The 49972-nt window shown below is 73.4% G+C and carries 52 protein-coding genes and 1 rRNA gene (1 of these 53 cut by a window edge); 13 read left to right on the top strand and 40 right to left on the bottom strand.

All coding sequences use genetic code 11. The features are described from left to right. The 13 genes from Q6349_RS09080 to Q6349_RS09020 all read right to left on the bottom strand — a co-directional run. Positions 1–78: ribosomal RNA gene (locus Q6349_RS09080) — 16S ribosomal RNA — on the bottom strand; the annotation flags it as partial. A gap of 464 nt (positions 79–542) precedes the next feature. After that, positions 543–1802 (bottom strand): tyrosine--tRNA ligase, encoded by a 1260-nt coding sequence (tyrS, locus tag Q6349_RS09075; RefSeq protein ID WP_171247688.1) that lies wholly within the window; start codon positions 1800–1802, stop codon positions 543–545. 120 nt (positions 1803–1922) lie between these two features. Next, positions 1923–2594 carry a DNA-3-methyladenine glycosylase gene (locus Q6349_RS09070; RefSeq protein WP_304603769.1) on the bottom strand — a complete coding sequence of 224 codons (672 nt, stop codon included), beginning with the start codon at positions 2592–2594 and terminating at the stop codon, positions 1923–1925. Continuing rightward, positions 2591–3211 carry a uridine kinase gene (locus tag Q6349_RS09065; protein WP_304603768.1) on the bottom strand — a complete coding sequence of 207 codons (621 nt, stop codon included), beginning with the start codon at positions 3209–3211 and terminating at the stop codon, positions 2591–2593. The genes Q6349_RS09070 and Q6349_RS09065 overlap by 4 nt, the downstream gene beginning before the upstream one ends. Next, positions 3212–4660, bottom strand: coding sequence for an argininosuccinate lyase (gene argH, locus Q6349_RS09060; protein WP_304603767.1), 1449 nt, complete (start codon positions 4658–4660; stop codon positions 3212–3214). Continuing rightward, positions 4657–5886 (bottom strand): argininosuccinate synthase, encoded by a 1230-nt coding sequence (locus Q6349_RS09055; RefSeq protein WP_304603766.1) that lies wholly within the window; start codon positions 5884–5886, stop codon positions 4657–4659. Before Q6349_RS09055 ends, argH begins: the two co-directional genes overlap by 4 nt. 46 nt (positions 5887–5932) lie before the next feature. After that, positions 5933–6466: an arginine repressor gene (locus Q6349_RS09050; protein WP_304603765.1), complete on the bottom strand. Its 534-nt coding sequence runs from the start codon at positions 6464–6466 to the stop codon at positions 5933–5935. Beyond that, the gene (gene argF / locus Q6349_RS09045; RefSeq protein ID WP_304603764.1) at positions 6463–7395 is read right to left on the bottom strand and encodes an ornithine carbamoyltransferase; all 933 of its coding nucleotides are present in this window, start codon (positions 7393–7395) and stop codon (positions 6463–6465) included. Before argF ends, Q6349_RS09050 begins: the two co-directional genes overlap by 4 nt. A gap of 1 nt (position 7396) precedes the next feature. Beyond that, positions 7397–8650 (bottom strand): acetylornithine transaminase, encoded by a 1254-nt coding sequence (locus tag Q6349_RS09040; protein WP_370375376.1) that lies wholly within the window; start codon positions 8648–8650, stop codon positions 7397–7399. Beyond that, complete coding sequence (argB, locus tag Q6349_RS09035; protein ID WP_304603763.1) at positions 8647–9588, bottom strand: acetylglutamate kinase; 942 nt, start codon at positions 9586–9588, stop codon at positions 8647–8649. Before argB ends, Q6349_RS09040 begins: the two co-directional genes overlap by 4 nt. Next, positions 9585–10775 (bottom strand): bifunctional glutamate N-acetyltransferase/amino-acid acetyltransferase ArgJ, encoded by a 1191-nt coding sequence (gene argJ, locus Q6349_RS09030; protein ID WP_304603762.1) that lies wholly within the window; start codon positions 10773–10775, stop codon positions 9585–9587. The genes argB and argJ overlap by 4 nt, the downstream gene beginning before the upstream one ends. Then, positions 10772–11848, bottom strand: a complete 1077-nt coding sequence (gene argC / locus Q6349_RS09025) for an N-acetyl-gamma-glutamyl-phosphate reductase (RefSeq protein WP_304603761.1) — start codon at positions 11846–11848, stop codon at positions 10772–10774. The genes argJ and argC overlap by 4 nt, the downstream gene beginning before the upstream one ends. A 37-nt stretch (positions 11849–11885) precedes the next feature. Then, positions 11886–12419 carry a GNAT family N-acetyltransferase gene (locus Q6349_RS09020; RefSeq protein ID WP_304603760.1) on the bottom strand — a complete coding sequence of 178 codons (534 nt, stop codon included), beginning with the start codon at positions 12417–12419 and terminating at the stop codon, positions 11886–11888. A gap of 44 nt (positions 12420–12463) precedes the next feature. Between Q6349_RS09020 and Q6349_RS09015 the strand changes: the two genes are divergently transcribed. From Q6349_RS09015 to Q6349_RS09005, 3 genes are read left to right on the top strand one after another with little or no spacing between them, the layout of a single operon-like run. Next, positions 12464–13447: a quinone oxidoreductase gene (locus tag Q6349_RS09015; protein WP_304603759.1), complete on the top strand. Its 984-nt coding sequence runs from the start codon at positions 12464–12466 to the stop codon at positions 13445–13447. A 13-nt stretch (positions 13448–13460) separates the two neighbouring features. After that, on the top strand, positions 13461–14258 hold the full coding sequence (locus tag Q6349_RS09010) for a methyltransferase domain-containing protein (RefSeq protein WP_304603758.1): 798 nt from the start codon (positions 13461–13463) through the stop codon (positions 14256–14258). A gap of 25 nt (positions 14259–14283) precedes the next feature. Next, entirely contained in the window at positions 14284–15075 is a 792-nt protein-coding gene (locus Q6349_RS09005; protein WP_304603757.1) for an LLM class F420-dependent oxidoreductase, read from the top strand. Between the two features lie 3 nt (positions 15076–15078). Here the strand turns inward: Q6349_RS09005 and Q6349_RS09000 are convergent, their stop codons facing one another. From Q6349_RS09000 to thpR, 4 genes are read right to left on the bottom strand one after another with little or no spacing between them, the layout of a single operon-like run. Then, positions 15079–15918, bottom strand: coding sequence for an SDR family oxidoreductase (locus tag Q6349_RS09000; RefSeq protein ID WP_304603756.1), 840 nt, complete (start codon positions 15916–15918; stop codon positions 15079–15081). Then, entirely contained in the window at positions 15911–18514 is a 2604-nt protein-coding gene (gene pheT / locus Q6349_RS08995; protein WP_304603755.1) for a phenylalanine--tRNA ligase subunit beta, read from the bottom strand. Before pheT ends, Q6349_RS09000 begins: the two co-directional genes overlap by 8 nt. Then, on the bottom strand, positions 18514–19587 hold the full coding sequence (gene pheS / locus Q6349_RS08990; protein ID WP_304603754.1) for a phenylalanine--tRNA ligase subunit alpha: 1074 nt from the start codon (positions 19585–19587) through the stop codon (positions 18514–18516). The genes pheT and pheS overlap by 1 nt, the downstream gene beginning before the upstream one ends. Before the next feature lie 40 nt (positions 19588–19627). Next, positions 19628–20263 carry an RNA 2',3'-cyclic phosphodiesterase gene (thpR, locus tag Q6349_RS08985; RefSeq protein WP_304603753.1) on the bottom strand — a complete coding sequence of 212 codons (636 nt, stop codon included), beginning with the start codon at positions 20261–20263 and terminating at the stop codon, positions 19628–19630. 134 nt (positions 20264–20397) lie between these two features. On the opposite strand from thpR, the gene Q6349_RS08980 reads away from it, so the two are divergent. Continuing rightward, entirely contained in the window at positions 20398–20757 is a 360-nt protein-coding gene (locus tag Q6349_RS08980) for a hypothetical protein (protein ID WP_304603752.1), read from the top strand. An 85-nt stretch (positions 20758–20842) separates the two neighbouring features. Here the strand turns inward: Q6349_RS08980 and Q6349_RS08975 are convergent, their stop codons facing one another. The 4 genes from Q6349_RS08975 to infC form a co-directional block, all read right to left on the bottom strand. Next, the gene (locus Q6349_RS08975) at positions 20843–21697 is read right to left on the bottom strand and encodes an RNA methyltransferase (RefSeq protein ID WP_304603751.1); all 855 of its coding nucleotides are present in this window, start codon (positions 21695–21697) and stop codon (positions 20843–20845) included. 44 nt (positions 21698–21741) lie between these two features. Continuing rightward, positions 21742–22125, bottom strand: coding sequence for a 50S ribosomal protein L20 (rplT, locus tag Q6349_RS08970; RefSeq protein ID WP_171247708.1), 384 nt, complete (start codon positions 22123–22125; stop codon positions 21742–21744). Between the two features lie 60 nt (positions 22126–22185). After that, a complete protein-coding gene (gene rpmI, locus Q6349_RS08965; RefSeq protein ID WP_171247709.1) occupies positions 22186–22380 on the bottom strand; it encodes a 50S ribosomal protein L35 in 195 nt (64 codons plus the stop codon). Between the two features lie 103 nt (positions 22381–22483). Continuing rightward, positions 22484–23167 (bottom strand): translation initiation factor IF-3, encoded by a 684-nt coding sequence (gene infC / locus Q6349_RS08960; RefSeq protein ID WP_369810846.1) that lies wholly within the window; start codon positions 23165–23167, stop codon positions 22484–22486. Positions 23168–23573: 406 nt separating this feature from the next. Here infC and Q6349_RS08955 point away from each other — a divergent pair, with 406 nt between their 5' ends. The 5 genes from Q6349_RS08955 to Q6349_RS08935 all read left to right on the top strand — a co-directional run bounded on the left by Q6349_RS08955 (position 23574) and on the right by Q6349_RS08935 (position 27243). Further along, positions 23574–24005, top strand: a complete 432-nt coding sequence (locus Q6349_RS08955) for a Fur family transcriptional regulator (protein ID WP_304603750.1) — start codon at positions 23574–23576, stop codon at positions 24003–24005. Between the two features lie 29 nt (positions 24006–24034). Next, entirely contained in the window at positions 24035–25480 is a 1446-nt protein-coding gene (locus tag Q6349_RS08950) for a catalase (RefSeq protein ID WP_304603749.1), read from the top strand. 89 nt (positions 25481–25569) lie between these two features. Continuing rightward, a complete protein-coding gene (locus Q6349_RS08945; protein ID WP_171247712.1) occupies positions 25570–25926 on the top strand; it encodes a DUF1844 domain-containing protein in 357 nt (118 codons plus the stop codon). A 1-nt stretch (position 25927) separates the two neighbouring features. Beyond that, positions 25928–26518, top strand: coding sequence for a hypothetical protein (locus tag Q6349_RS08940; protein ID WP_304603748.1), 591 nt, complete (start codon positions 25928–25930; stop codon positions 26516–26518). Then, entirely contained in the window at positions 26515–27243 is a 729-nt protein-coding gene (locus Q6349_RS08935; RefSeq protein ID WP_304603747.1) for a S1C family serine protease, read from the top strand. The genes Q6349_RS08940 and Q6349_RS08935 overlap by 4 nt, the downstream gene beginning before the upstream one ends. A 5-nt stretch (positions 27244–27248) precedes the next feature. On the opposite strand, the gene Q6349_RS08930 is transcribed toward Q6349_RS08935, so the two are convergent. From Q6349_RS08930 to Q6349_RS08900, 7 genes are read right to left on the bottom strand one after another with little or no spacing between them, the layout of a single operon-like run. Then, complete coding sequence (locus Q6349_RS08930) at positions 27249–27986, bottom strand: SseB family protein (protein ID WP_171247714.1); 738 nt, start codon at positions 27984–27986, stop codon at positions 27249–27251. After that, positions 27983–28714 (bottom strand): bifunctional 1-(5-phosphoribosyl)-5-((5-phosphoribosylamino)methylideneamino)imidazole-4-carboxamide isomerase/phosphoribosylanthranilate isomerase PriA, encoded by a 732-nt coding sequence (priA, locus tag Q6349_RS08925; protein WP_304603746.1) that lies wholly within the window; start codon positions 28712–28714, stop codon positions 27983–27985. Before priA ends, Q6349_RS08930 begins: the two co-directional genes overlap by 4 nt. Before the next feature lie 34 nt (positions 28715–28748). Further along, on the bottom strand, positions 28749–29495 hold the full coding sequence (hisH, locus tag Q6349_RS08920) for an imidazole glycerol phosphate synthase subunit HisH (RefSeq protein ID WP_304603745.1): 747 nt from the start codon (positions 29493–29495) through the stop codon (positions 28749–28751). Beyond that, entirely contained in the window at positions 29495–30040 is a 546-nt protein-coding gene (locus Q6349_RS08915; RefSeq protein WP_171247717.1) for a hypothetical protein, read from the bottom strand. The genes hisH and Q6349_RS08915 overlap by 1 nt, the downstream gene beginning before the upstream one ends. Next, positions 30041–30643, bottom strand: a complete 603-nt coding sequence (gene hisB / locus Q6349_RS08910; RefSeq protein ID WP_171247718.1) for an imidazoleglycerol-phosphate dehydratase HisB — start codon at positions 30641–30643, stop codon at positions 30041–30043. Then, entirely contained in the window at positions 30640–31773 is a 1134-nt protein-coding gene (locus Q6349_RS08905; RefSeq protein WP_304603744.1) for a histidinol-phosphate transaminase, read from the bottom strand. The genes hisB and Q6349_RS08905 overlap by 4 nt, the downstream gene beginning before the upstream one ends. 19 nt (positions 31774–31792) lie before the next feature. After that, the gene (locus Q6349_RS08900; RefSeq protein ID WP_171247720.1) at positions 31793–32239 is read right to left on the bottom strand and encodes a ubiquinol-cytochrome c reductase iron-sulfur subunit; all 447 of its coding nucleotides are present in this window, start codon (positions 32237–32239) and stop codon (positions 31793–31795) included. A gap of 59 nt (positions 32240–32298) precedes the next feature. Between Q6349_RS08900 and Q6349_RS08895 the strand changes: the two genes are divergently transcribed. Both Q6349_RS08895 and Q6349_RS08890 read left to right on the top strand, forming a co-directional pair. Further along, a complete protein-coding gene (locus tag Q6349_RS08895; protein ID WP_304603743.1) occupies positions 32299–32715 on the top strand; it encodes a hypothetical protein in 417 nt (138 codons plus the stop codon). A 266-nt stretch (positions 32716–32981) separates the two neighbouring features. After that, a complete protein-coding gene (locus Q6349_RS08890) occupies positions 32982–35216 on the top strand; it encodes a RecQ family ATP-dependent DNA helicase (RefSeq protein WP_304603816.1) in 2235 nt (744 codons plus the stop codon). 15 nt (positions 35217–35231) lie between these two features. Here the strand turns inward: Q6349_RS08890 and Q6349_RS08885 are convergent, their stop codons facing one another. After that, entirely contained in the window at positions 35232–38510 is a 3279-nt protein-coding gene (locus tag Q6349_RS08885) for an SNF2-related protein (protein ID WP_304603742.1), read from the bottom strand. A gap of 108 nt (positions 38511–38618) precedes the next feature. Beyond that, positions 38619–39941: a histidinol dehydrogenase gene (gene hisD / locus Q6349_RS08880; protein WP_304603741.1), complete on the bottom strand. Its 1323-nt coding sequence runs from the start codon at positions 39939–39941 to the stop codon at positions 38619–38621. Between the two features lie 58 nt (positions 39942–39999). Here hisD and Q6349_RS08875 point away from each other — a divergent pair, with 58 nt between their 5' ends. Then, entirely contained in the window at positions 40000–40227 is a 228-nt protein-coding gene (locus Q6349_RS08875) for an RNA-binding S4 domain-containing protein (protein WP_304603740.1), read from the top strand. A gap of 75 nt (positions 40228–40302) precedes the next feature. Here the strand turns inward: Q6349_RS08875 and Q6349_RS08870 are convergent, their stop codons facing one another. Then, a complete protein-coding gene (locus tag Q6349_RS08870) occupies positions 40303–40710 on the bottom strand; it encodes a pyridoxamine 5'-phosphate oxidase family protein (protein ID WP_304603739.1) in 408 nt (135 codons plus the stop codon). 82 nt (positions 40711–40792) lie between these two features. On the opposite strand from Q6349_RS08870, the gene Q6349_RS08865 reads away from it, so the two are divergent. Beyond that, positions 40793–41551 carry a DUF899 family protein gene (locus Q6349_RS08865; RefSeq protein WP_304603738.1) on the top strand — a complete coding sequence of 253 codons (759 nt, stop codon included), beginning with the start codon at positions 40793–40795 and terminating at the stop codon, positions 41549–41551. Between the two features lie 21 nt (positions 41552–41572). On the opposite strand, the gene Q6349_RS08860 is transcribed toward Q6349_RS08865, so the two are convergent. From Q6349_RS08860 to pgeF, 9 genes are all read right to left on the bottom strand, one after another. Further along, a complete protein-coding gene (locus tag Q6349_RS08860) occupies positions 41573–42055 on the bottom strand; it encodes an NUDIX domain-containing protein (RefSeq protein ID WP_304603737.1) in 483 nt (160 codons plus the stop codon). Then, entirely contained in the window at positions 42052–45615 is a 3564-nt protein-coding gene (gene dnaE, locus Q6349_RS08855) for a DNA polymerase III subunit alpha (protein ID WP_171247727.1), read from the bottom strand. The genes Q6349_RS08860 and dnaE overlap by 4 nt, the downstream gene beginning before the upstream one ends. A 64-nt stretch (positions 45616–45679) precedes the next feature. Next, positions 45680–46612: an RluA family pseudouridine synthase gene (locus Q6349_RS08850; RefSeq protein WP_304603736.1), complete on the bottom strand. Its 933-nt coding sequence runs from the start codon at positions 46610–46612 to the stop codon at positions 45680–45682. After that, entirely contained in the window at positions 46612–47232 is a 621-nt protein-coding gene (gene lspA / locus Q6349_RS08845; RefSeq protein WP_304603735.1) for a signal peptidase II, read from the bottom strand. Before lspA ends, Q6349_RS08850 begins: the two co-directional genes overlap by 1 nt. A gap of 16 nt (positions 47233–47248) precedes the next feature. Beyond that, on the bottom strand, positions 47249–47710 hold the full coding sequence (locus tag Q6349_RS08840) for a TraR/DksA C4-type zinc finger protein (RefSeq protein ID WP_304603734.1): 462 nt from the start codon (positions 47708–47710) through the stop codon (positions 47249–47251). Positions 47711–47839: 129 nt separating this feature from the next. After that, entirely contained in the window at positions 47840–48487 is a 648-nt protein-coding gene (locus tag Q6349_RS08835) for a DivIVA domain-containing protein (RefSeq protein WP_171247731.1), read from the bottom strand. 177 nt (positions 48488–48664) lie between these two features. Further along, entirely contained in the window at positions 48665–48961 is a 297-nt protein-coding gene (locus tag Q6349_RS08830) for a YggT family protein (RefSeq protein ID WP_171247732.1), read from the bottom strand. A gap of 67 nt (positions 48962–49028) precedes the next feature. Further along, on the bottom strand, positions 49029–49505 hold the full coding sequence (locus Q6349_RS08825; protein ID WP_171247733.1) for a cell division protein SepF: 477 nt from the start codon (positions 49503–49505) through the stop codon (positions 49029–49031). A gap of 80 nt (positions 49506–49585) precedes the next feature. Further along, positions 49586–49972, bottom strand: partial view of a peptidoglycan editing factor PgeF gene (gene pgeF / locus Q6349_RS08820; RefSeq protein ID WP_304603733.1) — the final stretch only. The gene runs 420 nt beyond the window's last position; the window shows 387 of its 807 coding nt (coding positions 421–807); the start codon falls outside the window, past its right edge — the gene reads right to left on this strand; its stop codon occupies positions 49586–49588.

Raw genomic sequence — 49972 nt, 5'->3', positions numbered from 1 at the left:
TGGGCTTCACCGTTCGACTTGCATGTGTTAAGCACGCCGCCAGCGTTCGTCCTGAGCCAGGATCAAACTCTCCGTGAAAGAGAGAAAACACCACACACCACCAGGGCGTGCGATGCCATATCGATACTGGCCAGACAAGCTAGCAAAAAACTAGTTGTCCGATCCAAAGGAACCAATGAAGGTTCAAAATTTGGCATTGACTATCAAGCACACTGTTGAGTTCTCAAACAACCGACACACACCATCCAGGACCGGAACCTTTCGTCCCGACCCCGTCCGGGGCAACCCTTCAACCTTACCCGAACCGATCCGCCCCGTCAAACTCGATCTCAGAGATCCGAGCGGTGGGACCGACCGTCTCGAGCTGATCGGGCACATAACTGTACCTGATCCAAGAGGTCTGTGGGAAGTCCGCTCAGCGAGACCGGCCACCGTTCCGGATCGTGCCGGTCTGGTGTCCGTCGCTCCCTGCCGGGCGAACGACCAGAACATTACACACCCTCTGACCCGCACGACAAATGCGCAGGTCAGAGGGTGTTTCGTCAGTCGACGACGGCGACGGCGAGGGTCTTCTTGCCGCGCCGCAGCACGGCATAGCGTCCGTGGAGCAGGCGCTCCGCCGCGAGGACGTCCTCGTCGTCCGAGACCTTGACGTTGTTGACGTAGGCACCGCCGTCGGCGATCGCCCGCCGGCCTGCCGCCTTCGACGGCACCAGGCCGCTGTCCACGAACGCGTCGAGGACGCTGGCGCCCGGCCGGACGACGGCGCGCGGCAGCTCGGCCGTCGCGGCGCCGAGCGTGCCGGCGTCCAGCTCGGTGAGCTCGCCCCGCCCGAACAGGGCCTGACTGGCGGCGATGACGGCGTCGGTCGCCTCCTGGCCGTGCACCAGCGTCGTCACGTCGTTCGCGAGGGTGCGCTGCGCGACCCGGGCGAAGGGGCGCTCGGCGACCTCCCGCTCGAGCTCCTCGATCTCCGCGCGGCTGCGGAAGGTGAAGATCTTCAGGAAGCGGACGACGTCGGCATCGGACTGGTTCAGCCAGAACTGGTAGAAGGCGTACGGGCTCATGAGCTCGGGGTCGAGCCAGACCGCGCCGCCCTCCGTCTTGCCGAACTTGGTCCCGTCGGCCTTGGTGATCAGCGGCGTGGTCATGGCGTGCACCGCGACACCCTCGGTACGCCGGATCAGCTCGACACCCGACAGCAGGTTGCCCCACTGGTCGTTGCCGCCGGTCTGCAGGGTGCAGTCGTAGCGCCGGTACAGCTCGCGGAAGTCGATCCCCTGGAGGATCTGGTAGCTGAACTCCGTGAACGACAGTCCTTCGTCGCTGCGCAGACGCCGCGCGACGGTGTCCTTGGCCAGCATCGTGCCGAGCCGGTAGTGCTTACCGACGTCCCGCAGGAAGTCGATCGCCGACAGCCCGGACGTCCAGTCGAGGTTGTTCACGACGCGGGCGGGGTTGTCCCCCGTCAGGTCGAGGAACCGGGACACCTGTGCGCGGATCTTCTCGGTCCACTCCGCGACGGTCTCCTTGGTGTTGAGGACCCGCTCCCCGGACTCGCGCGGATCCCCGATCATCCCGGTGGCGCCGCCCACGAGCGCGATGGCGCGGTGGCCCGCGAGCTGCAGGTGCCGCAGCAGGATCAGCTGGACCAGGTGGCCGTGGTGCAGGCTCGGCGCGGTGGGGTCGAACCCGCAGTAGTACGTGACCGGCCCCTTCGAGAGTGCCTCGCGCAGCGCGGCCTCGTCGGTGGACTGCGCCACCAGGCCTCGCCAGTGCAGCTCGTCGAGAACGTCGGTCACCGTGGTGCTCCTTCAGGTCAGCAGAGACGGCCCGGACGGGCCGACCCCCCTAGTGTGCCCGACGTCCACGGGCGTCTCCGAGGACGTGTCCCGGCGGAGGGTTGCCGGAGGGTCAGGGGGTCACCGCACCCGCCCGGCCACCGGGCGGTAGGCGGAGACGGTCGGCTCGTCGACCAGCCAGGACCGCCAGCCGAACCGCGCAGGATCGGCCCCCTCGCCGCTCACCCCGACGCGCGGACCGGTCGCGACGGTCCGCGGCAACGGGTCCACCGGCAGCTGGACGACGACCGTCCCCGACGGTTCGGTGACGTCGCGGGCGTCGTCCTGCAGGTCGAGCGCCATCGCGACCGCGAGCCGCGCCGGTCCACGGGCGATCTGACGGGCTGAGTCGCACCGGCCGGCGGCCTCGCGCCGTCCCTGCGCCAGCGGCTGTCCCTCGACGACCTCGCCGGCCCGGACGAGCACCGCGGCCGCCTCGCCGACGGGTCCGCACACGATGTTGACGCAGTGGTGCAGGCCGAGGTGCCGGTAGACGTACAACCGGCCCGGGCGTCCGAACATCGACCGGTTGCGCGCCGTCGGCCCCCGGAAGGCGTGCGACGCCGGGTCGTCGGCGCCGCCGTACGCCTCGACCTCGGTGATGCGCAGCGTCACGTCGCCGTCGGGGTGCCGGCGCACGAGATAGGCGCCGAGCAGGTCGCGAGCCACGTCGTGCACGCTGCGGGCGTACCAGGACGTCCCGTGGACCTGCCACGGCACCGCGGCGGCCTGCTCGTGCGTCGAGCTGCTCATGACGCCTCCTTCGCCCGGGCGGGGCCGCGCAGCCGCCCGACACCGTCGAGACGCACGTCGGCCCGCTCGCGCGTCTGCTCAGCAGCGTAGTGCGCGGCCTCGTCGCGCATCCACCGCACCCAGTGTCCCCGCTGCCCCTCGCCGTCGCGCTCGAGACCCCGGCGCAGGCGTTCGTCGTCGTCCGCCTCGACCCAGACGCGCAGCGCGGCCCACGGGTCGACACCGCGGGCGGCGGCCCCGCACCCCTCAATGACGAGGACCGGCGCCGGGGGCACCGTGTGGCTCTCGGCCCAGGTGCCCTCGATCCAGTCGTACCGGCGGTACTCCCCCGGCCGGCCCGCGGCGAGCGGGGCCAGCACGAGGTCGGCCAGTCGCCGGGCGCCCCCGTCGGGCCCGTCCTGCCATCCCTCGTAGAGGTCGTCCATGTGCACCACCTGGGCGTCGAGCTCGACGGCGAGCTGGACGGCGAGGGTCGACTTGCCGGACCCGGCCGGCCCGTCGACGCACACGAGCCGGGTGCGGCGCCACGCGGTCGGCGCACCCGGTCCGGGCACCCGGGGCGCCGCGGCGTGGACGCGGTGCACCAGCACGGCGAGCACGTCCGGGGTGACGGTCACTCAGCCCTCGGCCCAGAAGCGGAACTCGGTGGCTCGTTCCTTGGCCGCGTCGAGCTGCTCGGCCACCCGCGCCGGCGCGGTCCCGCCCACCGCGTCACGGGAACCGACGGAGCCCGCCACCGAGAGCACCTCGCGCACGGCGGGGGTCAGGTGCTCCGAGATGCCGGACAGGTCGTCGTCGGACAGGTCCCACAGCTCGATGTCGCGGTCCTCGCACACCCGCACGCAGGTCCCGGCGACCTCGTGCGCGACCCGGAAGGGCACGCCCTGGCGCACGAGCCACTCGGCGACGTCCGTCGCCAGCGAGAAGCCCTGCGGGGCGAGCTCGGCCATCCGGGCGGTGTCGAACGTCAGGGTCCGCACCATCCCGGCGAAGGCCGGCAGCAGCACCGTGAGCGTGCTCACCTGGTCGAAGACCGGCTCCTTGTCCTCCTGCAGGTCGCGGTTGTACGCCAGCGGCAGGCCCTTGAGCGTCGTGAGCAGGCCTGTGAGGTCGCCGACGAGCCGCCCCGACTTGCCGCGCGCCAGCTCGGCGATGTCCGGGTTCTTCTTCTGCGGCATGATGCTCGACCCCGTCGACCAGGCGTCGTCGAGCCGGACGAACCCGAACTCCTTGGTGTTCCACAGGATGATCTCCTCGGAGATCCGGGAGAGGTCGATACCGATCATCGCCGCGACGAACGCGAACTCGGCCACGACGTCCCGCGCCGCGGTCCCGTCGATGGAGTTCTCCACGGGGCCGTCGAACCCGAGCCCCTCGGCCACCGCCGCCGGGTCGAGACCCAGGGAGGAGCCCGCGAGCGCCCCGGAGCCGTACGGCGACCGGGCCGCCCGCACGTCCCAGTCGATGAGCCGGTCGACGTCGCGCAGCAGCGGCCAGGCGTGCGCGAGCAGCTGGTGCGCCAGCAGCACCGGCTGGGCGTGCTGCAGATGGGTCCGTCCCGGCATGACGGCCTCGCCGGCCGCCTCGGCCTGCGTGATGAGCTCGTCGACGACGGTCACGACCTGCTCGGCGATGACGCGGGCGTGGTCGCGCAGGTACATGCGCACCTGGGTGGCGACCTGGTCGTTGCGCGACCGTCCGGCGCGCAGCTTGCCGCCCAGCTCGTCGCCGGCCCGCTCGAGCAGGCCCCGTTCCATCGCGGTGTGCACGTCCTCGTCCTCGGGTGCCGCGACGAACGCGCCGGAGGCGACGTCCTCGGACAGCCGGTCGAGCGCCTCGTGCATGGCGGTCAGCTCGTCGTCGGTGAGCAGACGCGCCGCGTGCAGCACCTGGGCATGGGCGCGCGACCCCCGGATGTCGTACGGGGCCAGCGCCCAGTCGAAGTCGGTCGACTTGCTCAGCCGTGCCAGCTCGGGAGCGGGGCCGCCGGCGAACCGGCCGCCCCACAGGGCGACCGGCCCCTCGCTCGGGACGCCGTCGGGCAGGCTGTCGTCGTTCCTCGTCACAGCGTCCCCGTCCCGAGGTCCGGGCCGTTGCCGAACCGCTCGTCGCGGGCGGCGGCCTGCTTGGCGGCCAGCCCGTAGATCTCGATGAAGCCCTTGGCGTGCGACTGGTCGAAGGCGTCGCCCTCGTCGTAGGTGGCGAGGTTGAAGTCGTACAGCGACGCCTCCGAGCGGCGGCCCGTGACGGTGGCCCGGCCGCCGTGCAGCACCAGACGGATGTCGCCGGAGACGTACTTCTGGGTGTCTGCCACGAAGGTGTCCAGGCTCTTCTTCAGCGGGGAGAACCACATACCGTCGTAGACGAGCTCGCTCCAGCGCTGCTCCACACCCTTCTTGAAGCGGGCCTGCTCCCGCTCGAGGGTGACGTTCTCCAGCTCCTGGTGGGCCGCGATGAGAGCCATGGCGCCCGGCGCCTCGTAGACCTCGCGGGACTTGATGCCCACGAGGCGGTCCTCGACGATGTCGATGCGACCCACCCCCTGGGCGCCCGCCCGGCGGTTCATCTCCTCGATGGCCTGCAGCGGCGTGACGGCCACGCCGTCGAGCGCCACCGGCACACCGTGCTCGAACGTGACGACGACCTCGTCGGCCACCGGCGGGAACGTCGGGTCGTCGGTGTAGGAGTAGACGTCCTTGGTGGGCTCGTTCCAGATGTCCTCCAGGAACCCCGTCTCGACGGCGCGGCCCCAGACATTCTGGTCGATCGAGAACGGGTTGTTCTTCGTCGTCGCGATCGGCAGGTCGTGCTTCTCGGCGTAGTCGATCGCCTTCTCGCGGGTCAGGGCGAGGTCCCGGACGGGGGCGATCGAGGTCAGCTCCGGCGCCAGCGACGTGGTCGCCACCTCGAAGCGGACCTGGTCGTTGCCCTTGCCGGTGCAGCCGTGGGCGACGGTGGTCGCGCCGAACTGCCGGGCGGCGCGCACCAGGTGCTTGACGATGACCGGGCGGGAGATGGCCGAGACCAGCGGGTAGCGGTCGAGGTAGAGGCCGTTGGCCTGCAGGGCGGGCATGCAGTACTCGTTCGCGAACTCGTCGCGGGCGTCGGCGACGTAGGCCTCCACCGCGCCGCAGTCGAGCGCGCGCTTGCGGATGACCTCGAGGTCCTCGCCGCCCTGGCCCACGTCCACGGCGACGGCGACGACCTCGGCCCCGGTGGCCTCGGCGATCCAGCCGATGGCCACGGAGGTGTCCAGGCCGCCCGAGTAGGCGAGCACGACGCGATCAGTCATGAGGGTCTTCTTCCTTGCGTTGCGGTCGATGTCGAGTCTGGCAGGCTCAGGCGTCCTGGGGCGCCGTGAGCTCGAGGAACCGGCGGGCGAGCTCGTCGCCGCCGGCGGGGTCGCGGCCGATCACGAGGATCGTGTCGTCCCCGGCGATGCAGCCGAGGACGCCCGGGAGGACGGAGTGGTCGATGGCCGAGGCGAGGTAGTTGGCGGCGCCCGGCGGGGTGCGCAGCACCACCTGGTTGCCGGACGACTCGGCGGAGACCAGCAGGTCGGCGCAGAGCCGGGCCAGACGCGCCGCGAGGTAACCACCGTCGTGGCCGTCCACGCCGGCGGCCCGCACGCTGCGGTCGCCGCCCTCCCCCGGGACGGCGTAGACGAGGGCGCCGGACGCGCTGCGGACCTTCTCGGCCCGCAGCTCGATGAGGTCGCGCGAGAGCGTCCCCTGGGTGACCGACAGCCCCTCGCCGGCCAGCTCGCGAGCGAGCTCTGCCTGGGAGTGGATCGCGGTGCGCTGCAGGATCTCGGTGATGCGGGCGTGGCGGGCCGCCTTGGTGGTGGGCGCGTGGCCGGGCGAGGTGGTCATCGGTCCTCCAGCAGGAAGGTCAGCACGGCCTTCTGGACGTGGCGGCGGTTCTCGGCCTCGTCCCACACCTTCGACCGGGGTCCGTCGATCACGTCGGCGGCGACCTCCTTGCCACGGTACGCGGGCAGGCAGTGCAGGAAGATCGCGTCGGGGGCGGCCGAGTCCATCAGCTCCGGCGTCACCTGGTACGGCAGGAGGTCGGTGGCCCGCCGGGCCGCGGAGGCCTCGGAGCCCATGGAGACCCAGGTGTCGGTGACGACGACGTCGGCGCCGGCGACGGCGGACGTCGCGTCGGTCGTCACCGTGACGGACCCGCCCGTGGTGGCGGCGATCTCCTCGGCGCGGCGCACCACGTCGTCGTCCGGCAGGTACCCCTCGGGGCCGGCCACGCGGACGTGCAGCCCGGCCGTCGCCCCGCCCACCAGGTACGAGGCGCCCATGTTGTTCGCGGCGTCGCCGACGTAGGCGAGCCGCTGGCCCGCCAGTGCGTCCAGGCCGCCGCGGTGCTGGGCGACCGTGAGCAGGTCCGCCAGGATCTGGCACGGGTGGAACTGGTCGGTCAGCGCGTTGACGACCGGCACCTGTGCGACGGCCGCCATCTCCTCGATCCGCTCCTGGCCGAAGGTCCGCCACACGATCGCCGAGACCTGCCGTTCCAGTACGCGCGTGACGTCCGCGACGGACTCCCGCTCGCCGACCTGTGCGAGCCGTCCGTCGACGACCATCGGGAAGCCCCCGAGCTCGGCGACCCCCGCGGAGAACGACGTCTGCGTGCGCAGGGTGGGCTTGTCGAACAGCAGGGCGACGCTCTGCGGGCCGGCGAGCGGCGCGCGTGCGTACGGCGACTCGCGCAGGTCGAGCGCGAGCCGCAGCACCTCGCGCTGCTCGGCGGGCGACAGGTCGTCGTCGCGCAGGAAGTGGCGGGGCATCTCAGCCCTCCTTCGGGGGCTCGGGCACGGCGACCTCGGCGAAGAACCGTGCGGCGTCCAGGGCCTGGTCCGTGGTGAGGATCAGCGGCGGGGCGAGGCGGACGGCGTCCGGGGCGACCGGGTTGACGATGAACCCGGCCTCGAGCGCGGCCGTCGCCACCTGCGCGGCCACGGGTCGGGTGAGCTCGACGGCCAGCAGCAGCCCGCGTCCGCGCACGCCGGCGACGAGCGGGTTGCCGGCGGTCGTGATCGCACGGCGCAGGGTCTCGCCGACCTGCCGCACGTGCGCCAGCAGGCGGTCTCGCTCGACGACGCCGATCGTGGCCAGCGCCGCCGCGGCCGCGACGGGGTTGCCACCGAAGGTCGTGCCGTGCTGGCCGCGGCCGAGCAGCGTGGCGGCACGCTCGCCGTAGGCGATGACCGCGCCGATCGGGAACCCGCCGCCCAGACCCTTGGCGAGCGTGACGACGTCGGGCACGACGCCGGCGCCGATCTCCGGCTGCTGGTAGGCGAACCAGGACCCGGTGCGCCCCACGCCCGTCTGGACCTCGTCGAGCACGAGCAGCGCACCGGCGTCGTCGGTCAGCCGGCGGGCGAGGGCCAGGTACCCGGCGGGCAGCTCGCGCACCCCGGCCTCGCCCTGCACCGGTTCGACCACCAGCGCGGCGACCTCACCGCGTGCGGACACGGCGGCCGGCGAGAACGCCTCCTCCAGCGCGGTGGTGTCCCCGAACGGCACGTGCTCCACGCCGCCGGGCAGCGGCTCGAAGGGCTCGCGGTAGGCCGGCTTGTGGGTCAGGGCGAGCGCCCCCACGGTCCGGCCGTGGAAGCCGCCCTCCAGGGCGACGATCCGGGGGCGACCGGTGCGCCGGGCCATCTTGAACGCCCCCTCGTTGGCCTCGGTCCCGGAGTTGGCGAAGAAGACCCTGGACCCCGACGGCGCCTCGGCGAGCGCCAGCAACCGCTCGGCGAGCGTGATCTGCGGGGGGGTGCCGAAGAAGTTCGACACGTGGCCGAGGGTCCCCATCTGGGCACTGACGGCGGCCGTCAGCGTCGGGTGAGCGTGCCCGAGGGAATTGACGGCGATCCCGGCCAGCAGGTCGAGGTAGCGCTTGCCGTCGGCGTCCCACACGTAGGCGCCCTCGCCCCGCACGAGGATCCGCTGCGGCGGACCGAACGTGTCCATCACCGCACCGGAGTAGGCGTTCTGCCACTCCTGGGTGGTCAGGTCGCGGCGCGCGGACATCTCGCTCATCCCTCCTCCCCCGTCGGGTTCGGGACGACCATGGTGCCGTTGCCGCGTGCGGTGAAGACCTCGAGCAGCACGGAGTGGGGCTGGCGACCGTCGATGACCGAGGCGCGCGGCACACCTCCCTGCACCGCCCGCAGGCAGGCCTCCATCTTCGGGACCATGCCGGCGCTGAGCGTGGGCAGCAGGTCGTGCAGGTCGCCGGCGGTGATCTCCTCGACGAGCGAGCCGCGGTCCGGCCAGTCGGTGTACAGCCCCTCGACGTCGGTCAGCACGATGAGCTTCTTGGCCCCCAGCGCCACCGCGAGCGCCGAGGCCGCGGTGTCGGCGTTGACGTTGAGCACCTGGGTGGGGTCGTCGACGTCGGGGGCGACGGTGGACACCACCGGGATGCGTCCGGCGTCGAGCAGGTCCTGCACGGCGCCGGGGTTGACCCGGACGACGTCGCCGACGAGGCCGACGTCGACCGGGGACCCGTCCACGGTGGCGTGCCGCCGGACGGCGCCGAACAGCCCGGCGTCCTCCCCGGACAGCCCGACGGCCCGCGGGGCGTGCGCGTTGAGCAGGCCCACGAGCTCGCGCTGGACCTGGCCGGTCAGCACCATGCGCACGACATCCATGGCCTCCGGCGTGGTCACCCGCAGGCCGCCGCGGAACTCCGAGGAGATGCCGACCCGCTCGAGCATCGTGGAGATCTGCGGTCCGCCGCCGTGCACGACGACGGGATGCAGACCGACCTGGCGCAGGAACACCATGTCCTGGGCGAAGGCGGCCTTGAGCTCGCCGTCGACCATGGCGTTGCCGCCGTACTTGACCACGACGAGGGCGCCGGCGAACTCCTGCAGCCACGGCAGGGCCTCGATGAGCACCTCGGCCTTCTGGTCGGGGCGCAGGTCGGTCCGGGTGTCGAACGGGGCCGCGGGATCGGTGGTGGGGTCGCTCATGAGGAGTAGGCGCTGTTCTCGTGGACGTAGTCGTGGGTGAGGTCGTTGGTCCAGACGGTCGCGGTCGCGTCGCCGGCGTGCAGGTCGATCTCGACGTGCACCTCCCGGTCGGCGGCGAGGTCGACGAGCTCGCGCGGCTCGCCGACGCCCTGGGCCCGGCACACCTGGACGCCGTTGACCGTCACGTCGAGGGTCAGCGGGTCGTAGGGCGCGACGTCCTCGGGCACCGTGCCGACGGCGGCGACGATCCGTCCCCAGTTGGGGTCGTTGCCGAAGATCGCGGTCTTGACCAGGTTGGACCGGGTCACCGCCCGGGCGACCGCCACGGCGGCCTCCTCCGTGGTCGCGTTGAGCACGGACACGGCGATGTCGTGCCCGGCGCCCTCGGCGTCGCCGACGAGCTGGCGGGACAGGTCGGCGCAGACGGCGGTGACGGCCTCGGTCAGCGCCTGCGCGGTGACCTCGACACCCGAGGCGCCGGAGGCGAGCAGGATCACGGTGTCGTTGGTGGACTGGCACCCGTCGGAGTCGACGCGGTCGAACGTCGAGCGGGTGGCGGCGCGCAGGGCCGCGTCGGCGGTGGCGGGGTCCACGACGGCGTCGGTGGTGACCACCGAGAGCATGGTGGCGAGCGCGGGGGCGAGCATGCCGGCGCCCTTGGCCATGCCGCCCACGCTCCAGCCCTCGCGGACGGCCACGGCCGTCTTGGCGACGGTGTCGGTGGTCATGATGGCGTGCGCCGCGTCGGTGCCGCCGTCGGCGGCGAGCCCGGCGGCGGCGGCGTCGATCCCGCCCAGCAGCGCGGGCATGTCGAGCCGGACGCCGATCAGACCTGTCGAGCACACCAGCACGTCCCCCGCCCCGACCTCGTCCTCCGGCGTGGCGGCCGCAGCGGACAGCACGCCCGCGACGTGCTCGGCCGTGCGGTGGGTGTCGGCGAAGCCCTCGGGACCGGTGCAGGCGTTGGCGCCGCCGGAGTTCAGGACCACGGCACGCGCGGCCCCGTCGGAGACCGCCTGCCGGGTCCACAGCACGGGAGCGGCCTGCACGCGGTTGCCGGTGAGCACGGCCGCCGCCGTGCGCGACGGGCCGTCGTTGACGACGAGGGCGACGTCGCGCCCACCGGAGGCCTTCAGCCCGCCCGCGACCCCGGCCGCGCGGAAGCCCTGGGGGGTGGTGACGGTCACGGGGCGACTCCTTCGGTGACGAGGCCGGCGGTCTCGGGCAGGCCGAGGGCGACGTTCATCGCCTGGACGGCCTGCCCGGCGGTGCCCTTGACGAGGTTGTCGATCGCGGTGACCGTGACGACTCGGCCGGCCGCCTCGTCGAGCGCGACCTGGACCAGGGCCGTGTTGCTGCCGATCGTCGCGGCGGTGGACGGCCACTGGCCCGCCGGCAGCAGCTCGACGAACGGCTCGTGGCCGTACGCGGCCTCCCAGACGGCCCGCAGCTCGTCCGCGTCGGCGTGCCGGCCCGGGGCGAACCGGGCGGTGGCGGTGGCGAGGATGCCCCGGGACATCGGCACGAGCGTCGGGGTGAAGCTGATCGTCACCGCCTGCGCCCCGGCGGTGCGCAGGTTCTGCGTGATCTCGGGGATGTGCCGGTGGGTGCCGCCGACGGCGTACGGGGACGCGGCCCCGAGACCCTCGGCCGCGAGCAGGTGCGGCTTGAGCGCCTTGCCGGCCCCCGAGAAGCCGTTGGCGAGCACGGCCACGAGGTCGGTCGGGTCGAGCAGGCCCGCGGCGACGCCCGGCTGCAGACCGAGGGTCACGGCCGTGACGTTGCACCCCGGGACGGCGATGCGCCGGGCGCCGACGAGCCGGTCGCGCTGGGTGCCGCCGTCGGCGACGACGAGCTCGGGCAGGCCGTAGAGCCAGGTCCCGGCGTGCTCGGACCCGTAGTAGGCGCGCCAGTCGGCGGCCGAGGCGAGGCGGTGGTCGGCCCCCAGGTCGAGGACGAGCACGTCGTCGGGCAGCTGCGCGGCGATCTCGCCGGAGGCCCCGTGCGGCAGTCCGAGGACGACGACGTCGTGCCCGGCGAGCGCCTCGGCGGTCGTCGGTGCGAGGACGCGGTCGGCCAGCGACCGCAGGTGGGGCTGCAGCGCGCCGAGCCGGCTGCCGGCGTTGGCGTGGGCGGTGAGCGCGCCGATCTCGAGGGACGGGTGCTGCGCGGCGAGGCGCAGGAACTCGCCACCGGCGTACCCGGAGGCGCCGGCGACGGCGACGCGCAGCCGGTCCGGGGTCGAGGGGGTGCTGACCATGGCGCCACTATACATATCTATGCATGCGGCACGGAAACTATTCCAAAGAGTGGTCCAGCGGCCGGTACATCACGTGCAGGCCGACGTACCCGTGGGCCGGGCTGCGGAAGGCCCCGGGCACCGTGCCCACGATGTCCCACCCGAGCGACCGCCACAACCGCACGGCGGCCGTGTTGGACTCCACGACCGCGTTGAACTGGATGCCGCGGTACCCCTCGGCGCGGTGCCAGGCGACCACGTGCTCGGCCAGGGCACGCGCCACGCCCCGGCCGCGCGCCTCCGGCGCCACCATGAACGCGGCGGTGCCGACGTGGTCGCCGTGACCGGGCTTGTTCGGCCCCATGCGCGCGGTGCCGAGGACCACACCGTCCGACTCGGCGAGCACCGTCGCGGCCGGCGGCTCCGCCAGCCACAGGTCGCGCGCCTGCTCGCTCGTGAGGTCGGTGGGGTAGGTGTACGTCTCCCCCTCGCGCACGACCAGCTCGACGACCCGCCACAGGGCGGGCCAGTCGGCCGGCCGGGCCGCCCGGATCTTGGGGGTCGCCCCAGGGGACGCCGCACGGGTGCTCACGACGACATCGTCACACGACACCCGTGAGGCCGTAGTCTCGTCGCATGCGTGCAGTGGTGGCCCGCGCCGCGGGTGGTCCCGAGGTCCTGGAGTCCGTCGACCTGCCCGATCCCGAGCCCGGGCCCGGCCGGCTGCTGGTCCGCGTCGAGGCGGCCGGCATCAACTTCATCGACACCTACCGCCGGGCCGGCGTCTACCCGATGGAGTACCCGCACGTCGTGGGGGTCGAGGGCGCCGGGGTCGTCGTGGACGTGGGGGCGGAGGTCCGAGGGTTCGCCGCGGGCGACCGGGTCGCCTGGCACGACGCCGCCGGCTCGTACGCCGAGCTCGCGCTCGTGCCGGCCGCCGGCGCCGTGCGCGTGCCCGACGCGCTGGACCTCGAGACGGCCGCCGCGCTCCCCCTGCAGGGGATGACCGCCCACTACCTGGTCGCCTCCACCTTCGAGGTCGGCCCCGGCCACGACGTGCTGCTGCACGCCGGGGCGGGCGGCGTCGGGCTGCTCGCGACCCAGCTCGCCACGGCCCGCGGCGGACGGGTGGTCACCACCGTCTCGTCGCCCGAGAAGGCGGCGCTGTCGCGCGAGGCCGGGGCGGCGCACACGATCGACTACGCCGCGATGGACGACCTCACCGCCGAGCTGCCCGCCGCGGTGCGGCGACTCACCGACGGCGCGGGTGTGCACGTCGTGTACGACGGCGTGGGCCGCGCGACCTTCGACGCCTCGCTGGACTCGCTGCGCCCCCGCGGCACGCTCGTGCTGTTCGGCGGCGCGTCCGGCCAGGTGCCACCGTTCGACCCGCAGCGGCTCAACACCGGCGGCTCGCTGTATCTCACCCGCCCGACGCTCGCCCACTACACCGCCACCCGCTCCGAGATCGAGTGGCGCGCGGGCGAGGTCCTGGGACTCGCCGCCGACGGCGACCTCGACGTCCGCGTGGGCGCCGCCTACCCGCTCGCCGAGGCCGCGGCCGCGCACACCGCCCTCGAGGGTCGCGCCACGACCGGGAAGGTGCTGCTCCTGCCCTGACGAGAGGATCACCGTGCCCGACTGGTCGCCGTCCGACTACCTGCGCTTCACCGACGAGCGTTCCCGGCCCTTCGCCGAGCTCCTCGCCCGTGTGCCCGGCACGCCGCGCTCCGTCCTCGACCTCGGCTGCGGACCCGGCCACCTGGCCGCGATGCTGCGCCGACGATGGCCCGGCGCCGACGTCGTCGGCCTGGACGCGTCCCCCGCCATGATCGACGCCGCCCGCGCCGCCGACCCCGACGGACGCTACGTGCTGGGCGACCTGCGCGACCTCGCCGCAGGCCACCCGCCCACGGGCGTCCCGTCACGCCCGGACCTCGTGATCAGCAACGCGACGCTCCAGTGGGTGCCGGACCACCGGGACCTGCTGCCGGCGCTCGCGGGCCTCGCCCGCGAGGCGTTCGCCTTCTCCGTGCCCGGCAACCAGGACGCACCGAGCCACCGCCTGCTGCGCGAGGTGGCGGCACGTGGGCCCTACGCCGACGTGGTCGGTCCCGTGCCCCGACGGGCGGTCGGCGACCCGGCGGACTACCTCGAGATCCTGGCCGGACCGGGTCGCGCGGTCGACGCCTGGGAGACGACCTACACGCACGTCCTTCCCGGCGAGGACCCGGTGCTGCGCTGGATCTCCGCGACCGGGGCGCAGCCCGTGCTACAGGCCCTGGCGGCCCACGACGCCGACCACGGCACCACCCTGCGGGAGCAGTTCGACGCCGAGTACGGTGCCGCGCTGCGCCGGGCCTACCCGCGCCACCCGTACGGGACCCCGCTCGCCTTCCGCCGCGTCTTCGTCGGGGTCACCACCGGGTGACGGCGTCCGGGCGTAGCGTGGCTCCATGGACTCCCCCACCACGGAACGGCCGCTGCGCGTCGCCGTCCAGCTCCAGCCCCAGCACGCCGACTACGGCCAGATCCGCGACGCCGTCCTGCGCGCCGAGGACCTGGGCGTCGACGTCGTCTTCAACTGGGACCACTTCTACCCCCTCTCGGGGGACCCCGACGGCAAGCACTTCGAGTGCTGGACCATGCTCGGGGCCTGGGCCGAGCAGACCGAGCGCGTCGAGATCGGCGCTCTCGTCACCGGCAACGGGTACCGCAACCCGGACCTGCTGGCCGACATGGCCCGCACCGTCGACCACATCTCGGGCGGGCGCCTGATCCTCGGGATGGGGGCCGGCTGGTTCGAGAAGGACTACCGGGAGTTCGGCTACGAGTTCGGTACCGCCGGGTCGCGCATCGCCGGGCTGGCCGAGGCCATGCCCCGCATCCGCCGGCGGCTCGCCGCCGGCAACCCCGCGCCCACGCGCGAGATCCCGATCCTCATCGGCGGCGGCGGGGAGAGGAAGACCTTGCGGATCGTGGCCGAGCACGCCGACGTGTGGCACTCTTTCGGCGACGTCGACACGCTGCGCCGCAAGTCGGCGATCCTCGACGAGCACGGTGCCGCCGTCGGGCGCGACACCGGTCGTCTCGTCGAGCGGTCGGTCGGGGTCCACGGCTCGCCCGCCGCGACCGGGCCGGGTCTGCTCGACGCCGGTGCCACGCTCCTGACCCTGGGCGTCGGCGGACCCGACTACGACCTGTCGAGGGTCGCCGACTGGGTCGCCTGGCGCGACGCCCAGGGCTGAGGCTCAGCGGCCGGTGAGCGTGTGACCCAGCGCGTCCCCCTCGCCGGCCGGCAGCACCCGCAGCCGGCGCGGGACGGCGGCGGTCGCCTCGGCGGCCGCCGCCCGCAGCGACTCCGGGGTGTCGTCGGAGACCCGCACGAACCAGCCCGAGCACTCGTCGAGCTCACCCCGGGCGAAGGCGACCGCGACGTCGACGGTGCGCTCGACGGGCGTCCACTCCGTACGGCCCTCGTGGGTCCGCATCCCGGCGGTCATGTCCGTGGCCACGACGCCGGGTGCCAGCTCGAGGGTGCGCAGACCCTGGTCGTGGCCCATGGCGTGCAGCTGCTGGCCCAGGCGCATCAGCGCCGTCTTGGACAGGTTGTAGGCGCTGGAGTAGGTCATGTCGTGCGACCCGGCGCCGCTGTTGAGGTCGACGACCCGGCCGCCGCCACGCGCCAGCATGCCCGGCACGACGTGCCGCGCGAGCAGGAACGGACCGCGGACGTTCGTCTCCATCACCTGCCACCACTCCTCGACGTCCGCCTCCCACAGGGGGACCTCGGCGTCGATGCGGCCCGCGTTGTTGACGAGCAGGTCGACCGACCCGAGCTCGTCCTCCGCCTGCCGGACGGCACTCGCGACCGCCTCGGGGTCGGTGACGTCGCAGGGCAGCACGACGGCCGTACGACCCGTCGCACGCACCTGCTCGGCGACCTCGGCCAGCCGGTCGGCGTCCCGGGCGAGGAGCGCCACGTCCAGGCCGGCGTCGGCCAGCCCGAGCGCGACGGCGCGGCCGATGCCGCGCGTCGCGCCGGTGACCAACGCCGTCCGCGCCGCGGGGAGGTCCTGGGGCTCAGCCACGGAGCACCGCCCCCACCCGCTCGGCCGTGACCCGCACCACGCCGTCCCGGGCGGCCCGGACGTCCTCGGCGGTCAGCGTCCGGTCCGCGGCCCGGAGCCGGACCGAGTACGCCAGGGACTTCTTGCCGCGGCCGATCTGCTCGCCCGTGAAGAGGTCGAACAGCTCGACCCGCTCGAGCAGCTCACCCGCTCCCGCCACGACGGCGGCCTCCACGTCGGCGGCCGGCACCGTGGCGTCCACGACGAGGGCGAAGTCCTCCTTGGCCGCGGGGAAGGCCGAGACCGGCGCCGCGACCCGGGGCGACCCGTCGGCGGCGTCGACGAGCGCCGTCAGGTCCATCTCGAAGGCGACGGTGCGGCGCGGCAGGCCCAGCTCCTCGAGCACCTTGGGGTGCAGCTCGCCCGCGTGCCCCACGGTCCGGACCTCTCCGTCACCGCCGGCGACCTCGAACCGCGCGCAGCGACCGGGGTGCCAGGGCATGTGGTCGGGGTCGTTCGAGACGACGACCTCGGCACCGGCCAGGTCGGCGACCGTCCGGGCGGCGTCGACGGCGTCGGCCCAGTCGACCGGCCGTCCGGGCCCCCACCATCCGGCGGGGACGCGGTTCCCGGTCAGCACACCGGCGACGCGGCGCGGCTGGTCGGGTGTGGCGGCGGCGAGCGCCTCGAGCTGGTCGGGGGCGGGCCGCACGCCCACGGGCAGCTGCGGCGCCGCCGGGGCGTCGGCGACCGGTCGGGTCACCTGGCCCATCTCGAACACGGCGACGTCGTCGATCCCGCGCGAGACGTTGCGCCGCGCGGTGTCGAGCAGGCTGACCAGCAGCGTGGTCCGCATCAGCGGGCGGTCCTCGGCCAGCGGGTTCGCCAGGCGCAGCGCCGTCCGACGCGGGTCGTCGGCGGGCACCCCGAGGGCGTCGAGGTCCTGCTGCCCGACGAACGGGTAGGACAGCACCTCGACGAGCCCCGCGTCCGCGAGCGCCCGGGCGACGGAGCGGCGGATGCGCTGCTCCGGCGTCAGCCCCCGACCGCCCGGGGCGGCCGGCAGGACGGAGGCGATCTGGTCGTAGCCGGCGATGCGCACGACCTCCTCGACCAGCGCCGCCGGCTCGACCAGGTCGGGCCGCCACGTCGGCGGCGTGACCGTCAGGGTGTCCGCACCGGACACCGCGCACCCGATCTGCTCCAGGATCTGCACGACCTGCTCGCGGGTGTACGGCACGCCCGAGGTGCGGGACGGCAGGGAGACGTCCATGGCCAGGGGCGCCGGGGTCGTGGTGGTGTCCAGGTCGCTCACCGCCGGGTCGGCCGTGCCGCCGCCGAGCTCGACGAGCAGGTCGACGACGCGCTGCGCGGCGACGGCGGGCAGGCGCGGGTCGACGCCGCGCTCGAAACGCTTGGCGGCCTCGGAGGGCAGCTTGTGCCGACGGGCGGTACGGGCGACGGTGACCTGGTCGAAGTGCGCCGCCTCGACGAGCACGTCCGTGGTGGCCGCGGAGACCTCCGACGAGGCGCCCCCCATGACGCCGGCCAGGCCGAGCACCCGCGAGCCCGGGCCGTCGGGCGAGTCGGTGATGAGCAGGTCCTCGGTGTCCAGGGCGCGGTCGACGTCGTCGAGGGTGGTCAGCCGCTCCCCCGGTGCCGCACGGCGCACCACGATCGGTGCCGTGACCGCGTCGAGGTCGTAGGCGTGCAGCGGCTGACCCAGGTCGAGCATCACGTAGTTGGTGACGTCCACGGCCAGGGAGATGGACCGCATGCCGGAGCCCTCGAGCCGTCGCTTCATCCACGGCGGCGTCGGCGCGGTCGGGTCGATCCCCCGCACGATGCGCGTGACGAACCGGTCGCAGCCGACCTGCCCGTCGATCGGCGCGGTGTCGTCCACCGCGACGGCGAACCCGTCCGCGGTGGCGGCCGGCGGCGCGGTGGGCAGCGCCTCGGCCAGGCCGCGGTCGGTGAACGCGGCGCCGGTCGAGTGGGCGTACTCCCGGGCGACCCCGCGGTAGCTGAAGGCGTAGCCGCGGTCCGGGGTGACGTTGATCTCGAGCACCTCGTCACCCAGGCCGAGCAGCGCGACCGCGTCCTGCCCGGGGGTGAGGTCGGCGGCGTCGAACCCGGCCTCGGTCAGCACGAGGATGCCCCCGTGGTCGTCGCCCAGGCCGAGCTCCTTGGTCGAGCAGATCATGCCGTCGGAGACGTGCCCGTAGGTCTTGCGCGACGCGATCGCGAACCCGCCGGGCAGCACCGTGCCCGGCAGGGAGACGACGACGAGGTCGCCGACGCCGAAGTTGTGCGCGCCGCACACGATGCCCCGCGCACCACCGGCGGGCACGTCGGCGTCGTCGACGCCCGTGATCCGGGTCGCGTTGTGCTCCGGCCCGACGTCGACCAGGCACCAGTTGATCGTCTTGCCGTTCTTCTGCGGCTCGCCGGTCATCTCCAGCACCCGGCCGACGACGAGCGGCCCGGAGACCGCGGCGGGGTGGATCTCCTCCTCCTCGAGCCCGACCCGGACCAGGTCGGCGGCGAGCTGCTCCGTGGTGAGGTCCGCGGGCAGCTCGACGTGGTCGGCCAGCCAGTCTGCAACGATGCGGGGCATCAGATCTCCGTCCCGAACTGCGTGGAGAAGCGCACGTCGCCCTCCACGATGTCGTGCATGTCAGCGATGGAGTGGCGGAGCATGAGCGTGCGCTCGATGCCCATGCCGAACGCGAACCCGGAGTAGACCTCGGGGTCGACGCCGGCGGCCCGCAGCACGTTCGGGTGCACCATGCCGCAGCCGCCCCACTCGATCCAGCCGGCACCACCCTTCTTCTGCGGGAACCACAGGTCCATCTCGGCGCTGGGCTCGGTGAACGGGAAGAAGCTCGGACGCAGGCGCGTCTTCGCCTCCGGGCCGAACATCTCCCGGGCGAAGGCGTCCAGGGTGCCCACGAGGTTCGCCATCGTCAGTCCTTCGTCGACGGCGAGGCCCTCGACCTGGTGGAAGACCGGCGTGTGCGTCGCGTCCAGGGCGTCGGTGCGGAACACCTTGCCGGGGCAGGCGATGTACAGCGGCACACCGCGGGCCAGCAGGGACCGGGCCTGGACCGGGGAGGTGTGGGTGCGCAGCACGAGGTTCGCACCGTCGGTGCGGTCTCCCCCGTCGGTGCCCGCGACGTAGAAGGTGTCCTGCATCTGGCGGGCCGGGTGGTCCGGACCGAAGTTCAGCGCGTCGAAGTTGAACCACTCCGCCTCGACCTCGGGTCCGTCCGCGATCTCCCAGCCCATCCCGACGAAGAAGTCGGCCACGCGCTCCTGGATCAGCTCGATCGGGTGGCGGGCACCGGCCGGGGTCCGGTTCGTCGGCAGCGTGACGTCGACGGTCTCCTCGACGAGCACCCGCGCGTCGCGCTCGGCCTCGAGCTCGGCCTGCCGGGCCGTGAGCGCCTGGTTGATGCGTCCGCGCCGGGGACCGACGTTCTTGCCGGCCGCGGCCTTGTCCGGGCCGGGCAGCGCCCCGATGGCACGGTTGGCCAGGGCCAGCGGGCTCTTGTCACCCGTGTGACGGGTGCGGACGGTCTTCAGCTCGTCGAGCTGGGTCGCTGCGGCGACGTCGGCCAGCGCGGCGTCCACCGCGGCGTCCAGGGCGGCGACGTCCAGCGGGTCGGGCAGCGGTTCGGGCGCAGTCATGCGTGCCTTCCTGCGTGGTGTGAGAGCGGCACCGCACAGTCTATGGTCCCGCGAGCGGCAGCACCGCGACGTCGTCGTGGGCCGGACCGCCGGACCGGCCGGCGCCGAGCCGCGAGGCCACCACGTGCACCGTCCGGACCGGCCAGGAGGGTCCGCGGTAGACCGCCAGGGCGTGGGCCCACCGGGAGAAGGGCGTGACCGGCTCGGCCGACTCCGCACCACGCCGGCCGCGGCGCCCGCCGGACCGGTCGCCGCCCACCCGCGCGCCGGAGGACCGGGCCACCGTCAGGTGCGGTCTCCCGCCGGCGCGGTCCGCCCCGTGGATCCCGGCCTCGGCGGCCGCGGCGGAGACGTCGCGCGACAACGACCGCAGCCGGTCCACGTCACCGCCGACACCGACCCAGAGCGTGCGGCCGCCGAACGTCCCGCTGCCCACCAGCACGAGCTCGAAGGCCGCCGTCCCCTCCAGCACGGCGGCCAGCTCGGCGACGTAGTCCTCGACCGCCCCGTCGGGGACCCCTCCGTGGAAGGCGAGCGTCACGTGCCGCTGCTCCCGGGGCACCCACCGCGGGCCGCCGGCCGGCGCCGTGGGCGACCCGCCGCCGACCCCGCCGAGCGCCAGGTCGAGGTGCTCGAGCGCCTCGCGGGGCGGGTAGACGGCCGTGAAGAGTCGCACGCGCCGATCGTACGGCCGGGCGTCGGCGGGGGGGTCTGCGTGATCCGTCGAAAAAACTTCGATCCGTCTGCATCCGACCGAGGGGTCCCCGACGAACACACGGGTGTCATGGCCCCGAAGGAGAGGAAAGACCCATGAAGCGCATCGCGATCGCCGGCGTGTCCGCGGCCCTCGCCGCCCTGGCCACGGTGGGAGCCGCCGGCTCGGCCTCCGCCCACGCCCCGGTAGGTGCGGGTGAGGGCGGCAAGCCCACCGGCATCGAGTGCCAGCAGTTCGGTATCGGCGTGCTCCAGGACACCGGCGTCCTGAGCAGCGTGGCCGCGAACGGGCTCGAGTGGCCGATCGGGAGCGGCGACTACCTGCCCTTCAGCACGGTGCTGAAGATCCACCGCACCGACCCCGGTACCGCGAACGTGGTGCTGAAGGCCTACGCGGACGTGCTGCTGCCCGGCGCGGACGTCGACGGCGCCATCGACGCCGCCTGCCCGGCCTGATCTCGGGCCCATCGACCGGCCGAGGGCCCCGCGTGTTCGTCCCACGCGGGGCCTTCGGTCATGTCCGGACGGGTGCGCCAAGGTCTCAGCGCTGCGCGCGTCCGGAGGCGTAGAGGCAGACCGTGGCGGCCGTGGCGAGGTTCAGCGACTCGGCTCGGCCACGGATCGGGACACGGACGACGGCGTCGGCCAGCGCCCGGTCCTCGCTCGGCAGGCCCCAGGCCTCGTTGCCGAACACCCAGGCGGCGGAGGCGGCCAGGTCGGGCACACCCTCGGGGCTCGCGCCGGCGACGTCGAGCAGATCGTCCAGGTCGTGGTCGCCGGTGCCGTCGGCGGCCAGCACGGCGCACCCGGCGGCCCGGACGCCCTCGACCACGTCGGACAGCGGCACCCCCGTCACGACCGGGAGGTGGAAGAGCGAGCCCGCCGTCGAGCGGACGACCTTCGGGTTGTGGACGTCGACGCTCTCACCGGCCAGCACCACCAGGTCCGCCCCCGCCGCGTCGGCGGCACGGATCACGGCGCCGGCGTTGCCGGGGTCGCGGACGGAGGCCAGCACGGCCACGAGCAGCGGACGGTCCGGCGACCTGCGCCGCTCCAGGGCCTCGCCCAGCTCGGGCTCGTCGGTGCGCACGACGGCGAGGACGCCCTGCGCGTCGGGGCTCATGGCGTCCAGCACCTCGGGCGTACCCAGGTGCACGTACAGCCCGGCGTCCAGCGCCGTGTCCAGGATCTCGGGGTGCCGTCGCGCCGCGGAGGCCGTGAGGTAGACGTCGCGCACCCGGGCGGACGCGTGCCGCACGGCCTCGCGGACGCCCTGGGGTCCCTCCACGAGGAACTGTCCGTGCTTCGCACGTGCAGAACGCCCGGACAGCGCCCTGACCTGCTTGACGCGACCTGCTCGCGGGTTGGCGAGGGTCACGTCCGGGATGCGGGGCATCGGCAGGAGGGCTGTCCGGGCGTCCTGGAAGACCGAGCCGGAGCTCAGGCGGCCTTCGGCGCGTTGACGTCCTGGGGCAGGGCGTCCTTGGCGACCTTGACCAGCGCGTTGAACGCGGCGGTGTCGTTGACCGCGAGCTCGGCGAGCATGCGACGGTCGACCTCGACGCCCGCGGCCTTGAGGCCCTGGACGAAACGGTTGTAGGTCAGACCCTGCTGGCGGGCCGCAGCGTTGATGCGCTGGATCCACAGCTTGCGGAAGTCGCCCTTCTTGGCCTTCCGGTCACGGTACGAGTAGACGAAGGAGTGGGTGACCTGCTCCTTGGCCTTGCGGTACAGACGGGAACGCTGGCCGCGGTAACCGCTGGCGCGCTCGAGGGTCGTACGACGCTTCTTGTGGGCGTTGACCGCCCGCTTCACGCGTGCCACGTGATGCTCCTTGCAGTTCGGGTCGACAAGTGCTCCCGGCGGCGCGAGCCGCCGGAGAGATCACTTACCGAGCATCTTCTTGATTCGCTTGACGTCGGCCGGGGCGACGTCCTGGTCCACGGCGAGCCGACGCGTACGGCGGCTCGACTTGTGCTCGAGGTAGTGCCGGGCGTTCGTCTGCTCACGCATGAGCTTGCCCTTGCCGGTCGTCCGGAAGCGCTTCTTGGCACCGGAGTGCGTCTTGTTCTTCGGCATGACTGCCGTCTCTCCTCGTGTCGGTCACCCGCCCGGGGGCGGGGACGTGGTGCTGACCGTGGCCGGTGGGGGCCGACCCGGTGTCAGATGGTTCGTGCGGTGCTCAGCGCTCCCGAGGACCGGGCTTCGGCCCCGGCTTCGGCCCCGCCGCGGCGCTGGGCTCGGGCGCTGCCTGCTCCTCGACCGGCGCCTCCACCGGCTCCTCGGCCGGCTCCGGCTCGACCTGGTCGTCCGCGGCGCGGCGCGCCTCGGCCTTGACCTCGGACTTGGTCTTGCGCTGGGCGTTGACCTCGGCGGACCGCTTGCGCTGCTCGCTCTTGGCCTCGGACTTCTTCTTCACCGGCCCGAGGACCATGGTCATGTTGCGGCCGTCCTGCTTCGGCATGGACTCGACGAAGCCGAGGTCCGCCACGTCGTCCGCGAGCCGCTCGAGCAGACGCACACCGGCCTCGGGGCGGGACTGCTCACGACCACGGAACATGATCATGACCTTGACCTTGTCGCCGGCCGCGAGGAACCGCTCGACGTGGCCCTTCTTGGTGGCGTAGTCGTGCGGGTCGATCTTGAGACGGAACCGGATCTCCTTCAGGAGGGTGTTCGCCTGCTTGCGCCGCGCCTCACGCGCCTTCATGTCCGACTCGTACTTGTACTTGCCGTAGTCCATGAGCTTGGCGACGGGCGGACGGGCTGCCGGGGCGACCTCGACGAGGTCGAGGTCAGCGTCCTGGGCAAGCTTCAGGGCGACTCCCGTGGCGACCACGCCGACCTGTTCCCCGCCCGGGCCGATGAGCCGGACCTCGGGGACGCGGATCCGGTCGTTGATGCGAGGCTCGCTGATGGTGATGCTCCTAGTGCTCGATGTGACGACCGTCAGGAACGAGAAAGGCCCCCGTCCTGAGTCAGCAGGCGGAGGCCATCGATACCGTCGTCCTCCGGTGCCCCGCACCGACGGACGACCTGGTGGGACGACGCGAGTCGTCCGACCGGACCCGGCCCCTGTCGGCATCTGCCTGTCGGTGCGCGGGTGGGATGATCTCCACTTGCTGCACCCGGCCACTGGGCAGCCGGGTCGGTCGACCACACACTGTAGCACGGAGGCGCCGTAGGGCGGCCACGGGAACCCGTGTCGCCTCCGTCACCACGACACGACCCCAAGACTGGAACGATTCCAGGGAACGATCTAGGGTGACGGCATGACCAGGACACCGATCGACGACCCGGCGGAGCGCCAGCTGCTGCGCGACGCCGGTCTGCGCGTGACGGGAGTACGGCTCGCCGTCCTGCGTGCGCTCGGTGAGCACCAGCACTCGACGGCCGACACCGTGGTGCGGGCCGTGCGGGCCGAGCTGGGCACGGTCTCGGTCCAGGCGGTGTACGACTCGCTGCACGCCCTGGCCGACGCCGACCTGCTCCGCAGGATGGAACCCGCCGGCCACCCCGCCCGCTACGAGCGCCGGGTCGGCGACAACCACCACCACATCGTCTGCCGCGCGTGCGGAGCGGTCGCGGACGTCGACTGCACGGTGGGGCACGCGCCCTGCCTCCTGCCGAGCGACGACCACGGCTTCACGGTCGACCTCGCCGAGGTGACCTTCTGGGGGCTGTGCCCCCCGTGCCGCGGCTGACACAACCCCCTGAGAAAGGACGTCACTCCATGACGACCCCCACGACGACGCAGACCGGCAGCCCGGTCGCGAGCGACCAGTACTCCCTCACGGTCGGTGCCGACGGCCCGACCGTGCTGCACGACCGGTACCTGGTCGAGAAGCTCGCCTCGTTCAACCGCGAGCGCGTCCCCGAGCGCAACCCGCACGCCAAGGGCGGTGGCGCGTTCGGTGAGTTCGAGGTCACCGAGGACGTCTCGCGGTACACCGCGGCCGCCGTGTTCCAGCCCGGTGCCACGTCCGAGACCCTGCTGCGGTTCTCCTCCGTGGCGGGCGAGCAGGGTTCCCCCGACACCTGGCGCGACGTGCGCGGTTTCGCGCTGCGCTTCTACACCACCGAGGGCAACCTCGACGTCGTCGGCAACAACACCCCCGTGTTCTTCCTGCGCGACGCGATGAAGTTCCCGGACTTCATCCACTCCCAGAAGCGCCTCGGCGCCTCCGGCCTGCGCGACGCCGACATGCAGTGGGACTTCTGGACGCTGTCGCCCGAGTCCGCCCACCAGGTGACCTACCTCATGGGCGACCGCGGGCTGTCGCGGTCGTGGCGCCACCTCAACGGCTACGGCTCGCACACCTACCAGTGGATCAACGCCGAGGGCGAGCGGTTCTGGGTGCAGTACCACTTCATCTCGCACCAGGGCGTCGAGCACCTGAGCAACGAGGACGCCGAGCGCATCGCCGGCGAGGACGCGGACTACTACCGCCGCGACCTGTACGAGGCGATCGAGCGCGGCGAGCACCCCTCCTGGGACGTCAAGGTCCAGGTCATGCCGTACGAGGACGCCAAGACCTACCGGTTCAACCCGTTCGACATGACGAAGGTCTGGCCGCACGCCGACTACCCGCTGATCAAGGTCGGGACCTTCACCCTGAACCGCAACCCGCGCAACTTCTTCGCGGAGATCGAGCAGGCCGCGTTCTCGCCGGGCAACCAGGTGCCGGGGACGGACATCTCCCCCGACAAGATGCTCATGGCCCGCGTGTTCTCCTACAACGACGCGCACCGCCACCGCATCGGCGCCAACTTCAACCAGCTCCCGGTGAACCAGCCGCACGCCTCCGAGGTGCACACCTACATGCACCAGGGCCCGATGCAGTACCACTTCAACGGCCCGGAGCACCCGGTCTACACGCCGAACTCCTTCGGCGGCCCGGCCGCGGACCCGACGCGCACCGCCGAGGGCAGCTGGGAGACCGACGGCGAGCTGATGCGCTCCGCCTACACCCTGCACGCCGAGGACGACGACTTCGGGCAGGCCGGCACCCTCTACCGGGAGGTCTTCGACGACGCCGCCAAGGCGCGCTTCCTGGAGACCCTGACGGGCCAGGGCAAGGCGATCACGGTCGACGAGATCCGCGAGCGCTTCTTCCAGTACTGGACGAACGTGGACGCCGAGCTCGGCGCCAAGCTGCGCTCCGAGGTCGCCGCCTGACCGGTGTGACCTGACGTCCCGAGGCCGGACCCGCCGACGCGGGTCCGGCCTCGGTCGTGCGGGCGCCGGAAGGTGCCAAGATGTACCCCATGAACGCCAGCACCGACCCCCTCGACGCGACCGGGGCCACGCGCGACATCGCCGACGTGGCCGCCGTCGAGGTCATCACCACCTCAGCGGTCCACCTGATGAGCGCCGCCGCGGTCAAGTGCGGCCTCGCCGCCGAGGACGACGCCTCCGAGCACCTCGACCTCGACGAGGCCCGCAAGCTCATCACGGCGCTGGCCGCGCTCGTCACCGCCAGCGCGCCGGACATCGGCAACCAGCACGCACGGTCTCTGCGGGACGGGCTGCGGTCCCTGCAGCTGGCGTTCCGCGAGGCGTCCGTCGTCCCGGACGCCCCCGGCGAGGGTCCCGGGGAGTCCTACACAGGTTCCGTCGTCTGACATGACGTCGCCGACGCCGTCCTGGGAGGCCGCGGGGCCGGTGCACCGCACCGAACCCGCGCCCGGGCGCGGGACGCCCCGGAGAGGACGGGGCTGGCGGGTCGCCACGATCGTGCTCGCCGTGGCCCTCGTCGTGGCCGTCGCCACCGCCGGGTACCTGTGGCAGACCACGGACGCGTGGGAGGACCACGCGGCCGAGTGGGAGGGCGAGGCGCAGCGGTACGCGGAGGAGGTCGCGGCGCTGCAGGTGGAGCTGGACGGGGTCACCGCCGAGCTCGTCGCCGCACGCGAGCAGCTCGACACCGCCACGGAGCGGATCACCGCGCTCGCCGACGAGAAGGCCCAGCTCGGCGACGAGAACGTCGCCAGCCAGCAGTACCTGGACTACCAGCGCCGCGTCAGCGAGGCGGCGGGCGTCGTGGCCACCGCGCTCGGGCAGTGCACCCAGGCGCAGTTCCAGCTGATCGGGTACCTGGAGAACCGGGAGGCCTACGACCCGGCCGACCTCGAGCGGTTCGGCGAGGACGTCCAGGCGCTGTGCGACGAGGCCACCGAGGCCAACGACCAGCTGCAGCAGGAGCTCTCGCGGTGAGGGCACCGCTGCGCACGGGCGTCGTGGCGGCGGCGGTGGCGCTCGCGGCGTCCTGCGGCACGCTGCCCGACATGCCGCCGCCGGTCCCGGCCGACCTGGTCCCGACCGTGGCGGTCCCGTCGCTGGACCCCGAGGAGTCGGCCCGCCTCTCCCCCGACGGCTTCGACGCGGTCCAGCGGATGGCCGTGCGGATCCGCAACGTCGGCTGCCAGGGACTGTCGACCGGTTCCGGGTTCGCGCTGGACGCCACCACGCTGATCACCAACCGTCACGTCGTGGCGGACTCGGAGTCGCTGCAGGTCAACACCTACGACGGACGCGACATCGACGTGTCGGCGGCGAGCACGGCCGCCCTCGCCGACCTCGCGGTCGTGCGCACCGAGGACGAGCTGCCGTCCGCCCCCGAGCTGGCCGAGGCCGACCCGGAGCCCGGGGCGTCGGTCAGCGTGGTCGGGTACCCGTCCGGTGGCGCGCTGACCGTCACCGCGGGCGAGGTCATCGGCACCACGACCGACCCGCTCAACGAGAACCTCGGCGAGGTGCTCGTGACGGACGCTCCCGTGGAACCTGGCTCCTCCGGGTCCGCCGCCCTGGACGAGGCCGGGCGCGTCATCGGCGTGGTCTACGCCAAGACGACCGACGGACGCTCCCTGGTCGTCCCGCAGTCGACGCTGCGCGAGCTGCTGGAGGACACCAGCGCGTTCACGCCGCTGCCGGCCTGCTGACGGCCTCAGCGAGCGGCGGCGATGCGCAGCTCGAGGGAGTCCACGCGCTCGGCCACCACCGTGGCGGCGGCGAGCCGCGCGTTGACCTGGCCGAGCACCGCGTCGAGGCCCGCGCGGTCGAGCCCGGGGTTCAGCTCCAGGCGCACCGCCACCTCCGCCGACCGGCCGGGCAGCGCCGTCGCGCGCACGACGTGCTGCACGGGGGCGGCGGCGTCCGCGATGGCCCGGGCCACCTCGGCGTCGACCTCCAGACCGTCGTCCGTGGGGACCAGCGCCGGGCGCCACTCCACACCCTGGGCGAGCGCCCAGACGGCGGGCCGGGGCACCAGGGCGGTGACCGGTCCGGCAGGGTCCAGGACCAGCAGCGACCACTTCTCGTCCACGGCCGACAGGGCGGCGCGGGCCGCCTCGGCGGGCACCGGCCGCGCATCGGCCCGCCAGGCCTGCATGGCCGCCACGGAGGAGAAGATCGGCAGGGCGCGGCGACCGTCGGGCGACTCGAGGGCGACGACGCCCGCCGAGGCCTCCTTGTCGACCGCGAGCTCGGCGCCGTCGTGCTCGACGGTGCCCTGCGACTCGACCTCCGCGAGGACCGGGACGAGCACACGCGTCTCGGCGAGCCGGGCGACGACGTCGCGCAGCGGCGTCGTCCCGGCGCGCCACCCCTCGAGGCGACGCACCAGCTCGGCGTCCGCGGACCCGTCGTCGCCGGCGAACTGGCTCGTGGGCTGGATCGACCTCATGGCCGGCCCGCCACGTCGAGCGCCTCGGGCAGCGTGAACGCCCCCGCGTACAGCGCCTTGCCGACGACCGCACCCTCGACACCGTCACCGGTGAGGGTCCGCAGCGCGGCGAGGTCGTCCAGGGAGGAGATCCCGCCCGAGGCGACGACCTTGGCCGGGGTGCGCGCGGCGACCTCCCGCAGCAGGTCCACGTTGGGGCCGCGCAGCGTCCCGTCCTTGGTGACGTCGGTGACGACGTAGCGGGCGCAGCCGGCCGCGTCGAGCCGCTCGAGCACCTCCCACAGGTCACCGCCGTCACGGGTCCAGCCGCGGGCCGCCAGGGTCGTGCCCCGCACGTCCAGGCCGACGGCCACGGCGTCGCCGTGCTCGGCGATGACGCGGGCGGTCCAGGCCGGGTCCTCCAGCGCGGCGGTGCCGATGTTGACGCGCCGGGCGCCGGTGGCCAGGGCGCGTTCGAGGGAGGCGTCGTCGCGGATGCCGCCGGACAGCTCGACCTGCACGTCGACCTCCTGGACCACGCGGGCCAGCAGGTCGGCGTTCGAGCCGCGGCCGAAGGCGGCGTCGAGGTCGACCAGGTGGATCCACTCGGCACCGCCCTCCTGCCAGTCGAGGGCGGCGGACAGCGGGTCGCCGTACGAGGTCTCCGAGCCGGCCTCGCCCTGGACGAGACGGACGGCCTGGCCGTCCGCGACGTCGACGGCGGGCAGCAGCACCAGTCGTTCGGTCATGCGGGAGTTCTCCAGTCGTGGTGGGAGAGGACGGTCAGAGCGAGCGCACCCAGTTCTCGAGCAGGGTGGCGCCGGCGTCGCCGGACTTCTCGGGGTGGAACTGCGTGGCGGACAGCGGGCCGTCCTCGACGGCCGCGACGAACCGCGCCGGCGAGTCCGCCGGTCCGTGCGACGACCACGTGACGAGCGGCGGGGTGAAGCGCGGGTCGGCGTCGTCGTCGTGACCCTGGGTGAACGACTGCGCCGCGTAGGAGTGGACGAAGTAGAAGCGTTCGTCCTCGACGCCGCGGAACAGCGTCGAGCCGTTCGCGGCCTCCACGCGGGACCACCCCATGTGGGGCACGACCGGCGCGTCCAGACGCTCGACGACGCCACGCCACTCCCCCAGGCCCTCCGTGCGCACACCGTGCTCGACACCCGCGTCGAACATGACCTGCATGCCCACGCAGATGCCCAGCACGGGGCGCCCGCCGGCGAGGCGTCGGTCGACGACCTGGTCGCCGCGCACCTCGCGCAGGCCCGCCATGCACGCCGCGAAGGCGCCCACGCCCGGGACCACCAGCCCGTCGGCCTCCCCGGCCACGTGCCGGTCGGCGGTCAGCTCGACCTCCGCGCCGACACGCTCGAGGGCACGGACCGCGGAGCGCACGTTGCCGAACCCGTAGTCGAGGACCACGACGCCCGGACGGTGCGACGACCGGGCGGCGGGGGCGGGCCGTGCGTTGAGCTCGGCGGAGGCACCTCCCTCGGGCAGCAGCTCGGGGGTCTCGGAGGCGCCCATCACTTCTTCTTCCGGGCCTTGCGGGACACGGCCGAGAGCATCCGGACGGCCTTGAGCCGGCCGATCCCGTCCGAGGACACCACGCCGGGCAGCTCGTCGAGCGAGAGGTGGCCGGTGAGCAGGTCCTCCAGCGCCTCGGGCGCGCCGCCGAGAACCAGCCCGGGCGGCAGCTCGCCGTCGTCGGCGCCGTCGGTGTAGCGGCGGCAGGTGAGCTGCTCGCCGTCCCGCGTCACCAGCACGAGGGGCACCCCCTTGACGACCTGCGAGATGCGGGCCGCCGCGGCGCGCGGGGCCTCGCCGGAGCGGTCGCGCAGGACCGCCAGCGCGCCGACCGGCGTCGGCACGGCGTCGACCTCGATCTGGGCCAGCACACAGGCCGCCGCGAGCGCCTCGGCGTCGGCGACCTGGGTGATGAGCACCGCGATCTCGGGCTCGTCGGAACCGGTCAGAGCCGACAGGTCGTCCGGGATCTCCAGGCCCTCCGGCAGCTCGGGCTCGGACGACCCGGACGGGCCGGGCCGGTCGGATTCGGGGAAGTTGGGCACCTACAGCGCTCCCTTGGTCGACGGGATGCCCTCGACCCGTGGGTCGAGCGCGACGGCGGCCCGCAGCGCACGGGCCAGGGCCTTGAACTGGGCCTCGACGATGTGGTGCGGGTCCCGACCGGCCAGGACACGCACGTGGAGGCAGATGTCCGCGTGGTGGGCGATCGACTCGAGCACGTGCCGGGTCAGGGATCCCGTGAAGTGCCCGCCGATCAGGTGGTACTCCTGCCCGGCCGGCTCCCCGGAGTGCACGAGGTACGGACGGCCGGAGACGTCCACCACGGCCTGGGCGAGGGCCTCGTCGAGGGGGACGAGGGCGTCGCCGAAGCGCGCGATGCCCTTCTTGTCGCCGAGGGCCTGCTTGAGCGCCTCGCCGAGGACGATCGCGGTGTCCTCCACGGTGTGGTGCGCGTCGATGTCGGTGTCGCCGGTGGCGCGCACCGTCAGGTCGATCAGCGAGTGCTTGCCCAGCGCGGTGAGCATGTGGTCGTAGAACGGCACCGTCGTGGAGATGTCGGTGCGCCCGGCCCCGTCGAGGTCCAGCTCGACGACGACGGTCGACTCGCTCGTGGCGCGCTCGATGCGCGCGGTGCGGCCTGTCATCCCTGCTCCTGTTCGGCGATCACGTCGGTCAGCGCGTCCTGGAACGCCTGGGTCTCCTCCCGGGTGCCGACCGAGACCCGCAGCCAGCCGTCCGGCCCGGTCTCGCGGATCAGCACACCGCGGTCCAGCAGCCCCTGCCAGACCGCGTGCCGGTCGGCGAAGGTCCCGAAGAGCACGAAGTTGGCGTCGCTCTCGGCCACCTGCACCGGACGACCGGCGCTGTGCTGCCGACGCAACCATGCCACGAGCGCGTCCCGCTGCGCACGCAGGTCCGCCACCTGAGCCAGCAGGAGGTCGCGGTAGGACAGCGCGGCCCGGGCGGCGGCCTGGGTCACGGCCGACAGGTGGTACGGCAGACGGACCACCCGCAGGGCGTCGACGAGCGGTGCCGACGCGGCGAGGTAGCCGAGGCGCAGACCGGCCGCCGCGAAGGCCTTGGACATGGTGCGCGTCACCGCCAGGTGCGGGTAGGTGTCCACCAGCTCCAGCGCGGACGGCGTCCCGGCACGTCGGAACTCGGCGTAGGCCTCGTCGACGACGACCACGGCGGGGATCCGTGCCGCGGCCTCCAGGACCACCTCGAGGGTGGCGCGCGGCAGCGCGGTCCCGGTCGGGTTGTTGGGGCTCGCCAGCAGGATCACGGAGGGCTGCTCGGCCTCGATCGTGGCCACGGCCGTGGTCGCGTCGATCGTGAAGTCCTCGGCCCGGCGACCGGTCACCCACCGGGTGTGCGTGTCCCGCGCGTACTCCGGGTACATGGAGTAGGTCGGGGCGAAGGACAGCGCCGTGCGACCCGGGCCGCCGAACGCCTGCAGCAGGTGCAGCATGACCTCGTTCGACCCGTTGGCCGCCCACACCTGCTCGGGTGCGACCCGGACGCCGGACTCCACGGCGAGGTAGTCCGCCAGGTCCTGGCGCAGCGCCGGGAAGTCGCGGTCGGGGTAGCGGTTCAGCGAGCGCGCGGCGTCGGCGACGCCGGCGGCGATGCCGGCCACGACCTCCTCGGAGGGCGGGTACGGGTTCTCGTTGACGTTCAGCAGCACGGGGACGTCGAGCTGCGGGGCGCCGTACGGCACCTGGTCGGCGAGCTCGGGGCGCAGCGGCAGGGCCGGCGCGTCGGGGGTGGTCACCGCCCCAGTCTACGAACTGTCAGACGACCACGACGTCGCCCCCGGACACCTCGACCGCGATCTCGGCCAGCGGCTCGGGAGCCGGGCCGGACTGCACCGCGGCGTCGTCGAGGGCGAAGACGGACCGGTGGCAGGGGCACTCGAGCACACCGTCGCCCGGGGTGACGGTGCACCCCTGGTGCGTGCACACCGCGCTGAAGACGTGCACCTCGCCCTCCGCGGGCTGGGTCACCAGGACCGGCACTCCCCCGACCTCGGCGCTCACGGCGCCGCCCACCGGGACGTCGGCGAGCGCGACGACCGCCTCGCCCGCGCCGGACGAGGCGGCGTCGTCCGCGGACGCGCCGGGGTCGGTGCCCTCGCTGCAGGCCACGAGCACCCCGCCGGCGACCGCGACGCCGGCGGCGGCACCGGCACCGCGCAGGAGCTGGCGGCGCGAGCAGCAGGGCGGGGTGGACGGCGTCATGGCGACTCCTCGGGTGTCAGGGGTGACGGATCTCACGTTCCGGTGGCAGCATGACCATCATGGACGCACCCAGCGGGCCGGTGCCAGCGAAGCACGGCGTGTCCGGCACGCACGTCGCCTGGTTCTGGCGCTCGGCGGCCGCCGTCGGCGTGGCCGCCTCGGCGGTCGTGCACCTCCTGCTGTGGAACCAGGGGTACCAGGACCTGGACGTGGTCGGGCCGCTGTTCCTCCTCAACGCCGCCGGCGGGGCCGTGCTGGCGGTGCTGCTCGTCGTCTGGCGGCACTGGCTCCCGCTGGTCGGCGGCATCGTGTTCGGCGCGACCACCCTGCTGGCGTTCGTGGCCTCCGGCACGGTCGGGTTCTTCGACGTGTCCGGACCGCTGATGTTCGGCCGGGACGAGACCATCGCCGCGGTCGCCGAGGTCCTCGCCGTGGTCGCCTCCACGGTCGCGCTGCTGCGCGAGCAGCGCCGCTGAGGCTGTGGACCGGCACCCGTGCTGTCGCCGTCGCCCCCTACGATCGCAGGGTGACCTCCGCCGACGACCCGTACGCCGACCTCGAGCCCGTCTGGACGGACGCCGACGTGCCGCCGGACGACGACGCCCCGCCGCCGGACGACGAGAGCGGGCCGCCGGCGGACGCCCACCTGGCCCGTCCCGCGGCCGCTCCCGCACCCGGTGCGGCCCCTGGGTCGTCCGCGGGCGCTGACCGCGCCGAGGCGACGCGGCGGGCCAAGCTGGCGATGCTGCGCGGCCTGATGGACACCGCCGGCGGCGCCGACGGCTCGAGCACCCTGCGCGACGAGGCCGCCGCCGCGCTGCGGGCCCTGGTCGGCCGCGACGACGCCGTGCTGCGCGAGGACCAGTGGACCGCGATCGAGGCCCTCGTCGCGTTCCATCGCCGGGCGCTGGTGGTGCAGCGCACCGGCTGGGGCAAGTCCGCCGTGTACTTCGTCGCCACGCAGCTGCTGCGGGCACGCGGCGCCGGGCCGACGGTCATCGTCTCCCCGCTGCTGGCGCTCATGCGCGACCAGATCGCGGCGGCCGACCGGGCCGGCATCCACGCCGTGACGATCAACTCCTCGAACGTCACCGAGTGGGACGCGATCCACGCCCAGATCGCCGCCGGCGAGGTGGACGTGCTGCTGTGCTCGCCGGAGCGGCTGAACAACCCGGCCTTCCGCGACGAGGTGCTGCCGCGGCTCGCGGCGGACGCCGGCCTGGTCGTCGTGGACGAGGCCCACTGCATCTCCGACTGGGGCCACGACTTCCGTCCGGACTACCGGCGCATCCGCACGCTGCTCGCCGACCTGCCGCCGGGCATCCCGGTGCTCGCGACCACGGCCACCGCGAACGAACGGGTCACCCGGGACGTCGCCGAGCAGATGGCCGTCCACGGCGAGGGGGTCGCGAGCGCCGACGGCACGCTCGCCACCAGCGACGACGTCCTGGTGCTGCGCGGCGGGCTCGACCGCGAGTCACTGCACCTGGCGGTGCTCGAGCTCGGCGACCAGCCCACCCGCGTGGCCTGGCTCGTCGAGGCGCTGCAGGAGATCGACGGGTCCGGGATCGTGTACTGCCTGACCGTCTCGGCGGCGGAGGAGATCGCCGCCCAGCTCCGGTCCGCCGGACTCGCCGTCGCGGCCTACACAGGACGCACCGACCCGACCCAGCGCGCCCAGCTCGAGGAGGACCTCAAGACCAACGAGGTCAAGGCGCTCGTGGCGACCTCGGCGCTCGGCATGGGCTTCGACAAGCCCGACCTGGCCTTCGTCGTGCACGTGGGCGCACCGTCCTCGCCGATCGCGTACTACCAGCAGGTCGGCCGCGCCGGCCGCGGCGTCGACGACGCCGTGGTCGTGCTGCTGCCCGGCCACGAGGACAAGGCCATCTGGGACTGGTTCGGGTCGCAGGCCTTTCCGGCGGAGCACCAGGTCCGCGCCACCCTCGCCGCACTGTCCGACGCCGGGGCCCCGCTCTCGACGGCCGCGCTGGAGACGCACGTCGACCTCAAGCGGTCACGCCTGGAGACGATGCTCAAGGTCCTCGACGTCGACGGCGCCGTGCGCCGCGTGCAGGGCGGCTGGGTCGCGACCGGCGCCGAGTGGGTCTACGACGCGCAGCGCTACGCCCGCGTGGCGGAGACCCGCCACCGTGAGCAGCAGGCGATGCTCGACTTCATCGCGACCCCGGGCTGTCGCATGCGGTTCCTGCGGGAGCAGCTGGACGACCCGCAGCTGCCCGACGGGTGGAACTGCGGGCGCTGCGACCGCTGCGGGGGCGTGACGCTGCCGCCGCCCCCCGCGGACGACACCGTCGCCGAGGCGCGCTCGGAGATGGACCGACCCGGCGTCGGCGTCGAGCCGCGCAAGATGTGGCCCTCGGGGCTGTCCACCCTCGGGCTGGACCTCAAGGGCAAGATCGACCCCGGCGAGCGCGCCGAGCCCGGACGGGCCGTGGCACGGTTCGACGGTCTCGGCTGGTCCAACCCGGTCCGCGACCTGTTCGCCCCCACGACGCCCGACGGCGAGACCCCGGTCGCCCTGCGCGGCGCGGCGGCACGCGTGCTGGACGACTGGGACGCCCTGCACGGCGACGCCGCCCAGGAGGGCGGGGAGCGCCCGGTCGTCGTGGAGGGCGTCGTCGCCGTGCGCTCCGTCACACGGCCGCAGCTGACGTACCACCTGGCCCACGGCCTGGCCGCCTATCTGGGCGTGCCGCTGATCGGGGCCGTCGGCCCGGCGCCGGGCGCCGAGGAGCCCGGACGGCACGACGTCAACTCCGCGATGCGCCTCGCCGGCGTGGCCCGACGGCTGCGGCTGGAGCTCAACGAGGCGGCGTTGTCCGGCCTGCCCGGTCGCCGCGTGCTCCTGGTGGACGACTGGACCGACTCCGGGTGGACGCTCACCGTCGCGGCCCGGCTGCTGCGTCAGGCGGGCGCAGCGGCCGTGCACCCGTTCGTGCTCGGCGTGCGCTGAGGGTTCCCGGCCGGCCTACGCCCCCAGCAGGCCCCGGACGTCGTCGGCGTCCAGGACCCCGGCGAACCGCCCGGCGGCGTCGTCGACCACGGCGTCGAACAGCGCGGCCTTGCGCCGCGCGAGCGCCATGACCTTCTCCTCGATGGTGTCGGCCGCGACCAGTCGGGTGACCTGCACCGGCCGGGTCTGGCCGATCCGGTGGGTGCGGTCGATCGCCTGGGCCTCGGCGGCCGGGTTCCACCACGGGTCCAGCAGGTAGACGTGGTCGGCCTCGGTGAGGTTCAGCCCGAACCCGCCCGCCTTGAGGCTGATGAGGAACACCGGTGCCTCGCCGGCCTTGAACCCGGCGATCACCCCGGCACGGTCGCGGGTGCTGCCGTCGAGGGACACGGTCGCCAGCCCGGCCTGGGCGCACCGGGCGGCCACCCGGCGCAGGAAGGAGGGGAACTGGGAGAAGACGAGCGCCCGGTGACCCTCGGCGACGAGCTCGACGAGCTGGTCCACCACGAGGTCGAGCTTGGCCGACGTCACCCCGGCGTAGGCGTCGTCGACGAGGGCGGCGTCCAGCGCCAGCCGCCGCAGCGTGGTCAGCGACCGGAAGATCGCGGCGCGGTTGGCCTCGAAGTCGGTGAGCAGCCCGAGCAGGCGCTGCCGTTCCCGTTGCAGGTGGGTGTCGTAGATCTTGCGGTGGTCGGCGGTGAGCGGGACCCGCAGCACCTGCTCGGTCCGGGCGGGCAGCTCGGGGGCGACCTGCTCCTTGGTGCGGCGCAGCATGAGGGTGCGCAGCCGACGCTGCAGCCTCCCGAGCGCACGGTTCCCGGCGGCCACGACCTGCGGGTCGTCGTCGCGTGCTGCGGCCTCGACCGGTCGCACCACCTCGGCGCGGAACCGGTGCGACGACGGGTACAGCCCCGGGGCGACGATCGCGAGCATCGCCCACAGCTCGGTGAGGTTGTTCTCCAGCGGGGTGCCCGTGACGGCGAGCTTGAAGGGGGCGTCGAGCCGGCGGGCGGTCTGGTGGGCCCGCGTCCGGGGGTTCTTCGCGAACTGCGCCTCGTCCAGGACCAGCCCGGCCCACGGGCGTCCCTCGAAGGCGGCGACGTCCAGCCGGAAGACGGCGTAGGAGACCACGACGACGTCGGCCCCGTCGGTGAGGTCGGCCAGGGACCGGCCGAGCTTCTTCGTGGTCGACGGGACGGGCACGACGCGCAGGTCGGGGGTGAAGCGTGCGGCCTCGTCGACCCAGTTCCCGACGACGGAGGCGGGAGCCACCACGACGAACGGTCGACGCGGGCCGTCCTCGGCCCGTACCCGGACCCCGGCCACGAAGGCGAGGACCTCGAGCGTCTTGCCGAGGCCCATGTCGTCGGCGAGGATCCCGCCCAGCCCGTGGCCGTGCAGGAAGCTCAGCCACTCGTACGCGCGGTGCTGGTACGGCCGCAGCTCGGCGCACAGTCCGGGCGGCGCGGGCACCGGTGCCACGGTCCGGTCGCCGGCAGCGAGGAGACGCAGGTCCGCCACGGTCCGCCGCCACCGCGCGGACACGTCGACGGAGTCGGCGAGGTCCTCCAGCTCCCCCCACAGCTCGGCGTCGTACCGGCTGACCCGCAGCCGGCCGGGCACGTCCTCGAGGGCGGAGGCCTCGTCGACGAGGTTCCGCAGGCGACGCAACGAGGCGTGGTTCAGCCGCAACCAGGAGCCGTCCGTGAGCAGCAGACGCTTCTGCCCGCGGACCAGCGCCGTGAACAGGCGGGTGAAGGGAACCTCCCGGCCTGCCACCGTGACGGAGATCCCGAGGTCGAGCCAGTCCGCGTCGCCGGACGCGGCGCCGTCGACCACGACCCGGGGCGGGGCGTCCAGGTGCTGGTAGTCGGGGACGTCGGGCGCCTCGACGACGACACCGGCGCCGGCCAGGGCGGGCAGCACCTCACCGGCGAGGTCGAGGGCCTCCAGGCCGGTGTACGTCTGCTGCCGGGCGATCTCGAAGCGCTCGAACCCGGCCAGTCCGCGCACGGCCGCGACGGCAGCGGCCCGGATCTCGTCCTCGGCCTCGGGTCCACGGGAGGGGTCGTGCGCCGCACCGTCCAGCGGCACCTCGCGAGGCGCACCGGCCGGGCGCGGGTACCGCCACGACCAGCGCACGACGGCGCGCTGCGGGGAGTCGAAGTCGGCGCGGGCCACGAGCACCGGCCGTGCGGGTTCGGGCAGCTCGACGCTGCCGTCGGAGACGACGGTGACGGCACGACGCAGGGCGGGCAGGTGCTCGCCGACCAGCTCGTCGACGTCGGCGGCCGGCACGTCCAGCGACCCGCCACCGACGAGCTCGCGCGCACCGTCGGTCAGCCGGGCGCCGGTGGGCGCGAGGCGCAGCAGCGTGCGGCCGCCGCGGGTCTCGACCGTGAACAGCCCGCTGGTGCCGACGGCACCCTGACGCTCGGGTCCCACGACGTCCTCGCCGTCGACCGACACCACGGGGTCCAGCCGGACGCCGTCCGCGACGGACCGGGCGGTCAGCCGCAGGGAGGCCGTGCGCCCCAGCAGCACCTCGTCGCGGCTCCCCTGCCCCACCAGGGGGATCTGCAGCTCGGCGGCCTCGGCCAGCAGCGGCCAGAGCCCTCGTCCTGCCGTGGCCAGCGGTCGCCAGGCCTCGCGGCTGCGGGTGACGCCGTCGCTGAGCGCGGCCCCGAGGTCGGCGAACCAGCGCCGCACCGCGGGGGTAGGCGTGGCCCGGACGTCGGCGAAGGCGTACAGGCCCCGGGCCAGCGCCTCCCAGCCGGCCTCCGGTGCCGTCTTCCACCCGCCGTTGCGGGCCGGGGCGACCGGTCGCACGGACAGCTCGGGGGGTGCCTCGGCGAAGGCCCCGTCCAGCCGGAACCGCAGGCCGACCGGCAGGACGGCGCCGGCGCTCGCCGGGTCGGGTCCGGCCGACGTCACCGCGGCGAGCCGACCGCGCCATCCTCCCGGCGCGTCCTGTCCTCCGGGGCCGTCCGCGCCGTGCCGGCCCACGTGCAGCAGGGCTGCCGCCACGTGCTTGCAGTCCGTCGCGACCGGGCAGCTGCACGACGCCTCGTCGACCGCGTACCGGCCGTCGGCGTCGACGGTGAACCGGATGCGGCACCCGTACGGCCGCACCGCGCTGCCGGCGACCCGCGCTGCGAGGACCAGGGCGTCGTCGTCCCAGCTCCAGGAGACGACCATGCCGCCGCGCTCGTAGCCCTGGGCGCGGCGGAAGGTCGTGGCCCCCACCAGTCCGCCGATCTCGAGCGGGTCGACGCGGGGCGGGACGGTGGGCATGGCGTCCATGCTGTCACGCCCCACCGACGCCCGGCGCCGGGGTGTTGTCGACCGCTTGGCACACTATTTCGCGAGCCATGACACCGGTCGCGATGCGCGCCGGGCCGCTCAGAAGCGCCCGCGGACCGCCTCGCCGTGCGCCGGCAGGTCCTCGTCGTCGGCGACCGCGACGATCCGGTCGGCCACCTCCGCCAGGGCGTCCCGGTCGTACTCGATCACCTGCACCGACTTCAGGAACGCGTGCACGCCGAGCCCGCTGGCGAAGTGCGCCGTCCCGCCCGTGGGCAGCACGTGGTTCGACCCCGCCAGATAGTCGCCGAGGGAGACCGGCGAGTAGGGCCCGACGAAGATCGCCCCCGCCGACCGCACCCGCTCGGCCCACGCGGCGGCGTCGACCGTCTGGATCTCCAGGTGCTCGGCACCGTAGGCGTCCACCACCGCGAGCCCCTGCTCGAGGTCGTCGACGAGCACGACGGCCGACTGCGGACCGGACAGCGCGGTGGTCACTCGTTCGGTGTGCTTCGTGGCGTCCGCGAGGTCGGTCAGCTTCGCCTCGACGGCGCCCGCGAGCTCCGGCGACGGCGTCACCAGCACCGAGGCGGCCATCGGGTCGTGCTCGGCCTGGCTGATGAGGTCCAGGGCGACGTGACCGGCGTCGGCCGTGTCGTCCGCCAGGACGGCGATCTCCGTGGGGCCGGCCTCCGAGTCGATGCCGACGACGCCACGGACCAGGCGCTTCGCCGCCGCCACGTAGACGTTGCCCGGGCCGGTGACGACGTCCACCGGCTCGCACAGCACGTCCCCGTCGACCGGGTCGGTCCCCGCCGCGCCGTAGGCGAACATGGCCACCGCCTGAGCGCCGCCGACCGCGTAGACCTCGTCGACCCCGAGCAGCGCGCACGCCGCGAGGATCGTCGGGTGCGGCAGCCCGCCGGCGTCCCGCTGCGGCGGGGAGGCGACCGCGAGCCCCGGCACCCCCGCCTCCTGGGCCGCGACCACGTTCATGATCACCGAGGACGGGTAGACGGCCAGCCCGCCCGGCGCGTAGAGGCCCACGCGCTGCACCGGGATCCAGCGCTGACGCACCTCGGCCCCGTCGGCCAGCACGGTCGTGTGCTCCCGGGGGACCTGGGCGGCGTGCACCGCCCGCACCCGGCGGATCGACTCCTCGAGCCCGGCGCGGACACCCGGGTCGAGCTCGGCCAGCGCGGAGCGCATCGCCGCGGCCGGGACCCGCAGATGCTCGGGACGCACCCCGTCGAAACGCTCGGCCAGGTCGCGCAGCGCGGCAGCGCCACGGGACCGCACGTCGGCCAGGACGGGAGCGACGGCCTCGGTCGCCTGCTCCACGCCGACCTCGGGGCGCGGCAGCACCCCGATCAGGTCACGGCGGGACAGGGACCGGCCCCGAAGATCGATGCGTCGGATCACCCCACCAGTCTAGGTGCGGCGTGCCGCAGCACGTCCGGGCGTCCCGGACAATGGGCGCATGGACACCCCGATCGAGGTACCGATCCGCGACGACGTCATCCGCCTGGGCCAGTTCCTCAAGCTGGCCGGCCTGGCCGAGTCGGGCACCCACGCCCGCGACCTGGTGGCCGACGGCGACGTGAGCGTCGACGGCGAGGTCGAGACCCGACGTGGGCGTCAGCTCACGCGCGGCATGCGGGTCACCGTCGCGGGACCCGAGGGTGACGAGACCGTCGTCGTCTCCTGACCCTCGACCTCGACCTGAGGGTGACCCTCGACCTCGACCTGAACCTGAGGTCGACCGCCTCCGCGGCCCGTCGCCTCAGGACGCCATGTACGCCGAGGACATGGTCCGGTCGACGGTGAGCTCCAGCACGATCCGCCGCGGGTCGTAGGCGACCTGCCGGTAGCGACGCGCGTAGCGCCGCACCGCCTCGGCCACGGCGTCGGGGTCCTCGACCACCTCCAGCGTGCCTTCCAGGGTGAGCCACCGCCCGCCGTCGACCTGGCACAGCGCGGCCCGGGGCGGTTCGCCGTCCGGCCCGCGCCGTCGCGCGTTGGCGGCCTTGACCGACCCCCGTCGTGCCGTGACGCGGGCGATCCCCCGCTCGGCGTCCCAGGTGAAGCCGACCGGCACGACGTGCGGGGTGCCGTTCGCGCGCAGGGTCGTCAGCGTGGCCAGGTGGCGCTCGGTGACGAAGACGAGCTGTTCGGGGTTGAGTCGGATCATCGGCGCCAGCCTACGCGGCGCAGCGATGAGTTCCGGCGGGTCCGGTCGTCCCACCCTGCACACGTCACCCGAGGAGGCCCCGATGTCCGTCCACCCCTCGGCGCCCGCCCGACCCGGACGCCCTGCCGTCGTCGACCGCGAGACCTGGCTGCGCGCGCGGCGGACGCTCCTGTCCCGCGAGAAGGCGCACACCAAGGAGGGCGACGCGCTCGCCGCCGCGCGGCGGCGGCAGCCGATGACGGCGGTCGACCCCGCGACGGTCCTCGTGGGCGCCGGCGGCCGTGTCACCCTGCTGGACCTGTTCGAGGGGCGGGACCAGCTCGTGACCTACCAGCACATGTGGCACGCCGGGCACCCCGTCGAGGGCCAGTGCGTCGGGTGCACGGCGAGCGTGTGGAGCCTCCAGGACGCCGCCTACCTCCACCACCGGGGAGTCTCCTTCGCCGTCGTGTGCGAGGGCCCCTGGGACGAGGTCGCGCCGTACGTGGCGTTCATGGGGTACCGCGTGCCCTGGTACTCGCTGCAGGAGGCCGAGGACGAGGCGGTGCGCGGCGGCCTGAGCGACGACCGCGGCCTGCTCTCGTGCTACCTGCGGGTCGGCGAGGACGTGTACCTGACGCACGAGACCACCCACCGCGGGGTCGAGGCCGTCATGGCACAGCTCCAGGTGCTCGACCTGACGGTGTACGGCCGCCAGGAGGCCTGGGAGGACTCCCCCGACGGCTGGCCGCAGCACCCCACCGGGACCTGGTGGACGGACCGGGGGCGGCCGGTGCCGCAGTGGACGCGTCCCGGCGCTGCGCCGTTCGACCCGGACGCACCGCGCGGGCACCACCACTGAGGCCGGCGAGCCCCCGGCCGGTCAGAGACCGAAGGTGAGCACGGCCGGCAGGACCCCGTCGTGCAGGCCGCGCAGCACCGGCAGCTCGTGCGGGACCACCGGGTCGGGCAGCGCGACCAGCGGGAACCACCGCAGGTCCGCGGTCCGCTCCGGCTCGCGGATCTGCAGCTCGCCGTCCCAGTGGTCGGCCGCGAAGTAGAAGTCGACGCGCTGCTCCAGGGCCGGCCCGCCCGGGATGCCCCGGTGCTGGACCGTCAGCGGCACGAGGTCCGTCGGCGCCACCCGGACCCCGAGCTCCTCGGCCGCCTCGCGCACCGCCGCCGCGACCGCGGACTCCCCCGGCTCGACGTGCCCGGCGGCGCCGGCGGCCCAGTGGCCGTCCATGTAGCCGGTGCCGCGGCGCAGCTGGAGCAGCACCTGACCCTCGCGGCGCAGCAGCAGGTAGGCCGCCGGCACCAACCGGAAGCGGTCGCCGGCGCTGCCGTCGTCCCAGGTGCCGCTCATGACAGGCAGCTCGGTCCGAGCAACGCCTTGAGGTCGCCGAACAGGGCGGGCGACTTCTCCACCCGCAGCCCGTCCCCGGCCTGCACGAGCGTCTTCTTCCCGGGCTCGGCGACGGCCACGTGCACGGGCGCGGACCCCGGGTGCGTGGACAGCACCTCCCGCAGGCGGATCATGACCGGTTCGACGCAGCGGGTGTGCGGCACGGTCACGTGCACCGGGGCGTCGGCCACCGCGGAGGTGTCCGGCAGCGAGACCTCCTGGGCCTGCAGCTGCATCTGCTCGTCACGGCGCCGGATCCGGCCCCTGATCGTCACGACCTGGTCCTCGGCGAGCACCGTGGAGTAGGCGAGGTACGTCTCCCCGAAGAACATCACCTCGACGCCGCCGTCGAGGTCCTCGATGGTCACGGCTGCCCACGGGTTGCCGTTCTTGCTGATCTTGCGCTGCACGGAGGTGAGCAGCCCGGCCACGGTCACCACCGACCCGTCGGAGCGGTGCTCGTCGGCGACGAGCGTGGCGATCGACGTGTCCGCCGCCCGGGCCAGCACGTGCTCGAGGCCGGACAGCGGGTGGTCCGAGACGTAGAGACCGAGCATCTCCCGCTCGAAGGACAGGCGCTGCTTCTTGTCCCAGTCCGGCAGGTCCGGGACGTCCACGGAGAAGCTCACCACCTCGTCGTCGGCCCCGCCGAAGTCGGCGAACAGGTCGAACTGCCCCTCGGCCTCCTTGCGCTTGACGGAGATCACCGAGTCCACGGCCTGCTCGTGCACCACGAGCAGCGCCCGGCGCGGGTGGCCCAGCGAGTCGAACGCGCCGGCCTTGATCAACGACTCGATGGTGCGCTTGTTGCACACCACGGCCGGGACCTTGTCCAGGAAGTCCGTGAACGAGGTGAACGCGCCGTGCTCCTCGCGCGCCGCCACGATCGCGTCCACGACGTTGGCACCGACGTTGCGCACCGCCGTCAGCCCGAACCGGATGTCCTCGCCGACGGCCGTGAACTTCGCGGCCGAGTCGTTGACGTCCGGCGGCAGCACCGTGATGCGCATGCGACGGCACTCGTTGAGGTAGAGCGCCATCTTGTCCTTGTCGTCCCGCACGGACTGCAGGAGCCCCGCCATGTACTCGGTCGGGTAGTTCGCCTTGAGGTAGGCGGTCCAGTAGGCGACCAGGCCGTAGCCGGCCGAGTGGGCCTTGTTGAAGGCGTACCCGGCGAACGGCACCAGCGTGTCCCACACCGCCTGGATGGCGGCGTCCGAGTAGCCCCGCTCCTTGCAGCCGGCCTCGAAGTTCACGAACTCCTTGGCCAGCACCTCGGGCTTCTTCTTGCCCATGGCACGGCGCAGCAGGTCCGCCTGGCCCAGGGAGTACCCGGCGAGCACCTGGGCGGCGCGCTGCACCTGCTCCTGGTAGACGATCAGGCCGTAGGTCTCGTCGAGCACCTCGGACAACGGCTCGGCGAGCTCGGGGTGGATCGGCTCGATCTTCTGCATGCCGTTCTTGCGCAGCGCGTAGTTGACGTGCGAGTTCATGCCCATCGGCCCCGGCCGGTACAGGGCGATGACGGCCGAGAGGTCGTCGAACTTGTCCGGACGCATCTGCCGCAGCAACGACCGCATGGGGCCGCCGTCGAGCTGGAACACGCCGAGGGTCTCCCCGCGGGCCAGCAGCTCGTAGGAGGCCTTGTCGTCCAGGGCGATCGTCTCGATCTGGACCGGGTCCTTGCCGTTGGCCTCGATGATCTCCAGGGCGTCCTCGAGGATCGTGAGGTTGCGCAGGCCCAGGAAGTCCATCTTGATCAGGCCGAGACCCTCGCAGGTCGGGTAGTCGAACTGCGTGATCACCGCCCCGTCCTGCGGGCGCCGCATGATCGGGATGACGTCGATCAGCGGGTCGCTGGACATGATGACACCGGCGGCGTGCACACCCCACTGGCGCTTGAGCCCCTCGATGCCGCGGGCGGTCTCGACCACGCGCTGCGCCTCGGGGTCCGTGTCGTGCAGCTGACGGAACTCCCCGGCCTCGGAGTACCGGTCGTGCTGCGGGTCGAAGATGCCGGACAGCGGGATGTCCTTGCCCATCACGGGCGGCGGCATCGCCTTGGTGAGCTTCTCCCCCATCGCGAACGGGAACCCGAGCACCCGGGAGGCGTCCTTGAGAGCCTGCTTGGCCTTGATCGAGCCGTACGTGGCGATCATCGCCACCCGGTCGTCGCCGTACTTGTCCGAGACGTAGCGGATGACCTCCGAGCGCCGGCGCTCGTCGAAGTCGACGTCGACGTCGGGCATGCTGACGCGTTCGGGGTTGAGGAACCGCTCGAAGATCAGGCCGTGCTCGAGCGGGTCCAGCTCGGTGATGCCCATGACGTAGGAGACCATCGACCCGGCGGCCGAACCACGGCCCGGGCCGACGCGGATGCCCTGCTCCTTGGCCCAGTTGATGAAGTCGGCCACCACGAGGAAGTACCCGGGGAAGCCCATCTGGACGATCACCTCGGTCTCGTACTTCGCCTGGGCGCGCACGGCGTCCGGGACCCCTTGCGGGTACCGGACGTGCATGCCCTTCTCGACCTCCTTGACGAACCAGGAGACCTCGTCCTCCCCGGCGGGCACCGGGAAGTTCGGCATGTAGTTCGCCCCGGTGTCGAACGAGACCTCGCACCGCTCGGCGATGAGCAGCGTGTTGTCGATCGCCTCGGGCATCTCGGCGAACAGGCGGCGCATCTCGGCGCCGGACTTGACGTAGAAGTTGTCGCCGCTGAACGCGAACCGGCTGCCGCCCTGGTCGTAGGTGGGCTCGTCCAGGGTCGACCCGGAGTTGACCGCCAGCAGCACCTCGTGGGCGTGGGAGTCCTCCTGGCGGGTGTAGTGCAGGTCGTTGGTGGCCACCAGCGGGGCCCCGATGTGCCGAGCCAGCTCCAGGAGCTGCTTCGACGTGCGGGACTCGATCTCGATCCCGTGGTCCATCAGCTCCACGAAGTAGTTCTCGCGGCCGAAGATGTCCTGGTACTCCCCCGCCGCGCGGACCGCCTCGTCCCACTGACCGAGCCGGAGCCGGGTCTGGATCTCGCCCGACGGGCAGCCGGTGGTGGCCATCAGCCCCTCGGCGTACGTCTCCAGCAGCTCGCGGTCCATGCGCGGCCACTTGCCCATCTGCCCGTCGAGGGATGCCAGCGAGGACGCCCGGAACAGGTTGTGCATACCGGTGTTGTTCCGGGACCACAGCGTCATGTGGGTGTAGGCGCCGCCGGCGGAGACGTCGTCGCGCTTCTGGTGCTGCTCGCCCCACTGGACCTTCGTGCGGTCGTGGCGGCTGGTGCCGGGGGTGACGTACGCCTCGACGCCGATGATCGGCTTGACGCCGTACTTCTGCGCGGTGCTCCAGAAGTCGAAGGCGCCGAAGAGGTAGCCGTGGTCCGTGATGGCGATGGCCTTCTGGCCGAGCCGCGCGACCTCGGAGAACAGGTCGTCCATCCGCGCGGCGCCGTCGAGCATCGAGTACTCGGTGTGGACGTGCAGGTGGACGAAGTCGTCGGTCTTCTGGGTGGCGGCGTCCGGCATGCCCCGAGTCTAGGCGCGGCCTCCGACGTCCCCGCCCGGCCCCGCCGTGAGAGCGGTCACCGGCTCACCGGTAGGCGTCGCGCAGGGTCTCCAGGGCGTGCGCCAGGTCGTCCGGGTACTCGGACTCCACGACGACGTCCTTGCCCGTCACGGGGTGCGTGAAGCCGAGGCGCATCGCGTGCAGCCACTGCCGCTGCAGCCCGGTGCGCGAGGCCAGCACCGGGTCGGCCCCGTAGGTGAGGTCCCCGACGAGCGGGTGCCTCAGCGCGGCGAAGTGCACCCGGATCTGGTGGGTGCGCCCGGTCTCCAGGTGCACCTCGACCAGCGAGGCCGCCGGCAGCATCTCGAGGACCTCGTAGTGGGTCACCGACGGTTTGCCCTCAGCGACGACGGCGAACTTGTAGTCGTGGTGCGGGTGGCGGCCGATCGGCGCGTCGATGGTGCCCGTCGTGGGCTCCGGGTGTCCCTGGGCGAGCGCGTGGTAGACCTTGTCGACCGTGCGCTCCTTGAAGGCGCGTTTGAGGCCCGTGTACGCGGCTTCGGACTTGGCGACGGCCATCAGCCCCGAGGTGCCGACGTCGAGCCGGTGCACGATCCCCTGGCGCTCCGCCGCACCCGAGGTCGCGATGCGGTAGCCGGCCGCCGCCAGCGCCCCGACCACGGTCGGACCGGTCCAGCCGGGCGACGGGTGGGCGGCCACGCCGACCGGCTTGTCCACGACCACCACGTCGTCGTCCTCGTAGGCGATCGTCATGCCCTCGACGGGTTCGGCGACGACCTCCGGGGCGTCCGCCGGCGCGTCCGGGACATCCACCTCGAGCAGCGTGTCGGGCAGCAGCCGGTCCGACTTGCCCACGGTGCGCCCGTCGGCGCGCACGGCGCCCGAGGCGGCGAGATCGGCGGCCTGGCTGCGGGAGAAACCGAGCATCCGACCCAGGGCGACGTCCACGCGCTCGCCGGCCAGCCCGTCGGGCACGGGCAGGGTCCGCAGGGCCATCAGTCACCGTCCTCGGTGTGCCGCGACCCGTCCAGCCCGATCCCGCGGAACGTCAGCAGGATGATCATCCCGGCCGCGACCACGATGGCGATGTCGGCGACGTTCCCGACGAACAGGTCGGCGTAGGCGATCATGTCGACGACCTCCCCCCGGGCGAACCCGGGCTGGCGCAGGAGCCGGTCGACCAGGTTGCCGAGCGCTCCCCCGAGCAGCAGTCCCAGGGCGACCGCCCAGCCCACCGACCCGATGCGGCGCATCGCCCGCAGGATCACCACCACGACCGCCACGACGACGATCGTCAGGACCCAGGTGTAGCCGTTGGCCATGAACGACAGCGCCGCGCCGGGGTTGAAGACGAGGGTCAGACCCAGCAGGTCGCCGAGCAGCGGGACCCGTTCGCCCTCGCTGAGCGTGGCGAGCGCCCACCACTTGGTCAGCTGGTCCACGACCAGCACCACGGCGGCCAGACCCAGGGCCCCGGCCCCGAGCCGACGACGTCGTGCGGCCGTCACGGCCGCGTCGTGATCCGCGGCGGTGCCGGCGGCGTCCTGCGGAGCGGGTGACACGGGCTCGTGCGGGAGGTCGGGAGCCGGGTCGGACCCGGCGGGCGTCGTGGACATCGCGCAGAGTCTACGGTCAGCGCCGCTCCTCGCGCGCCTTCGCCTCGACCGACAGGGTGGCGCGCGGGAAGGCCTGCAACCGGGCCTTGCCGATGGGCGCGCCCGTGACCTCGCACGTGGCGTACTTCCCGCTGCGGATGCGGTCCAGCGCGTGGGTCGTCTGGTCGAGCAGGTCCCGCAGGTTGTTCACCAGGGTGAGCTCCTGCTCGCGCTCGAGCGCGCTCGATCCGTAGTCCGCCTGGTCGTCACCGGCGCCGTCGCCGGAGTTGCGCAGGAGGTCGGACAGCTCGGCGTCCGCGGCGGCGAGCTCGTCGGTGTAGCGCTCCTTGTCCTCCAGGAGCAGCAGAGCGAGCTCGGAGACCTCCTGGAGCGTCCACGGCTCCTCGCCGTCACGCACCGGGAAGTCCTTGACGTCACGCGCCAGGTTCGGGAACTCCTCGCGGATCGTCGCCCGCTGGGAGGTGGAGAGCTTGGACATTCGGCGCCCTTCCGTTCTTCGAGGTCACCGAAGAGTAAGCGCACGGATCGGCCCGCACAACAGCAGGCGCCCTTCGGGCGTGTCTGCCGGTGCGGGCCGGTCCGTGCGCCGCGTGCTCCGGGTGCGGTGTCAGAGGTCCTGCGAGCGTCCTGCCCCGGCGTTCTGCCGCTGCGGGGGGAGCGCCGAACCGCGGGCATCGAGGTCGCCGAGCAGGTTCTGCAGGAAGCTCTTGAGGCGGGTGCGGTAGTCCCGCTCGAACAGGCGCAGCTCGTCGATCTTGCGCTCCAGCAGCGACCGCTCCTGCTCCAGCTGGGACAGCGTGCGGTGGCTGGTCTCCTCGGCCTCGCGGACGATGCGCGACCCCTCGGCCTTCGCCTCCGCGATCAGCCGGTCGCCCTCCTCCTGGCCGGAGCGCACGTAGTCGTCGTGCAGCTTCTGGGCGAGCTGCAGCATGCCCGTCGCCGACTCGGGCTCGGCACCCTGCTTGCCGGCGGCGGCCTCGGCCAGCGCGGGCGCCGGGGTCGGGGCGGCCTGCGGCGCCGGGGCCTCGGGCTGCTCGGCCGACTGCGCGGCGGCCTCGTTGCGGCTCAGCTCGCCCACACGGCTCTCGGCGGCGGAGAGCTTCGAACGGAGGTCGTCGTTCTCCTCCTGCACCGCCGTCAGCGTCCGGACGACCTCGTCCAGGAAGTCGTCGACCTCTTCGACGTCGTAGCCCTCGCGGAACTTCGTCGCCGAGAACTTCTTGTTGAGGATGTCCTCTGCCGTCAGCAGTGCCATCGTGTCACCTCGTTGCCGTAGCGCGTTCGTGCACGGACCCGGAGCGTCCGTGGGTGCCCACGGTAGCCCACGGCCGCCGCCACGGCCCTCCGAGCGCGGCGAGCACACGACGTCTTCACAGGCGGCGAACAGTCTGCCGTCCCCGCCCCGGACCGCGCCTCGGACGGGGAGGGGTCGTCACAGGCTGGCGGCCAGCCCGTTGGCGACCTGCATGAGGATCGACGTGGCCAGGAACAGGACCAGGAACGCGAGGTCCAGACGCACGCTGCCCAGGGTGAGGGGCGGGATGATCCGCCGCAGGGCGCGCAGGGGCGGATCTGTGACGGTGTACACACCTTCCGCGATGACGAGCACGACACCGCGCGGGCGCCAGTCACGGGCGAAGAACTGGACCCAGTCGAACACCAGCCGGACGATCAGGCAGACGAGGAACAGCAGCAGGACGAAGCCGACGAGGCTGAAGATCACGCTCACGAGGGCAACCTACCCGACGCACGACGCACGGCCCGAGGGGCGTTCTCGGGCAGCGGCCGTGCGCGGGTCAGCTCTGGTTGTAGAACGCGCCCGCGCGCGCCTCGGTGGGACGCGGCGCGACCTGCTCCTCGCCCGTGATCTCCACGTGCTCGGGCGACAGCAGGAACACCTTGTTGGTCACCCTCTCGATCGAGCCGCGCAGGCCGAAGATGAGACCGGCGGAGAAGTCGACCAGCCGCTTGGCGTCGGAGTCGTCCATGTCCGACAGGTTCATGATGACCGGGGTCCCCCCGCGGAACGCCTCACCGATCAACCGCGCGTCGTTGTAGGACCGCGGGTGGATCGTGGTGATGCGGCGCAGGTCGGCACCGACGAGGGCGTCGGCCGGCACACCGTCACGGTGCAGCGGCGTGACCTCGGCCTGGTAGTCGTCGTCACGCACCGGCTCCAGCTCCTCGTCGTACTCGTCGAGGTAGTCCCCGTCGGGGCGCTGGTCGTCGGCCAGCCCCAGGTACAGCATGGTCTTGCGAAGCGCTCCGCCCATCGCTCTGCTCCGTTCGTCGGTACGTCAGGTACTTGACGGTATCCAGCGGGACACGCTATGCGGAGCGCGACACGCCGAGGTCACGAGAGGACGACGACACCGGCCTGTCGCCCGGTGACCTCCCCGGCGGCCGTCGCACGGCGGTGCGAGAACAGGTCCGGGTCGGTCATCGTGCAGCGGTCCACGCGCGTGGTGGCGACCCCCCGCGCGACGAGCCGGGTCACCACGGCGCCCGGCAGGTCGAGCCCGGGCGTGCCCGCCGACGTCGTGGACCACGCCTCGGGCACGACGGCCGTGACCTCGTCGCGCATCTGCTCGGGCACCTCGTAGCACCGACCGCAGACCGCGGGGCCGACGGCGGCGCGCAGCCGACCGGTCTCGGCACCGCGGGTCAGCAGCCGGTCGACGACCTCGTCGACGACGCCGGCCACCAGCCCGCGCCGACCCGCGTGGGCGACACCGACGAC

Origin of the sequence: Isoptericola sp. 178 (assembly GCF_030586525.1) — a bacterium.
GTDB classification, from domain to species: domain Bacteria; phylum Actinomycetota; class Actinomycetes; order Actinomycetales; family Cellulomonadaceae; genus Isoptericola; species Isoptericola sediminis.
Note: the sequence above shows the minus strand (reverse complement) of the source record. Positions and strands in the feature narration are given on the sequence as shown.

What these genes read in the sequence shown, in the direction of transcription:
- Q6349_RS08975 (WP_304603751.1), bottom strand. Translation starts at nt 21,697, where the DNA reads ATGCCCCGCATCCCGGACGTGACCCTCGCCAACCCGCGAGCAGGTCGC.
- priA (WP_304603746.1), bottom strand. Translation starts at nt 28,714, where the DNA reads ATGACCGAACGACTGGTGCTGCTGCCCGCCGTCGACGTCGCGGACGGC.
- argF (WP_304603764.1), bottom strand. Translation starts at nt 7,395, where the DNA reads ATGCCCCGCCACTTCCTGCGCGACGACGACCTGTCGCCCGCCGAGCAG.
- Q6349_RS08850 (WP_304603736.1), bottom strand. Translation starts at nt 46,612, where the DNA reads ATGGCCCTGCGGACCCTGCCCGTGCCCGACGGGCTGGCCGGCGAGCGC.
- Q6349_RS08955 (WP_304603750.1), top strand. Translation starts at nt 23,574, where the DNA reads ATGACCAGGACACCGATCGACGACCCGGCGGAGCGCCAGCTGCTGCGC.
- Q6349_RS08900 (WP_171247720.1), bottom strand. Translation starts at nt 32,239, where the DNA reads ATGACGCCGTCCACCCCGCCCTGCTGCTCGCGCCGCCAGCTCCTGCGC.
- Q6349_RS08870 (WP_304603739.1), bottom strand. Translation starts at nt 40,710, where the DNA reads ATGATCCGACTCAACCCCGAACAGCTCGTCTTCGTCACCGAGCGCCAC.
- Q6349_RS08980 (WP_304603752.1), top strand. Translation starts at nt 20,398, where the DNA reads ATGAAGCGCATCGCGATCGCCGGCGTGTCCGCGGCCCTCGCCGCCCTG.
- Q6349_RS08865 (WP_304603738.1), top strand. Translation starts at nt 40,793, where the DNA reads ATGTCCGTCCACCCCTCGGCGCCCGCCCGACCCGGACGCCCTGCCGTC.
- Q6349_RS08835 (WP_171247731.1), bottom strand. Translation starts at nt 48,487, where the DNA reads ATGGCACTGCTGACGGCAGAGGACATCCTCAACAAGAAGTTCTCGGCG.
- Q6349_RS08885 (WP_304603742.1), bottom strand. Translation starts at nt 38,510, where the DNA reads ATGCCCACCGTCCCGCCCCGCGTCGACCCGCTCGAGATCGGCGGACTG.
- dnaE (WP_171247727.1), bottom strand. Translation starts at nt 45,615, where the DNA reads ATGCCGGACGCCGCCACCCAGAAGACCGACGACTTCGTCCACCTGCAC.
- Q6349_RS08875 (WP_304603740.1), top strand. Translation starts at nt 40,000, where the DNA reads ATGGACACCCCGATCGAGGTACCGATCCGCGACGACGTCATCCGCCTG.
- Q6349_RS09055 (WP_304603766.1), bottom strand. Translation starts at nt 5,886, where the DNA reads ATGACTGATCGCGTCGTGCTCGCCTACTCGGGCGGCCTGGACACCTCC.
- hisH (WP_304603745.1), bottom strand. Translation starts at nt 29,495, where the DNA reads ATGGGCGCCTCCGAGACCCCCGAGCTGCTGCCCGAGGGAGGTGCCTCC.
- Q6349_RS08945 (WP_171247712.1), top strand. Translation starts at nt 25,570, where the DNA reads ATGAACGCCAGCACCGACCCCCTCGACGCGACCGGGGCCACGCGCGAC.
- Q6349_RS09015 (WP_304603759.1), top strand. Translation starts at nt 12,464, where the DNA reads ATGCGTGCAGTGGTGGCCCGCGCCGCGGGTGGTCCCGAGGTCCTGGAG.
- pheT (WP_304603755.1), bottom strand. Translation starts at nt 18,514, where the DNA reads ATGCCCCGCATCGTTGCAGACTGGCTGGCCGACCACGTCGAGCTGCCC.
- Q6349_RS08825 (WP_171247733.1), bottom strand. Translation starts at nt 49,505, where the DNA reads ATGGGCGGAGCGCTTCGCAAGACCATGCTGTACCTGGGGCTGGCCGAC.
- Q6349_RS08895 (WP_304603743.1), top strand. Translation starts at nt 32,299, where the DNA reads ATGGACGCACCCAGCGGGCCGGTGCCAGCGAAGCACGGCGTGTCCGGC.
- argC (WP_304603761.1), bottom strand. Translation starts at nt 11,848, where the DNA reads ATGGTCAGCACCCCCTCGACCCCGGACCGGCTGCGCGTCGCCGTCGCC.
- Q6349_RS08890 (WP_304603816.1), top strand. Translation starts at nt 32,982, where the DNA reads ATGCTGCGCGGCCTGATGGACACCGCCGGCGGCGCCGACGGCTCGAGC.
- Q6349_RS08930 (WP_171247714.1), bottom strand. Translation starts at nt 27,986, where the DNA reads ATGAGGTCGATCCAGCCCACGAGCCAGTTCGCCGGCGACGACGGGTCC.
- argB (WP_304603763.1), bottom strand. Translation starts at nt 9,588, where the DNA reads ATGAGCGACCCCACCACCGATCCCGCGGCCCCGTTCGACACCCGGACC.
- Q6349_RS09040 (WP_370375376.1), bottom strand. Translation starts at nt 8,650, where the DNA reads ATGAGCGAGATGTCCGCGCGCCGCGACCTGACCACCCAGGAGTGGCAG.
- lspA (WP_304603735.1), bottom strand. Translation starts at nt 47,232, where the DNA reads ATGTCCACGACGCCCGCCGGGTCCGACCCGGCTCCCGACCTCCCGCAC.
- Q6349_RS08840 (WP_304603734.1), bottom strand. Translation starts at nt 47,710, where the DNA reads ATGTCCAAGCTCTCCACCTCCCAGCGGGCGACGATCCGCGAGGAGTTC.
- Q6349_RS09070 (WP_304603769.1), bottom strand. Translation starts at nt 2,594, where the DNA reads ATGAGCAGCTCGACGCACGAGCAGGCCGCCGCGGTGCCGTGGCAGGTC.
- Q6349_RS09005 (WP_304603757.1), top strand. Translation starts at nt 14,284, where the DNA reads ATGGACTCCCCCACCACGGAACGGCCGCTGCGCGTCGCCGTCCAGCTC.
- Q6349_RS08950 (WP_304603749.1), top strand. Translation starts at nt 24,035, where the DNA reads ATGACGACCCCCACGACGACGCAGACCGGCAGCCCGGTCGCGAGCGAC.
- Q6349_RS08940 (WP_304603748.1), top strand. Translation starts at nt 25,928, where the DNA reads ATGACGTCGCCGACGCCGTCCTGGGAGGCCGCGGGGCCGGTGCACCGC.
- pheS (WP_304603754.1), bottom strand. Translation starts at nt 19,587, where the DNA reads ATGACTGCGCCCGAACCGCTGCCCGACCCGCTGGACGTCGCCGCCCTG.
- Q6349_RS09050 (WP_304603765.1), bottom strand. Translation starts at nt 6,466, where the DNA reads ATGACCACCTCGCCCGGCCACGCGCCCACCACCAAGGCGGCCCGCCAC.
- Q6349_RS08860 (WP_304603737.1), bottom strand. Translation starts at nt 42,055, where the DNA reads ATGAGCGGCACCTGGGACGACGGCAGCGCCGGCGACCGCTTCCGGTTG.
- rpmI (WP_171247709.1), bottom strand. Translation starts at nt 22,380, where the DNA reads ATGCCGAAGAACAAGACGCACTCCGGTGCCAAGAAGCGCTTCCGGACG.
- hisB (WP_171247718.1), bottom strand. Translation starts at nt 30,643, where the DNA reads ATGACAGGCCGCACCGCGCGCATCGAGCGCGCCACGAGCGAGTCGACC.